The 53,594-nt window shown below is 39.2% G+C and carries 75 protein-coding genes, 8 tRNA genes and 1 pseudogene (1 of these 84 cut by a window edge); 40 read left to right on the top strand and 44 right to left on the bottom strand.

What is annotated here, in order from left to right; translation table 11 throughout:
- Positions 1-205, bottom strand: the 5' portion of a protein-coding gene (locus BSCG_RS30470; protein ID WP_241762150.1) for a hypothetical protein. Its footprint begins 65 nt before the window's first position; the window shows 205 of its 270 coding nt (coding positions 1-205); the start codon lies at positions 203-205; the stop codon falls past the left edge of the window.
- 378 nt (positions 206-583) lie between these two features.
- Between BSCG_RS30470 and BSCG_RS15680 the strand changes: the two genes are divergently transcribed.
- The 23 genes from BSCG_RS15680 (at position 584) to BSCG_RS15775 (ending at position 14,976) form a co-directional block, all read left to right on the top strand.
- A tRNA-Met gene (locus tag BSCG_RS15680) sits at positions 584-656 on the top strand.
- A gap of 65 nt (positions 657-721) precedes the next feature.
- Positions 722-794: transfer RNA gene (locus tag BSCG_RS29950), tRNA-Phe, on the top strand.
- A gap of 79 nt (positions 795-873) precedes the next feature.
- Positions 874-946 (top strand) — tRNA-Asn (locus BSCG_RS15685).
- 7 nt (positions 947-953) lie between these two features.
- Positions 954-1,026 (top strand) — tRNA-Trp (locus BSCG_RS15690).
- 5 nt (positions 1,027-1,031) lie between these two features.
- Positions 1,032-1,102, top strand: a tRNA-Gln gene (locus BSCG_RS15695).
- 5 nt (positions 1,103-1,107) lie between these two features.
- Positions 1,108-1,179, top strand: a tRNA-Glu gene (locus BSCG_RS0127460).
- Positions 1,180-1,252: 73 nt separating this feature from the next.
- Positions 1,253-1,337: transfer RNA gene (locus BSCG_RS29945), tRNA-Ser, on the top strand.
- A 6-nt stretch (positions 1,338-1,343) separates the two neighbouring features.
- Positions 1,344-1,425, top strand: a tRNA-Tyr gene (locus BSCG_RS15700).
- Between the two features lie 93 nt (positions 1,426-1,518).
- Positions 1,519-2,142, top strand: coding sequence for a hypothetical protein (locus BSCG_RS15705; protein WP_005794419.1), 624 nt, complete (start codon positions 1,519-1,521; stop codon positions 2,140-2,142).
- Between the two features lie 27 nt (positions 2,143-2,169).
- A complete protein-coding gene (locus tag BSCG_RS15710; RefSeq protein ID WP_004327383.1) occupies positions 2,170-2,577 on the top strand; it encodes a hypothetical protein in 408 nt (135 codons plus the stop codon).
- A 37-nt stretch (positions 2,578-2,614) separates the two neighbouring features.
- Positions 2,615-3,808 (top strand): hypothetical protein, encoded by a 1,194-nt coding sequence (locus BSCG_RS15715; RefSeq protein ID WP_005794414.1) that lies wholly within the window; start codon positions 2,615-2,617, stop codon positions 3,806-3,808.
- Positions 3,809-3,827: 19 nt separating this feature from the next.
- On the top strand, positions 3,828-4,202 hold the full coding sequence (locus tag BSCG_RS15720; protein WP_005794411.1) for a hypothetical protein: 375 nt from the start codon (positions 3,828-3,830) through the stop codon (positions 4,200-4,202).
- Between the two features lie 2 nt (positions 4,203-4,204).
- Positions 4,205-4,528: a hypothetical protein gene (locus BSCG_RS15725; RefSeq protein ID WP_004326777.1), complete on the top strand. Its 324-nt coding sequence runs from the start codon at positions 4,205-4,207 to the stop codon at positions 4,526-4,528.
- A 3-nt stretch (positions 4,529-4,531) separates the two neighbouring features.
- Positions 4,532-5,062 carry a hypothetical protein gene (locus BSCG_RS15730; RefSeq protein ID WP_004326776.1) on the top strand — a complete coding sequence of 177 codons (531 nt, stop codon included), beginning with the start codon at positions 4,532-4,534 and terminating at the stop codon, positions 5,060-5,062.
- A 23-nt stretch (positions 5,063-5,085) separates the two neighbouring features.
- Positions 5,086-5,454: a hypothetical protein gene (locus tag BSCG_RS15735; RefSeq protein ID WP_224205391.1), complete on the top strand. Its 369-nt coding sequence runs from the start codon at positions 5,086-5,088 to the stop codon at positions 5,452-5,454.
- A gap of 23 nt (positions 5,455-5,477) precedes the next feature.
- On the top strand, positions 5,478-6,041 hold the full coding sequence (locus BSCG_RS15740; RefSeq protein WP_004326773.1) for a hypothetical protein: 564 nt from the start codon (positions 5,478-5,480) through the stop codon (positions 6,039-6,041).
- A gap of 101 nt (positions 6,042-6,142) precedes the next feature.
- A complete protein-coding gene (locus tag BSCG_RS15745; protein ID WP_004326772.1) occupies positions 6,143-6,601 on the top strand; it encodes a hypothetical protein in 459 nt (152 codons plus the stop codon).
- 62 nt (positions 6,602-6,663) lie between these two features.
- Complete coding sequence (locus BSCG_RS15750; protein ID WP_008775833.1) at positions 6,664-6,885, top strand: hypothetical protein; 222 nt, start codon at positions 6,664-6,666, stop codon at positions 6,883-6,885.
- Between the two features lie 17 nt (positions 6,886-6,902).
- Positions 6,903-12,380: a hypothetical protein gene (locus tag BSCG_RS15755; RefSeq protein WP_008775832.1), complete on the top strand. Its 5,478-nt coding sequence runs from the start codon at positions 6,903-6,905 to the stop codon at positions 12,378-12,380.
- Complete coding sequence (locus tag BSCG_RS15760; RefSeq protein ID WP_007854278.1) at positions 12,377-12,889, top strand: hypothetical protein; 513 nt, start codon at positions 12,377-12,379, stop codon at positions 12,887-12,889. Before BSCG_RS15755 ends, BSCG_RS15760 begins: the two co-directional genes overlap by 4 nt.
- Before the next feature lie 596 nt (positions 12,890-13,485).
- The gene (locus BSCG_RS15765) at positions 13,486-13,800 is read left to right on the top strand and encodes a Rha family transcriptional regulator (RefSeq protein ID WP_004326767.1); all 315 of its coding nucleotides are present in this window, start codon (positions 13,486-13,488) and stop codon (positions 13,798-13,800) included.
- Positions 13,801-13,809: 9 nt separating this feature from the next.
- On the top strand, positions 13,810-14,535 hold the full coding sequence (locus tag BSCG_RS15770) for a KilA-N domain-containing protein (RefSeq protein ID WP_004326766.1): 726 nt from the start codon (positions 13,810-13,812) through the stop codon (positions 14,533-14,535).
- A 9-nt stretch (positions 14,536-14,544) separates the two neighbouring features.
- The gene (locus tag BSCG_RS15775; protein WP_004326765.1) at positions 14,545-14,976 is read left to right on the top strand and encodes a hypothetical protein; all 432 of its coding nucleotides are present in this window, start codon (positions 14,545-14,547) and stop codon (positions 14,974-14,976) included.
- Between the two features lie 113 nt (positions 14,977-15,089).
- On the opposite strand, the gene BSCG_RS15780 is transcribed toward BSCG_RS15775, so the two are convergent.
- Positions 15,090-15,671 (bottom strand): hypothetical protein, encoded by a 582-nt coding sequence (locus BSCG_RS15780; RefSeq protein ID WP_005794395.1) that lies wholly within the window; start codon positions 15,669-15,671, stop codon positions 15,090-15,092.
- Positions 15,672-16,141: 470 nt separating this feature from the next.
- Between BSCG_RS15780 and BSCG_RS15790 the strand changes: the two genes are divergently transcribed.
- The 15 genes from BSCG_RS15790 (at position 16,142) to BSCG_RS15855 (ending at position 29,422) form a co-directional block, all read left to right on the top strand.
- Positions 16,142-16,654: a hypothetical protein gene (locus BSCG_RS15790; RefSeq protein WP_024987266.1), complete on the top strand. Its 513-nt coding sequence runs from the start codon at positions 16,142-16,144 to the stop codon at positions 16,652-16,654.
- Between the two features lie 4 nt (positions 16,655-16,658).
- Positions 16,659-19,529, top strand: coding sequence for a hypothetical protein (locus BSCG_RS15795; RefSeq protein WP_005794390.1), 2,871 nt, complete (start codon positions 16,659-16,661; stop codon positions 19,527-19,529).
- Entirely contained in the window at positions 19,526-20,731 is a 1,206-nt protein-coding gene (locus tag BSCG_RS15800; protein ID WP_008775828.1) for a hypothetical protein, read from the top strand. The genes BSCG_RS15795 and BSCG_RS15800 overlap by 4 nt, the downstream gene beginning before the upstream one ends.
- Position 20,732: 1 nt before the next feature.
- Positions 20,733-20,966 (top strand): hypothetical protein, encoded by a 234-nt coding sequence (locus BSCG_RS15805; protein ID WP_005794383.1) that lies wholly within the window; start codon positions 20,733-20,735, stop codon positions 20,964-20,966.
- On the top strand, positions 20,950-21,972 hold the full coding sequence (locus tag BSCG_RS15810; RefSeq protein WP_008775827.1) for a hypothetical protein: 1,023 nt from the start codon (positions 20,950-20,952) through the stop codon (positions 21,970-21,972). Before BSCG_RS15805 ends, BSCG_RS15810 begins: the two co-directional genes overlap by 17 nt.
- 20 nt (positions 21,973-21,992) lie before the next feature.
- Positions 21,993-23,312: a hypothetical protein gene (locus BSCG_RS15815; protein ID WP_008775826.1), complete on the top strand. Its 1,320-nt coding sequence runs from the start codon at positions 21,993-21,995 to the stop codon at positions 23,310-23,312.
- 516 nt (positions 23,313-23,828) lie between these two features.
- A complete protein-coding gene (locus tag BSCG_RS15820) occupies positions 23,829-24,644 on the top strand; it encodes a hypothetical protein (RefSeq protein WP_005794376.1) in 816 nt (271 codons plus the stop codon).
- Between the two features lie 245 nt (positions 24,645-24,889).
- Complete coding sequence (locus tag BSCG_RS0127455; protein ID WP_224205385.1) at positions 24,890-25,372, top strand: hypothetical protein; 483 nt, start codon at positions 24,890-24,892, stop codon at positions 25,370-25,372.
- Positions 25,373-25,393: 21 nt separating this feature from the next.
- Positions 25,394-25,789 (top strand): hypothetical protein, encoded by a 396-nt coding sequence (locus BSCG_RS15825; protein ID WP_005794372.1) that lies wholly within the window; start codon positions 25,394-25,396, stop codon positions 25,787-25,789.
- Positions 25,790-25,795: 6 nt separating this feature from the next.
- Positions 25,796-26,971: a hypothetical protein gene (locus BSCG_RS15830; protein ID WP_004326739.1), complete on the top strand. Its 1,176-nt coding sequence runs from the start codon at positions 25,796-25,798 to the stop codon at positions 26,969-26,971.
- Between the two features lie 2 nt (positions 26,972-26,973).
- Positions 26,974-27,237, top strand: a complete 264-nt coding sequence (locus BSCG_RS15835) for a hypothetical protein (protein ID WP_004326738.1) — start codon at positions 26,974-26,976, stop codon at positions 27,235-27,237.
- Between the two features lie 27 nt (positions 27,238-27,264).
- Positions 27,265-27,732, top strand: a complete 468-nt coding sequence (locus BSCG_RS15840; protein WP_005794369.1) for a hypothetical protein — start codon at positions 27,265-27,267, stop codon at positions 27,730-27,732.
- The gene (locus BSCG_RS15845; RefSeq protein ID WP_005794367.1) at positions 27,710-28,126 is read left to right on the top strand and encodes a hypothetical protein; all 417 of its coding nucleotides are present in this window, start codon (positions 27,710-27,712) and stop codon (positions 28,124-28,126) included. The genes BSCG_RS15840 and BSCG_RS15845 overlap by 23 nt, the downstream gene beginning before the upstream one ends.
- A gap of 28 nt (positions 28,127-28,154) precedes the next feature.
- Complete coding sequence (locus BSCG_RS15850) at positions 28,155-28,862, top strand: hypothetical protein (RefSeq protein ID WP_005794365.1); 708 nt, start codon at positions 28,155-28,157, stop codon at positions 28,860-28,862.
- Entirely contained in the window at positions 28,859-29,422 is a 564-nt protein-coding gene (locus BSCG_RS15855) for a DUF6549 family protein (RefSeq protein WP_005794364.1), read from the top strand. Before BSCG_RS15850 ends, BSCG_RS15855 begins: the two co-directional genes overlap by 4 nt.
- A 41-nt stretch (positions 29,423-29,463) precedes the next feature.
- On the opposite strand, the gene BSCG_RS15860 is transcribed toward BSCG_RS15855, so the two are convergent.
- The 42 genes and pseudogenes from BSCG_RS15860 to BSCG_RS16050 all read right to left on the bottom strand — a co-directional run bounded on the left by BSCG_RS15860 (position 29,464) and on the right by BSCG_RS16050 (position 51,467).
- Positions 29,464-29,865, bottom strand: a complete 402-nt coding sequence (locus BSCG_RS15860; RefSeq protein ID WP_004326735.1) for a DUF3127 domain-containing protein — start codon at positions 29,863-29,865, stop codon at positions 29,464-29,466.
- Positions 29,866-29,872: 7 nt separating this feature from the next.
- Complete coding sequence (locus BSCG_RS29940; protein WP_008775820.1) at positions 29,873-30,049, bottom strand: hypothetical protein; 177 nt, start codon at positions 30,047-30,049, stop codon at positions 29,873-29,875.
- A 2-nt stretch (positions 30,050-30,051) separates the two neighbouring features.
- Complete coding sequence (locus BSCG_RS15865; protein WP_004326734.1) at positions 30,052-30,717, bottom strand: hypothetical protein; 666 nt, start codon at positions 30,715-30,717, stop codon at positions 30,052-30,054.
- A 90-nt stretch (positions 30,718-30,807) separates the two neighbouring features.
- The gene (locus tag BSCG_RS15870) at positions 30,808-31,101 is read right to left on the bottom strand and encodes a MazG nucleotide pyrophosphohydrolase domain-containing protein (RefSeq protein WP_004326733.1); all 294 of its coding nucleotides are present in this window, start codon (positions 31,099-31,101) and stop codon (positions 30,808-30,810) included.
- Complete coding sequence (locus BSCG_RS15875) at positions 31,085-31,486, bottom strand: hypothetical protein (protein ID WP_008775819.1); 402 nt, start codon at positions 31,484-31,486, stop codon at positions 31,085-31,087. Before BSCG_RS15875 ends, BSCG_RS15870 begins: the two co-directional genes overlap by 17 nt.
- Before the next feature lies 1 nt (position 31,487).
- Positions 31,488-32,003 carry a hypothetical protein gene (locus tag BSCG_RS15880; RefSeq protein ID WP_008775818.1) on the bottom strand — a complete coding sequence of 172 codons (516 nt, stop codon included), beginning with the start codon at positions 32,001-32,003 and terminating at the stop codon, positions 31,488-31,490.
- Entirely contained in the window at positions 32,000-32,407 is a 408-nt protein-coding gene (locus BSCG_RS15885) for a hypothetical protein (protein ID WP_008775817.1), read from the bottom strand. Before BSCG_RS15885 ends, BSCG_RS15880 begins: the two co-directional genes overlap by 4 nt.
- A complete protein-coding gene (locus BSCG_RS15890; protein ID WP_008775816.1) occupies positions 32,404-33,669 on the bottom strand; it encodes an RNA-splicing ligase RtcB in 1,266 nt (421 codons plus the stop codon). The genes BSCG_RS15885 and BSCG_RS15890 overlap by 4 nt, the downstream gene beginning before the upstream one ends.
- Before the next feature lie 2 nt (positions 33,670-33,671).
- Positions 33,672-33,881: a hypothetical protein gene (locus BSCG_RS15895; protein ID WP_008775815.1), complete on the bottom strand. Its 210-nt coding sequence runs from the start codon at positions 33,879-33,881 to the stop codon at positions 33,672-33,674.
- Complete coding sequence (locus tag BSCG_RS30875; RefSeq protein WP_005794346.1) at positions 33,859-34,131, bottom strand: hypothetical protein; 273 nt, start codon at positions 34,129-34,131, stop codon at positions 33,859-33,861. Before BSCG_RS30875 ends, BSCG_RS15895 begins: the two co-directional genes overlap by 23 nt.
- Positions 34,131-34,622 (bottom strand): DNA N-6-adenine-methyltransferase, encoded by a 492-nt coding sequence (locus BSCG_RS15905; protein WP_008775813.1) that lies wholly within the window; start codon positions 34,620-34,622, stop codon positions 34,131-34,133. Before BSCG_RS15905 ends, BSCG_RS30875 begins: the two co-directional genes overlap by 1 nt.
- Entirely contained in the window at positions 34,619-34,855 is a 237-nt protein-coding gene (locus BSCG_RS15910; protein ID WP_005794343.1) for a hypothetical protein, read from the bottom strand. The genes BSCG_RS15905 and BSCG_RS15910 overlap by 4 nt, the downstream gene beginning before the upstream one ends.
- A 1-nt stretch (position 34,856) precedes the next feature.
- Positions 34,857-35,773, bottom strand: a pseudogene (locus tag BSCG_RS15915) (radical SAM protein).
- Complete coding sequence (locus BSCG_RS15920; protein WP_007854404.1) at positions 35,773-36,120, bottom strand: DUF551 domain-containing protein; 348 nt, start codon at positions 36,118-36,120, stop codon at positions 35,773-35,775. Before BSCG_RS15920 ends, BSCG_RS15915 begins: the two are co-directional and overlap by 1 nt.
- Positions 36,121-36,122: 2 nt before the next feature.
- Complete coding sequence (locus BSCG_RS30465; RefSeq protein WP_007854407.1) at positions 36,123-36,518, bottom strand: DNA methyltransferase; 396 nt, start codon at positions 36,516-36,518, stop codon at positions 36,123-36,125.
- 41 nt (positions 36,519-36,559) lie between these two features.
- Positions 36,560-36,760, bottom strand: coding sequence for a hypothetical protein (locus BSCG_RS30460; RefSeq protein WP_234255994.1), 201 nt, complete (start codon positions 36,758-36,760; stop codon positions 36,560-36,562).
- A gap of 271 nt (positions 36,761-37,031) precedes the next feature.
- Positions 37,032-37,814 carry a phosphoadenosine phosphosulfate reductase family protein gene (locus tag BSCG_RS15935; RefSeq protein ID WP_008775809.1) on the bottom strand — a complete coding sequence of 261 codons (783 nt, stop codon included), beginning with the start codon at positions 37,812-37,814 and terminating at the stop codon, positions 37,032-37,034.
- Positions 37,815-37,886: 72 nt separating this feature from the next.
- Positions 37,887-38,141, bottom strand: a complete 255-nt coding sequence (locus tag BSCG_RS15940; protein WP_005794336.1) for a hypothetical protein — start codon at positions 38,139-38,141, stop codon at positions 37,887-37,889.
- Positions 38,098-38,463, bottom strand: coding sequence for a hypothetical protein (locus tag BSCG_RS15945; RefSeq protein WP_005794334.1), 366 nt, complete (start codon positions 38,461-38,463; stop codon positions 38,098-38,100). Before BSCG_RS15945 ends, BSCG_RS15940 begins: the two co-directional genes overlap by 44 nt.
- Positions 38,464-38,517: 54 nt before the next feature.
- Positions 38,518-38,697 carry a hypothetical protein gene (locus tag BSCG_RS15950; RefSeq protein WP_004326715.1) on the bottom strand — a complete coding sequence of 60 codons (180 nt, stop codon included), beginning with the start codon at positions 38,695-38,697 and terminating at the stop codon, positions 38,518-38,520.
- A gap of 51 nt (positions 38,698-38,748) precedes the next feature.
- The gene (locus BSCG_RS15955) at positions 38,749-39,333 is read right to left on the bottom strand and encodes a hypothetical protein (RefSeq protein WP_008775808.1); all 585 of its coding nucleotides are present in this window, start codon (positions 39,331-39,333) and stop codon (positions 38,749-38,751) included.
- 8 nt (positions 39,334-39,341) lie between these two features.
- Positions 39,342-40,052 (bottom strand): TIGR02757 family protein, encoded by a 711-nt coding sequence (locus BSCG_RS15960; protein WP_005794329.1) that lies wholly within the window; start codon positions 40,050-40,052, stop codon positions 39,342-39,344.
- Entirely contained in the window at positions 40,024-40,692 is a 669-nt protein-coding gene (locus tag BSCG_RS0127450) for a hypothetical protein (RefSeq protein ID WP_005794327.1), read from the bottom strand. The genes BSCG_RS15960 and BSCG_RS0127450 overlap by 29 nt, the downstream gene beginning before the upstream one ends.
- A complete protein-coding gene (locus BSCG_RS15965) occupies positions 40,574-40,993 on the bottom strand; it encodes a hypothetical protein (protein ID WP_007846640.1) in 420 nt (139 codons plus the stop codon). Before BSCG_RS15965 ends, BSCG_RS0127450 begins: the two co-directional genes overlap by 119 nt.
- A 5-nt stretch (positions 40,994-40,998) precedes the next feature.
- Positions 40,999-41,967: a DNA cytosine methyltransferase gene (locus BSCG_RS15970; protein WP_032581969.1), complete on the bottom strand. Its 969-nt coding sequence runs from the start codon at positions 41,965-41,967 to the stop codon at positions 40,999-41,001.
- Between the two features lie 121 nt (positions 41,968-42,088).
- On the bottom strand, positions 42,089-42,625 hold the full coding sequence (locus tag BSCG_RS15975; RefSeq protein ID WP_008775804.1) for a hypothetical protein: 537 nt from the start codon (positions 42,623-42,625) through the stop codon (positions 42,089-42,091).
- Positions 42,626-42,741: 116 nt separating this feature from the next.
- Positions 42,742-42,900: a hypothetical protein gene (locus BSCG_RS29935; RefSeq protein ID WP_175285321.1), complete on the bottom strand. Its 159-nt coding sequence runs from the start codon at positions 42,898-42,900 to the stop codon at positions 42,742-42,744.
- Positions 42,900-43,355: a hypothetical protein gene (locus BSCG_RS15980; protein WP_008775803.1), complete on the bottom strand. Its 456-nt coding sequence runs from the start codon at positions 43,353-43,355 to the stop codon at positions 42,900-42,902. Before BSCG_RS15980 ends, BSCG_RS29935 begins: the two co-directional genes overlap by 1 nt.
- Before the next feature lie 188 nt (positions 43,356-43,543).
- Entirely contained in the window at positions 43,544-44,044 is a 501-nt protein-coding gene (locus BSCG_RS15985; RefSeq protein ID WP_008775801.1) for an HNH endonuclease, read from the bottom strand.
- Between the two features lie 175 nt (positions 44,045-44,219).
- The gene (locus tag BSCG_RS15990; RefSeq protein WP_004326707.1) at positions 44,220-44,429 is read right to left on the bottom strand and encodes a hypothetical protein; all 210 of its coding nucleotides are present in this window, start codon (positions 44,427-44,429) and stop codon (positions 44,220-44,222) included.
- A gap of 1 nt (position 44,430) precedes the next feature.
- Positions 44,431-45,240 carry a hypothetical protein gene (locus BSCG_RS15995; RefSeq protein ID WP_004326706.1) on the bottom strand — a complete coding sequence of 270 codons (810 nt, stop codon included), beginning with the start codon at positions 45,238-45,240 and terminating at the stop codon, positions 44,431-44,433.
- 161 nt (positions 45,241-45,401) lie between these two features.
- The gene (locus BSCG_RS16000) at positions 45,402-46,145 is read right to left on the bottom strand and encodes a hypothetical protein (RefSeq protein ID WP_007846642.1); all 744 of its coding nucleotides are present in this window, start codon (positions 46,143-46,145) and stop codon (positions 45,402-45,404) included.
- A gap of 6 nt (positions 46,146-46,151) precedes the next feature.
- The gene (locus BSCG_RS16005; RefSeq protein WP_004326704.1) at positions 46,152-46,430 is read right to left on the bottom strand and encodes an HU family DNA-binding protein; all 279 of its coding nucleotides are present in this window, start codon (positions 46,428-46,430) and stop codon (positions 46,152-46,154) included.
- Positions 46,431-46,433: 3 nt separating this feature from the next.
- Positions 46,434-46,862, bottom strand: coding sequence for a hypothetical protein (locus BSCG_RS16010; RefSeq protein ID WP_008673371.1), 429 nt, complete (start codon positions 46,860-46,862; stop codon positions 46,434-46,436).
- Position 46,863: 1 nt separating this feature from the next.
- Positions 46,864-47,163 carry a hypothetical protein gene (locus BSCG_RS16015; protein ID WP_007854448.1) on the bottom strand — a complete coding sequence of 100 codons (300 nt, stop codon included), beginning with the start codon at positions 47,161-47,163 and terminating at the stop codon, positions 46,864-46,866.
- Positions 47,150-47,764, bottom strand: coding sequence for a hypothetical protein (locus BSCG_RS16020; protein WP_004326702.1), 615 nt, complete (start codon positions 47,762-47,764; stop codon positions 47,150-47,152). The genes BSCG_RS16015 and BSCG_RS16020 overlap by 14 nt, the downstream gene beginning before the upstream one ends.
- Positions 47,761-47,985, bottom strand: coding sequence for a hypothetical protein (locus BSCG_RS16025; RefSeq protein ID WP_004326701.1), 225 nt, complete (start codon positions 47,983-47,985; stop codon positions 47,761-47,763). The genes BSCG_RS16020 and BSCG_RS16025 overlap by 4 nt, the downstream gene beginning before the upstream one ends.
- Positions 47,985-48,893 carry a recombinase RecT gene (locus BSCG_RS16030; protein ID WP_004326700.1) on the bottom strand — a complete coding sequence of 303 codons (909 nt, stop codon included), beginning with the start codon at positions 48,891-48,893 and terminating at the stop codon, positions 47,985-47,987. The genes BSCG_RS16025 and BSCG_RS16030 overlap by 1 nt, the downstream gene beginning before the upstream one ends.
- A complete protein-coding gene (locus BSCG_RS16035; protein WP_008775799.1) occupies positions 48,890-49,858 on the bottom strand; it encodes a PD-(D/E)XK nuclease-like domain-containing protein in 969 nt (322 codons plus the stop codon). The genes BSCG_RS16030 and BSCG_RS16035 overlap by 4 nt, the downstream gene beginning before the upstream one ends.
- Before the next feature lie 71 nt (positions 49,859-49,929).
- Positions 49,930-50,631 carry a hypothetical protein gene (locus BSCG_RS16040; RefSeq protein WP_008775798.1) on the bottom strand — a complete coding sequence of 234 codons (702 nt, stop codon included), beginning with the start codon at positions 50,629-50,631 and terminating at the stop codon, positions 49,930-49,932.
- 384 nt (positions 50,632-51,015) lie between these two features.
- The gene (locus BSCG_RS16045) at positions 51,016-51,267 is read right to left on the bottom strand and encodes a helix-turn-helix domain-containing protein (RefSeq protein ID WP_007854466.1); all 252 of its coding nucleotides are present in this window, start codon (positions 51,265-51,267) and stop codon (positions 51,016-51,018) included.
- Positions 51,264-51,467 carry a hypothetical protein gene (locus BSCG_RS16050; protein ID WP_004326696.1) on the bottom strand — a complete coding sequence of 68 codons (204 nt, stop codon included), beginning with the start codon at positions 51,465-51,467 and terminating at the stop codon, positions 51,264-51,266. Before BSCG_RS16050 ends, BSCG_RS16045 begins: the two co-directional genes overlap by 4 nt.
- A gap of 917 nt (positions 51,468-52,384) precedes the next feature.
- On the opposite strand from BSCG_RS16050, the gene BSCG_RS16055 reads away from it, so the two are divergent.
- Both BSCG_RS16055 and BSCG_RS16060 read left to right on the top strand, forming a co-directional pair.
- Positions 52,385-53,155, top strand: a complete 771-nt coding sequence (locus BSCG_RS16055; protein ID WP_008775795.1) for a helix-turn-helix transcriptional regulator — start codon at positions 52,385-52,387, stop codon at positions 53,153-53,155.
- Between the two features lies 1 nt (position 53,156).
- Positions 53,157-53,495, top strand: coding sequence for a hypothetical protein (locus tag BSCG_RS16060; protein WP_004326694.1), 339 nt, complete (start codon positions 53,157-53,159; stop codon positions 53,493-53,495).
- Positions 53,496-53,594: the final 99 nt, after the last annotated feature.

The following is a 53,594-nucleotide window of genomic DNA, read 5'->3' as shown; positions in this document are numbered from 1 at the left end:
GAGTAAAAGTTTTACTTCCTCCACGGCATCCCCCACAGATGGTAATATCAGCCGGGGTGGAGAGCATGTTTTCCTGCCCTCCACCTTGTGCGATTATCTTATTCGGATTAGGAATTTTCCTATCCGCGTCCCTTAACATTTGGATATATTCATAATCAAGCACCAAACTGGCATTAACCGTTTTTATTCCACTATATTTCTCCATAAAAAGAAAACCGATCCTCACATTACACATGTGGAGACCGGCCTATAAGCTCTGATTCTAATATTGCAGTACAAAAATACGCATAAAGAGTATTATTTTCTACATTTTAATAGAAAATAATATCAAAAATGTTTTGAGAAAAGAAATCCAGTACATATATTTGCAACGAAAACATGGAGTATGATAAAAATTAGTGCGGATAAAGATGCAGATCAAAGGGAAATATACAACAAGATAGTTTTATGTCCGATATGCGGTCAGAAACTAACTGATATAAGCTATGTCAATGGTGTTGTTATATTGAGAGTGAAGTGTCGTAGATGCAAGAACTACATAAATGTGGATATTGTGGGTACAAAGTAGTTTTCAGGATAATATCGCGGAGTGGAGCAGCTGGTAGCTCGTTGGGATCATAGCCCAAAGGTCATTCGTTCGAGTCGAATCTCCGCAACAATAGTTGGAGTTGCCGCATTGTTTCTCCCTTCGATGTGGCGTATGGGGATAAAGGGAGAATATGGAAAGATGGCAGACGTGGTGTATGCGCCGGACTGAAAATCCGGTTAAGGTGATTCGATTTCATCTCTTTCCACAAAACCTATACGGTGTGGTTCAATTCCCACAGGTACGCTGAAATGGGGTATCGCAGGTTAGGTGAGTATAGGTATATTGTCCGGTTAGCTCAATTGGTAGAGCAATACACTGTTAATGTAAAGGTCGGTAGTTCGATTCTATCACCGGGCGCAATGAAGCGGAGATAGTTCAGTTGGAAGAACGTCAGATTCCAAACCTGATTGTCGGGGGTTCGAGTCCTTCTCTTCGCGCATATTGAGATATGGTGTAATGGCAACACAGCAGATTTTGGTTCTGCTATTCAAGGTTCAAATCCTTGTATCTCAACAAATGGCGTATTCGACTAACGGTTAGGTCGTCACCTTTTCACGGTGGAAACCAGAGTTCGATTCTCTGATACGCTACACAGAATGAATAACGTCCGAAATACAAGGGAAATGCGGTGGTTTCACCGAGACATCTTGTAGGTCGCATATTGGAAGTATGGGTGAGTGAACGATACCACCTCTTTGCTAAAGAGGCAAGCTGAAAGGCTTCGGAGGTTTGAATCCTTCTGCTTCCGCAAAACGGGTAGTTACCGAAGTGGCAAACGGGATAGACTGTAAATCTATTGGCTTTCGTCTTCATTGGTTCGAGTCCAATACTGCCCACTATTAAATGGAAAATAAGACCAAAGAGTCAGATTGATGCAAAAAGCATTGTCTGACTCTTTTTTTATTCAACATAAACACAAAATAAACACGATGGAACAAGAAAAAATCTTATCCACATTAAGTGAGAAACTTGGAGAAACCAGTTTTTCACCGCAGACATTACAGACGTATGTAGAACTTAATCCCATAGCCGAAGGTTCGGAGCCTGACGAGGCTTATTGGAACAAGGCTGTGAATTTTCTGAAAGGGATGCAAGGACAGTACAACCATGATGTCGCAACCAGAGTTGAGGACTTTAAGAAAAACTATAAGCCCCAACCGACTCCCCCGACACCTCCAACTCCACCGGTACCACCGAAAAACGATGATGAACTGGAGAAGAAACTGAAAGAACTGGAAGCACGTTTAGACGCGGAAGACAGCAAAAAGGTTCAAGCTGATTTGTTGAAGAAGGTTACGGCTGCAATGAAGGCCAAACAAGCGAATGATGATTATGTGTTGAGCAAGACCTTACAAGGGGTAACTTTCGATACCAAGAAAACTGTGGATGAACTGGTTACTGAATTTCTGCCGAAATATGATGCAGAATATAAGGCGTGCAGGGGTTATGGCACCGCCCCAAGAACTTCTGACGGTTCAGGTGGAACACAACACAATGCAGCCAGCAGATACTTTGAACGTAAAGGCAAGAAGGAAGGCTGGAAGAAGAATTGAAATTATTAACTCTAAAACAATAAATGTATGGGAACAATGGGTAACACGTTTGATGTGAACACCGTGAAATACGGACATGCCCGTAAAGTGTGGCGTGAAATCCGTCACCGTTATCCGGGCGGTGGTATGGTGAGCAACATTTCCGATTGGGTTGCGGTTGGCAAGATTCCTGCCGGTACAGCTGTGAAGTTTGATCTTTCAGGTAAGACATTCACCGCTTATACGGATGCACAGATCAAGGCGGCTGAATCAGATATTACCACTCTTGGCATTAATGGTTATTTGCAAGAAGATATTCTTGTAGCCAGTGGCAACACAAAGGCCAGTGGGACAGTAGTCTATGCCGGAGAGATTTATCAGTACATGTTTGACGAAGAAGTGGTCGCTATCCTGCAAAAGATTACTACACTTCCTCAAATTGTATGGGTGCAGTAAAAGAATTTGAAAACAACATTTAAAATACGACAATTGTATGAATACACTTCCTATTGATTTGTACAAGGTTATCGAGTATGGGCTTGGTGGGGACACTTGGCAAGAATTTATTGACCGTTACAAGGAGAAGTATGACCTACTTCAAATTGATGGTTTTGAATTTGAAGCAACCAAGTTGGATTATACTTTCTCCCAGCTTATTACGAGCCTCGGCGTGAAAACGCTGCCAGCTTACGTTGATCCGGAAAGTCCGGGTTATGAAGCTGCATTGGGAGAACTCGAAGGAAGGACGGGTAATATCCCGACTCAAAAGAAGTTCTACCGTTTGAACCGTGTGACTGTGAGACAACAATTGCAGCTGTTGCAACGGGTAGGCATGTCCGCATTGACGGAAGAGATGCAGAATGTGTTCTTGGGCTTGCTTGATGAAAGTGCTGACGGTCTTATCGGATCGTACTACAATGCGCTTACTCACCAGCGAATGAGAATTGTTTCCACGGGTAAGTTCACTATTGATACTGATAACAACCCACGTGGTTTGAAGGGTATCACTATTGACTTTAATATCCCTGAAAACCATTATCAAGTATTGGCCGGCACAAGCCGCTGGTGGACTAAGGATGAACATATTCCGGCAAATCAAGGCTCTGCCTCTGATCCGATTATGGATGTAAAGAACAGAGTGAAAGAGATTCGCCGCAAATATCATTATTTGGGCAAGATCAGGATGGAGCTGGCGCAGGACTTATGGGATGATTTAATGACTCATACCACGGTTCTTAAACGTATCGGCCATTCCCTCTATCCGACTGTGACGGATGATAGTACGGTTATTGCCAATGCACAGAATGAAGATGAAGACCGCCTGAAAGCCATTTTCAAGAAACTGGTTAAGGTGGATGAAATCGTGCCACGTGACAGCTATGCTTTTGTTGACAAGCCCGGTAAGGATGCGGACGGACAACCTGATCTTATCACTGAACAAGTGGAGAACTTCAAGGCCACCAATATTGCCTTTATACCAGTAGGTCAGATCGGTACTATTCAAGGTGTGGAGCCTTTGACTTTGGGATATGAGGCAAACAAGGTTGCTTCTTATGACGGTGGACGCTTGAAACTGACACAGAGAGCCAATCCTGAAACACATTCAATCTATATTGAAAGTGAAGCCGCCCAAATGTGTGTGCCGAGAATGCCACAGTATATGTTCATCTCTACTGTAACTGTGTAATTCTTAAATTCATGCAAGAATGAATGAGGAACTTTCTCATACGGAAGATATGACCATTGAGGACTTTTTGAGTGGCGCAACTGCTTATGAAATAGCGGACAACGCCCTCAAAAGGGTTCTTGTCAAGCGGAAAATCGCTTTTGGAACAATGGTAAGTGAACTGACCGAAAGGCAGCTTGATCTTGCCACTGCCGATATTTACATGTGGTGTGCAAGCACTCCAAGCAGTAAGAATGATACCGAAGACAGTGACGGGGGATGGAAGCATAAGGAAGGTGGTTGGCAGACCAGTGCATACGACAAGCGGCAACTCCGTGAAATGGCGAAAGAACTGTATGAGAAATGGGATGAAGAAGTTGTAAAGGGCACTAAAATCAGAATAGTCAATTTTTGAGTATGAAAGTAAATAATCCACGGCATCCGCACAAATGTACTGTTTACCGAATTATAGGTGAGGATTCTTTCAGTGATGGTGAGAAGGTGATCTTGTATGAAGGTATATGCCGAAAGGAAGGTAGTACAAATTTGCGGACATTCAAAACCGATAATGTGATAAAGAGCGATTATCTGTTGAGCCTTCCCGGAATTGTTGAAGGAATATTGGCCGGTGATCTGATAGATGTCACGGACAGACAAGGCACTTTCACTCAATGTATGGTTACTGATAGCTATGCCGGAAATTTGGGAACAACTGTGTATTTCAATCTTGCAAAAAATTAACGCATGGATAACCGGAGCAATGAAGTATTGTTTGATGAAGGAATAAGGAAGGCAAAGGAGCTTGTTTCAGGATATATCTTTGATGTCTTGACTAAATGCTGTGAAGAACTTATCCAAGATGCACTTGATAACAAGTCAGGCTTTCGGAATCTTACGGGTAATACAATAACCAGTTATGCGTGCGGATTATTCATGGACGGTAGATTTTCCTATTTCGTTTGTAGTGGAGATTCAATGAAACAACCGGTGAGAGTAAAGCTGACTAAAGGTGAAACATTTGTAGGTGTCAGTTATGATAATCAGAACAGACGTTTTACTGGAACAATAGAAACTGATAAAGGTTATGGCGAAGCATTCTCCTTTGATTTCTTGAAAAGATATAAGTCGGAATCACGTAAAGGATTTGAGATAGTAATGTGCACGGGTACTGAATATTCAACCTATTTGGAGAATGTGTTGAATGCAGATGTTCTGACCGGAACATTTCAAAGGGCACAAAATACATTATTCAAGAACTTTAAACCAATGAAATGATGGGACGGACAGTTTATAGACGTATGGATATATTAAAACAAATCGCTGATGCAGTAACCGGCATTGGTGAAAAGGTTTTCATAACAGATCGTCCGGCTGCTGAACAAAAGGCGATGAAGGACTTTGTTGTTATCCGGTTGCCACAAACTATCCAAGATAAAGGAAGTACCTACCAAGACACTTACTGTCAGATAAACGTTTTTGCGCATGATCGCTCAAACGGTATTGAGAATACAGTCCGTTTGGATGAAATGCAAATGGAAGTGGTTTCAAAATTTCCAATAGTGACGGAATTGTTTTCAGCTGTAAGTCCACGATTGCTTCCCGGAGGAAATGACGGACTCGGTTTTCATTCCTTAATAATACAAGCGAAGCTAATAATAAACAAATGACACAAACTTAAAAAGATACGATTATGGCAGAGATTTCTATTACTACCAAACTGGAAGAGTTAAAGGTGCTCTTTAATCAGATGAAGGAGGTTTATTATGTGTCCAAAGTCAATAGTGACCTCGCAACTTTAGCGGCTTTTGATATGGAGCTGCCGGTACTCTCTGACGGAGTTACATTTGATACCGGAGCTGCCGATGTTTCCAAGATCAAGTTGACAACCGGAGCAACTTGGACTTCTATTGCTAATGCTGGAGATTCCGATATTCAGTTTCAAGTACCTTCCGTGGCAGGAAAGATCAATGACTTGTTACTGAACAAGAAAGCGGAAACGGTGACTATGACTGCTACCATTGATGGTGAGACTTATGAAGGTGAAGGTTACAATATCGAACCGAAGAAAGTAATCGGAGGACTCTTCATGCGTAGTGAAGACCGTCAAACAGCCTTGTTCTTACCGAATGTTGAGGGGTATAGCAACTTCGTCAGCGAGCAGGATAAGCCGGGGTACTTTAATGTATCTGTTTCTCCGTTGAATGATGCTAAGGGTGCCTCTATTTACATTTTACGTAAAAAAGTGTCCGAATAAAAAACTTAGGATATAACACTTTGCAAAATTCATATCAGCGAAAAGGTGGTGAGCTACTTGATACCGGCCACCACCTTTTTTCGTATAAAACACGATAAAATATGACAAAGAAGAATGACATAACACTTCCTACACCGGAGGATGAAAGGCTATTGAATGATGTGTTGGAAGACAGTGTGGACTATGTGGAAGTCCGAGGAAAGAAATATGGTATTTCATGGCTGAAAAGAGGGACTATACGCAAATTCACCAGTACCATGCAGAAATCGGGAAATGATGATAAGATCAGTTGCCAATGTGCAGCCGCTATCATTTTGAACGGATATTGGAAGATCAAGTTCTTCTATCCTTTCTTGTGGCGATGGTTCTTTTATATCAAACAATATGGAGATCATGAGCTGATGAAGGTTATAGCCGTCGGCAAAAAAAAAATTCCAGTGGAAGACTACTTGACTGCTACCATATATCTGACCGCGATGAAGGACACGATGATGACAATGACAAAAGAGGAAGCAGAGCATATCCTTCACGAACCAGCTACGGACAAACGTGGGAAATAGGCAAGTCCTATCCGTGGCTGACAGAGCCTTTGAGAGTATTTGGGATTCCAATAAGCAAGCCCTTGTTTGGTATTTATTGGGTACTTACAAATGCACAAATTGAACTATTGGCAATGGATGTGTCTATTGTGGTTACAGATTGTGACAAGGACAACAAGGAAAAGAAGCACGATACGAAGAACTTCAAATCCCCTTCCGTAAGCGAAATAGAGGATGCTGCCAAACGCTGGAAAGATAAGTATGGCAATGGAGAAACAGCAATTAACATTAATGATTATAAGTAACACAAACACAATAATATATGGCTGATCTCGGTAATTTATATTTTGATATACTGTTCCGTGATAAGACAGCGGAACAACGTAAAAAATTGAAAGCGGAAATCACCAAAGACTTGCAGGCAAAACTTGATGTGGGTTTTGACAAGAAGAAGTTGGTTGGTGATATGAAGACTTTGCTTCAAAGTGAGAAGTTTAAGATCAATGTGGTAGTGGATAAGGCCAGTACCACACAAGCTGTTCGTGCCGCCTTGCAAGCCGCCGGTTTGAATACAAACTTTACAGCAAGTGATTTACGCGCCGCCAAAGCCGCAGCCATTCAAACCAAAGCGGAGGCTTCTGCCGCAGCCGCACGTGAGCTTGCGCGACAAAGAGCCGCACGTGCCGCCAAAGCGGAACTGGATTTGGCTAATGCCCGTGAGAGATCAGCCAATGCAGCAAGACGGCACATGACAGCTACTCTCAATATGAATGGAGCAATGAACAGTCAGTTGAGTATTGTCGGACAACTAAGAAATGAATTTTTAGGATTATACTCCATTTATGCGGCACAAAATTTTTTACGTGCGGTGGTTGATATTGGTGGTGAATTGGAGAATCAGAAAATTGCAATGGCCTCTATCCTGCAAGATGAAGGCAAAGCTACGACCATATTCAATCAGATTAAGAAACTGGCTGTTGCTTCTCCGTTCGGGGTTATGGACTTGAATCAGTATGCCAAACAACTTTCCGCGTATTCTATACCATACAATGAATTGTATGATACCATGAAAAGGCTGGCTGATATATCAGCTGGTGTAGGTGTTGATATGGGACGTATCATATTGGCCTACGGTCAGATAAAGGCTGCTAAATTCTTGAAAGGAACGGAATTACGACAATTAACGGAAGCGAACATTCCTATGGTGGATAAACTGGCCGAGCGATTCAGCAAGTTGGAAGGCCGCATTGTCAGTGCCGGTGAAGTGCTTGATATGATCTCGAAAAAGAAGGTTACGTTTGAGGATGTAAAAGATGTTCTTTGGGAACTTACGGATGATGGTGGCATGTTTAATAATATGCAGGAAGTTCTTTCAGAATCAGTTAAGTCCAAATGGAAGAACTTGGCTGATGCGATTGACATTATGCTTGGTGATATTGCGGAGTCAACGGGTAGTACATTGAAATGGACTGCCGAAAGCCTTACCACCCTTGCACAAAATTGGAAAGAAGTTGTACCGGCTATCGAAGCTGCCGTTGGAGCCTTTGGAGTATATAAGGTAGCTACATTTGGCGCAAACCGCTTGATTGGGAATGAAAGTGCGGCTCTTATAAAAAGTACGCTTGCTGCCAAGCAAAAGGCAGCAGCCAATCTTGTTGTCGCATCCAGTTATCGTACACTTACTAATGCGGAAAAAGGACTTATAGCTTCAAGTAATACTATGACAACCGCAGATTGGAAAGCGTTGGCAAGTAGTGGAGCTTTAACTAAGGAGTATGCCTTGCGGTTAATGGCACTTGGAAAATTGAAATCAGGACAAGCCGGTCATATTGTGCAGGTACTTGGTATATCTCGTGCTGAAATGTCGGCTGCACTTTCAACAAGTAAATGGCGTGTAGCCATGATCTCATTGGGTTATGGTATAAAACAAGTAGGAGTTGCATTAAAAGGTTTGCTTTTTAATCCATACATGCTTTTGTTTACTGGGCTTACTGCCATTGCTGAATTATGGTATAAGTCCGGGCAAAAGGCTGACGAAATGAACGAGCGTATTTCCGAGTTGACAACAAGAGCACAAGACGGTTTCAAGAACCTAACGAAAGAAGCTCAAAAATTTGCTGATGTTGATCCTTTTAAGGCGAATGATGCCTCACTGATTGCTTCCATTGAAGAAATGAAAACAGCATTAAAGGATTATTCCCCGGTTTGGGCAGATACTTTTAATGAAACGTTTAAGACTGATGATGAAGGAAATACAGTTAAAAGCCTTGCGGAACAATATATATTGCTTCGGAATGCTTTGGATGATACAAAAGAGGCTTATAGATTGTTGAATGCCATAAGAGGTACATCTGAATATGCGAATGATGCTACTGATGGTTATTTTGACGAAAGCTTTAGTGAAAATATTGAAGACTACATCAAGACAGAGAAGCAGATAGACAAGATTATAGACCGTATGGCTGGTAGCTATATAGAGTATTATACTGCCATGCAGAAAGTTATAGCCAAGTATGATGATTTTGCTAAAGTCGCTTCGGGCAAATCATTGAAAGAGCAGTTGGATATAATCAAAGAATATCCCAAGGCATTAGCCAGTTTGAATAATGAGTTACCTTTCACGGGAGGATATAGGGATGATATTTTTCAGCTGCGGAAGGCATGGAAAAACTCTAAACGTGTTTTTGAGGAAGAAGTATCACCGGATATGCAGAGTTTCATATCTGAATATAAGTCACGATTACAAGCTGCCGGATGGAATTTAGACAATTTGAGTGACGCTCAAAAAATAGCTATCGGTTTGGATATAAGTTCTTTCTTGGATCAATTTAAAGAGATGCCGGTAGATATACGGAATTTTCTTAATGGTGAGATTCTTGAAAAACAATTCAATATTAAGACTAATGCTGAATATACGGAAACTATTCAGAGCTTGTCAGATTTGCAGAAAAAGTTCAATGAAGCCACAGATGGGCAATTTGAAGCCCAAATAAAGGTTTCCACAGATTCAGAGAAAATCATTGAAGGAATACAAAAAGGATACAAGGAAGCTAAAGAGACAACAAATCAATTGAAGCCGGTATTGATTAAAGCCGGAATAGATTTGTCAGGTATTGGAGCTATTGACTTGTCAAAACTTCCCGACTGGCAGAAGCAAATTGTATCAGATTATAAAAAGGCTTTCGACACAATGCAAGCCGGTGAGAAAGGAGCTAAAGAAATCGGTTTTTCTCTCACTGATCCAAATAAGGATAAGAGCAAAAAGGATGCCTTTGCCGAAAGATTGAAAGAACGGGTAAACTTACTAAAGGAGGCATATTCTGAATATAAGAAGTGGACTGACATTGTTGGAAAGGGAGAAGCTGCCAGCAAGGTTAAAGAATCGGGTATTTTTGATTCCTTATTTAAAGGTAAAGAACCGGTGAATATTGTAAATTATCGGGATGAATTGAATAAGATTCTTAACCAGCTTGACGATAAGACCAAAGAGCGTAGGGAATTGAAAGTTTCTATACGGAAAGTGCTTTTGGATATTGATGCCAACGCTATGAAAGAAGCTTCGGATAAGGCCACAAAGGAACTTGAAAGGTACGTGTCTGATGTTTCAAAGAAATGGGATATATACAAGCAGCTTATCAATGCCGGTGCAAGTAAGAAGGATGCTTCAACTTATGCTTTTGGTTTTTTGACTGATTATGAGAATGAAGCGCAATATTTAATAGATACAGTACAAAAGAAACTCAAAGAAAAGGCTGTTGATCTTCCATTCACTTTGAGTGACGATGAAGCAGAAAGTATATTAGGAGGTAAAGACAGCCCATTATATAAGCAATTTTTTAAGGTGTGGAAGGATGCTAAAGAGGCATTTGAGAAAGATAAGGTAAGTATTGCACTTGATGATACAAAGGTTATTGCCAATGCAAGATCAACGATAGAAAAGATACGAATATTAAGTGAACAGTACGCATCAAAGACTGGATTAAGTGTCGGAAAAAATGGGGAGTTGGTTGGTGATACGTCAGGTCTAAACAATGTTCAGAAGGCTTATCTTGATGAATATAATAAGAAGCTGATTGAATTAAAATCGACCTTATTACAATTGTTACCTGAATGGGAGAAAATATTTGGAGATAAAGAGCAACGTTCATTCTCTGATTTGAAAGAGGCTGAACGTATCGCAAGGGAAATCAAGAATAATGCAAAGGTTTCCTATGATAGCGATGGAAAGCCCAATGGATTTACTTCTTTTTTTACGAAAGATGATGGTAGTATTGAAAATGTTAAGGGTGCTTATTCTTTGTTGGATAAATTGATAAAAGCCATCCCCCAGTTGCAAGATGCACAGTTGGCTGTAAATCCATTCAAAACCTTAGCGAAGAATGTAAAAGAACTTTTTACTTCTGAAAAAGACAGCGACAAACTGGAAAAGAAAATCGGACGGTTGGGAGAAAGTGCCGCTGAAAGTGCTGATCTTGTCGGCAATTTTGCAGGACAGATGTCTTCCATGTTCGATGCTTTGGGCAATGAGGGTATGGCCGACACGATGGGTAATGTGCAGGATGCCATGTCTTCTATAAGCAATATCGGGCAGGGATTCGCCAAAGGTGGAATCGTTGGTGGTATTGCTGCCGCTGCTGGTGAAGCTGTAAATTGGATTGGGAAGATAGCACAAGCGCATGATAAGAAACTCGATAAGGCTATTGAAAAGAGTAAACTTCGTGCTCAACAGTTGCAATATATATACGAACAAATTGACGGTATTCTTGAACGTTTTTTGGGCAGTGGCACGGAACTAAAACTTGTAGATGCAGAAAATGACCGTACCCGGTTGAATCAATTAAATAATCAGATTGGTGCAATACGCAATAAGGGAAAGATCAACATCTTCGATTTGATGTCTTTGCAGAAATATAAGCAGGAAGCGGAAAAACTTCAAAAACGTGTTTCGGCATACGATGAAGGTGGTGCATACGGGTATCAACGTGCCTTGATGCAAGAACAACTTTCAGAATTGGAGAAACAACGGCAAGCCGAAATTGACAAGAAGAAGACGGATGATAGCAAGGTGGCTGATTATGAGAATCAGATTGCGGAGATGAAACAGCAAATAAAGGATTTTGCCGAAGAAACGGCTGAATCTCTTTATGGCATTAATTTGAAAGACTGGGCTTCACAGCTGGGAGATGCCTTGTATGAGGCATGGCAGAAAGGCGAGGATGGTGCCGAAGCTTTCAAAAATAAGGTTGCCGACATTATGGGTGATGTTATGAACTCCATTCTCAAAATAAGTATTTTGGAACCGGCCATGCAACAGCTTCAAAAGATGCTTTTTGGTGAGGATGGAATGAGTGGTTATTTCGGCAAGGATTTCTCTCTTGACGAAAAGGAGTTGGAAAGTATTGCGGACTATCTAATGGGGGTAAGTGAGAAAACCGATGATTACTATTCCATGCTTGACAAACTGAATAACTATATGGAAAAGAAATATGGTATCAGTATGAAGGAAGAGGAAGAAGACAGTGGAAGTGGTTTATCTAAAGGCATACAGAATGTTACTGAAAATACCGCTAACCTTTTGGCTTCTTATATAAATGCAATCCGGGCTGACGTGAGTGTTAAACGGGAGTATGTGCGCAGATTGGTTGAAGAATTGTTCCCGGCCTATAATGTAATAGCACAAGCGCAATTACAACAACTGACAATGATACAGATAAATACAGCAAAGAATGTGGAATTTGTGGAAGAAATCAGAGATATACTGCATAGGAATATAAACGGTGTAAACAAATTTAATGTATGATTATGAACAGATTAAATAGTGAATTGAGAGGCCATGCCGTATCGTATGGCCTCTGCACACAATGGCAAGGTGACTGGCAAAATAATAAAAGCCAGCAAGAATTGATCGGAATGTATATACGGGGTATTGATTTTTGTATTGAACACGATTATCCGACAGTGGAATATATAAAAGGTAATTTTGACCGGAGTCTGCTTCATCAAAACCTTATTTTTGTTGATGAACCAGTGACCGGAGGCAACAATGGTGTATATGTACTGAACGGTAAATGTTCAGGCAAACTTTCTTTCGGTAAATTTACAGCCGCTACTCTCCATTTGCGCCATGATAGTGAATTGACTCTTGAAGTGGAAGATTGCGCCAAAGTTTTTGTGAGTGTATATGATCGGGCTAAACTACATGTAAGGCAAAGCGATGTGGCTAAAGTTTATGTATATGTTCATGGTGGAAACTGTAAAATAGAATCCGAAGGCAATGTTATGGTAAGATATAAAAAGAATAGGGACTAACACGTTTTCTGCAATATATTTATTTACAGTATTTTATATTTCTAAATTATTTGAACGGTATCATAAATTGCAACCAACATCTTGTCACAATACGGTAGATACGTGCATTATTTATATTATGTCTAAATTTTAGAGTAAATATAACTGTTTTTATTTACCGATTCTTACCGTTTGTTACTGATGTTTACCGAATTTATTTTTCTGATTTTTAGTCTGTTGTATGGTGAAAATATCGTTTTTATATTTGTGTCGGAAACAATGCTGTTAGGTTCATTTCGTGGTTGTCATGAACTGGAGTAAAATATTATAGGGCATTCTCTTTGAGGCAGGCAACCACATTAGGCTTCATCGGGATTTGCCCTTTCTCTTTATTATTATGTCAAGTGTGACTATTATATTAAGGAGGGTTCAGTAGGTACGAGTAATGGCGTATTGGGGTTCGATTCCCTGCCTACTACAAGATCGGACAAAATAATTCCCCAAAAGCGGAGATGTCCGAGCCGCTGATGGGGAAAACATTAACTTTATAGTGCAAAGATATGGAAAATTTTAATCAGTTAATACCTATTGATGAGGGAAAAGGTAAAAAAAGAACAATGACCTCCTTACAGATTGCGGAAATTACGGGCAAAACTCATTCAAATGTAATGCGAGATATTCGCAATATCCTTGAACAACTGGAAGAAAAACATAAATTCAATTTTGAATTGATGTTCAAAATCACAAAGTTAGGGAATAACGCAGAAAGAAAAGACCCTTATTATCTTCTCACTAAAAAAGACTGCTTGCTTCTCGCAAGTGGTTATGATGCAAACTTACGAGCCAAAATTATTAATCGTTGGGAAGAACTTGAAGAAAACAAGCGTGAACTTTCCCGTAAAAGGGAGAAATCTTTGTTAAGTAAAATCTAAATTTATAATATGAAAACAAATCAAGAAATGGTGCGATACATTGATAGTTTTTCTGTGGTTCAGCGCACGAGTGATGGTTATTTTGACGGAACTGAATTGCTTCGGCAGTGGAATAATGTAGAAGGGAATCCGAGAAGGCAAATGAGTAAATTCTTAGAATCTGATAATACATCAGAGTTTTTGAAAGCTCTTGCAGAGGATGAAAGCCATAGAGCAAAAATGCTCATTGGTGAAAATCAACTACTTATAAAAGTTAAGGGTAGAAATACGAAAGAAGGCAAAACACCCGATAAAGTTTGGATGAATCCGCTTCTGTTTATCAAATTTGCTATGTGGATAAATCCGGCTTTTGAAGTCAAAGTATTACGGTTTGTGTACGATGAAATGATTCGCTATCGAAACGATGCCGGGGATGCTTACAAAGAACTTGGCTCTGCCGTTCAGAAGATAGTTCCTAAAGAGTTTATGCCGAAAGCAATGCAAAAGGTTGGGGAAGCATTGAATTGGGTTGTGTTTAACTCACATGAGAAAATGCTTCGCAACAAGCAGGGTGATGAAAGCAAACAACGCGAACTGTGGCAGCTTGAAAAGAAGGTGGCTGATTTAATCAACGAGGGATTCATTACCAACTTCGATAATTTAATATCATACCTTAGAAAACAATATTCAAAAAGGAACTATCCTGCCGTGTTCCAATTACAGCAAGAAAATACAAATTTTATCCACTATAAATAATAAATCAATATGGAATTAGTAGAATTTATGAGCAACAAAGAATGCGTTGTAGAAACATTCAAAGTAAATGGTCTTATTGCAAAAGACAATACGGTAACAGAGAAAGGTTTAATGGCTATACAGTTCTATTTAGATATGATAGAGCAAAAGAAGCCAGAATTAGAAAATTGTCAAACGGCTTATATGTCATGTAGTGAGGTGGAGGAATGGGAAAAGAAAAACGCTGCGGCTTCGGTAAGTTTTGACAGCGGAGGGGTAGTCGAGTTTCTCCCGATAGAAATGTTCTCAAAAGATGCTAAAATAGAAAAGGGAGGTGGCATAAAAGGTATGCTTATTTCAATGTGCGATTGCGCATGTGAAGATGAAATATCCGAAATAGTATCTTCAAATGATGAAATTCGTAAATTGAGAGATGCGCTTAACAAATATCTCGAAAGCTGAATACTTTTGGCTAAGAGTGGCAAAATGCACAAAATAAAATTGGGCTGACTTTGGAGCCAGCCTAATTATAATTTATACGCGAAAACATTAGCCAGATTATGTTAGCTCAATATTTAATGGTAGTCAGCGTTAAAAGACGTACTAATATCTTTATATTTAGAATATAATTTGATTTTATAAATATTATATGTTCCACGACCATTAAGTATAGACTTATCTACGCTTTTATTTGCGGATTTAAATATAAAATAATAATTACCATAAGGGATTGTAGTTTTATATTTTCCCGTATTGTCAATCGTACAACTATATTTTACTTTATTTGATTTGAGAATATCAACCAAACATATAGCTAATTCACCTTCTCTCCTAATTTGTTCTTCAGCGGAAATGTAAAAGTCATATTCTTTTAATTTGGCTATTGCTTGTTCTTGCCCAACAAGTTCTTTCCATTTGATGTATTGTAACAAAGATTCATACCCCATTTGTATAGAGTCATTTTTTAATTCAATATCTTGTTTGAAATATTTACATGGTATAATATATAATTTTGCACCAATATCGGCTTTCGTACCTGAACCATTGTCGTAAGTTACAAGCCCATTTACAGATGAATAACTAATCTGTTTGTTCTGCGAATAGGAAGTAAAACACATAATAGTATAAAGCAAAAAGAATAATATATTTTTTTTCATTTCTTATGTAATTTATTTAATAAATATTTTATGTCATTCTTGAATCTTTTTATATTAAAACGATTTTCGGGAAAATCGACATAGAAGAAAAATAGCAATGTTGAAAATGGTAGTATGACTACATAAAATATAATCCAATGCCACCCAGTAACACTAAAGCAGATCAGAAGAATCACTACTATCCAAACTAAAACTCCTAACATATAATAACCTCTTTTATAATTAAATACAAAAGTATTAATAAATAAAATTATGACAAATGATATTTTTTATGTTTTTCAACATACACGTGGAAGCAAGTTAGGGTTGAGTATAATAATCTACTAAAAAATGCTTTTATGGTATTATTTTCTATGATTATATAGAAAATACAATTATATTTGCGTTGAAATAAGATTAAAATATAAGGCCATAGAGCTTGTTGTGGAGACTAAATATCTCTGCGGCAAGCTCTTTTTTAATATGTGGATATGAACGAACCGTATTCTATTTTGATGCAGAAAACTACCGAGAATGCTCCGGTCAAAGACAGCTTGGTGCATTTTGGAATTGTGTGCACTGAATTTCCGTTCAAGCCGGGTGGGGAAACGAAAGATTTACCCAAACGGGATTGGTCGGATGAAGACGGTGAAGATACTTACATACCCGACAAGCTACCATTAAAAGCATACGACTTGGAGGCCGAGATGTGCTATAAGGGGGATTTGGGTACTGCATACGATAAAATTATGGCCTTTCAAAACTATCTTACGGGAGAGAATGGTGACGGTGCCACTTTGAAAATATATAACTCGCACACGGGTATCGGGCGACAAGGACTTTACTTGCTGGAGGTTGGAGATTTTGAATTTAACAAGTCCAATATGGATGAAGTCTTGACCTTCCCGGTAAAATTTAGAGTAACTGATCCTCGAACTCAAATAATCCCCTCGTATAGTGTTGCGGAACCGACAAAGATAGTTGCATTGGTTGAAAAAGTATAGCTGTATGGCATGGAAGGTTTATGATAAAACTGGCAATACGGTACGTTGTACGCTGAAAAGTTTGGAGTATAATGGTACATGGATGGGTGCATGTTTTGTGACAAGCACTCTGAAAAGTGCCGTGCCCATTCTTTTTGAGATAGGTGACTATGTTATGTACCGTGGCGAGAAGTTTGAGATAAACTATGATCCTACGGCATTAAAAAAGGCGGCAAGAAAAACTTCGGGAGAAGCGTTTGTTTATGATAACATAAAGTTTAACTGGCCGGGAGATGAATTGACGCGATGTGATTTTCTTGATTATGTGAAAAGTGATAATCAGATACACTTCACTTCTTTGCCAAAGTTCAGTTTCTTCGCTTCGTCTATACAAGATTTGGCAGACCGTGTTCAAGTAAATCTTGACCGTATATATACCGGAGCACAAAAATGGACGGTTGTCGTACACCCTGAATATGTGAGCACTACCAATGTAAACATTGATGTGAACAATATAAAGGTATGGGGCGCATTGGAGTTGCTCAATTCAAAATTTGGTGCGAACTTTGTTATTCGTGGCCGAACAATAACAATCGGTACTGCCGGTATTGCTGTGGGCAATATTTTCAAGTATGGACGTGGAAACGGTTTGTACGAAATTCAACGTACAGCCGATGCGGATCAACAGATTATTACGCGATTGCGTGCATACGGTAGTACAAGAAATATGCCTAACCGGTATTATAATAAGCTCTCAAACAGTTCTCTTACCAATTATTTGCCGAATAACATGGCCGTGGAAAATCTGATGTTACCTGATTTTCCTAAGACAACGCTTGATCCATATATTGACAGCAAGAATATTGCTGTGCTTGGCATTCGGGAAGGGAGTGTTTATTTTGACGGTACCGGTGATTTGGAAGAAATATGTCCTTCAATGGAAGGTATGACCGCCGAACAGTTGAAAGATGCAGGTATTTATGTATCGTTGGATGCCGGGGATAATGGCAATCTTGACGAAGTGGCTGATGCCGAACAACTGACAGATGATGGTACAATGGATAGCCTGAAAGAAGGTGAAGATGTCCCACCTTTTACAATAACGCTAAAAGATGTTGGTTTCAATATAAACGATTACCTAACTTCTGAAACAGCCACCATTAGCATGAAAAACGGCATGTGTGGTGGCCGGGATTTTGAAATAACCAAATGTGAGAAGAAGGGCAATAAATATGTGCTGACTTGTAACCGTGTATATGATGAAAGTCTGAAATTATATTTCCCATACAAGGATTACAATATAAAGTCCGGTGACAAGTTTGTCCTGCTTTATATTGATATGCCGGACGTTTATATTCAGGCCGCTTCACAACGGTTGCTTGCTACCGCGAAAAAATATCTTGCAAAGAATGACTATGTGCGCTATTCGTATGAACCGAAGGTGGATGATATTTTCATGGCACGCCAACATGATGAGGCTGTTGCAAGGGGGGAAGCAAGCATACATGATACTTTGAAAGAAGGGGACTTGATGCTATTCACTGATAGCGATCTTGGTATTGAAGGCAGCATCATTATTGATACCCTTATTATCAAAGAGGGAGAAAATATGATACCGAAGTACACTATGACACTTCGGGAGGAAAAGGCTGTTGGATCGCTTGAAAAAATCCAAAATCAGATAGACTCTATTGCAGGTGGTGGGCAGGGAACCGGTGGCTTGAATACCCAACAGATACAGTCTATCATCCGTTCACTGGGCAATCAGCTTTTTCTTTCGCGCACCCACAATGATACGGCAGCTGGGCTTATCGGCTTCTTAGCCGGTGCTATCTTTGGTGCAAGCGGTTTTGCAGAGGGTTTGACCGGCTTTGGGGCGAAAATAGACAGCATGGGACGTGGGTATATGGAAAGCCTCACGTTACGCAGGTTTTTAGAGGTGCCGGAATTGCGTTTTAACCGTGCTGAAATTGTGCTTGGTGACAAATGGCGTTCTCCCGGTGCTGGAATTATAGAGAGTGTTGAGCCTGATTATGATGCTGATGGTAACTTGCTACGTTCCGGGACAATAAGTTTGAAATTACAAGACGGTGAAATAGGTGCTGTGGCTGTGGATGATATTTGCATGGGGTATTTCCATGACTATGAAACGCCGGGGAATAATGCGGTATCTGATATAGATGATAGCCGTGGCAACCGTATGTTTGCCGGTTTCTGTACAATCTATTTTCGTATTACAGAAATATTGGATGCCGGAACAAACAAAAGGTTTCGCTATGTGCTTCGTGGTGTTTCTGATCGTTGGCAATATTCTTTCCATCCGTGTGAGGCTTTGCATTTTGTCGCTTATGGCAACTTTACAAACAAGGAACGCCAGACTTCCGCTTATGAGACGAGGACATACCGCCGTTTCTTGGTAGGGGTAAATGACTGGGAGTTTACAAAGAGTATGGTTGCAATGCAGGATGGGGATTTGAGCAATCTCAACATCTTCGGGTTGGATATGACCGGTTATTCCGCTTATCTGAATAACATTTATATGACCGGCACAATCGAACAGTTACAGATAGATGCACCAGTACGCATTGAGATTGATACGCAAGGTGACAATTTTCTTGCTTATGGTGAATCAATGGAAATTACTTGCAAGGTCTTTAAAGGTTGGGAGGATATTACAGACACAGTTAGACAATGGGCTATCCGAAGGGATAGTGGAGATACCGCCGATGATGAAGCTTGGAATATCAAGCATAAAGATTTCAACGGTTCAATAACGATACATAACACAAAGGAAATTAGTGATTTAGGAAATAATTCAGTAACAGTGGTAAGTACCTTGTTTACCATAACGGCAACAAATGATACTGCATCAGTAGAAGCAATTGTGACGATATGATAGAGAGTGAAAAGAAAAGAATCAGAAAAGAGTTTCAACCGCTTACGATTGCAGTAAGCTTGAAGATAATGACACCGAACAGTCCGGCCAATCAGGTCTATAATCCGGTGGCAAATGAATATGATCCTGACCGTGGGGGTACTCCGCTGGTGATTTTACCGGAAGTCATAGCGAATGCCGCTGACGGTAGCTGGGATATGCCTTATGTTAATTCTTTGTTGGCAGAAATGAACTGGTTTGCTAATGGAGAGAATATTTCTGCAATCAGTTCATGGAATGGGAAGTACAGTATAGATACGGTTGGAGATACACGCGGTGCCATTACCATAAGCAGAAATGTGGCTCCGGGTGAAAGTTTTGAGTTGTATTTTGAAGGTCTGATAGCTGATACCCGGCTTGGGGTGAATATTCCCGTTAAGACTGACTCTATCATGTTGACAACGGTAGATAAGAGTGAAGATACCTACGGTTTGTCTATTGGGGATAGTCAGATAATCCAGTACAATCCATTTCTTGACAAGCTTTTGTTGTATGATTACAAGGTAGCCAACAATTTGATTTCCGCATCTACGGCCAATAGGAATGCAGCTTTGGATGAAAATTCATACGAGCGCACCATTCCACTTATGGTAACAAAGGGAGTGAATAAAATAACTACCGGATATACAATTGAACTTTATCAGGTGAACAGCATATCAAGTCAAACAATGCTGACTACCGCAAACCATGAAATAGTGGCTTTGTCCTTAACCAGCCTGACAATGGACTTGCGTTTGGTCGAGAAGGGGGATTACTTGCTGTTGGTGAAGGTTGGTGGAAAGGAGGTTGCAAGACAGCAATTCTCCGTCAATCGTGTTTATCCAAAATTTACGTGCATACCGGCAAGTCAGGCTTCCATCAATCCTGATGAAATCCTGCATAGGAATATAGCTATGGTACAGTGGAATGGCGAAATTGTGCCGATACCGGCACCGATTATCCGCATGGTATGGTTTACGGACAGTGCAAATAAGACCGGGGTACAATGGCAGGAAGGGGAAAAAACTGTGATAATGTTGGATGGAACCGGTATTGGTGAAACTTATCTTGACGATTGGTTGGACGTGTACATTAAGGCCGAGCAAAAAAAGGCTTTCTCTGTATTGACTGATGGGACAAATGAATATACGGACAGTAACGGGAACATATATATAAATAATTGATATGAGGTATGTTGTAGCAAATAAGGAAAAGGCTTTGGATGCCGGGGTTCTGTTGTTGGGGCACTTGGTAAAGGGAGAATCCATCATCTTGAATGAAAAGGAGGTAATGTGCCTGCCTTCTCTTGATGGAGAACTGGAAGATAGAATACTGTTGTTGGACGGTATTGTTTATACTAATACAAGCATGAATCAAATTATATCAGAAGGAGGTTGGGAATATGGCAGAAAATTATAGTGCCCAAAATAGCATCACGATTAAACGTCTTCGTTCCAATGACAGCCTGATGCTGACTTTTGAAAATAATGGCATTCCATTGTTTCAGGCCGTAGATGAAGAAAGTGGGGCTGTCTCTCCTGATTGGAGTATAGCTGCGAATCAGCCGGTACGGACACCCAAAGTAACTTCGGCACGTGGGTTGGCGGTCAGTTTGTCAGGCCATAGTTGGGCTTATAATGGAGTGGCTTTAAATTTTAACGGTGCGGAAAGTGGAGGTTGGAAAAAAGACAGTACGGGCAAATTCTCTTTGAATGCCAGTACCGGTGCCATTAAAATTGTCGGAAACTTGGCAAGCAAAACGAATATTGCAGGAGATACATTGACTTATTCATGTGTCGCTTCTACGGCAGGTGTTGAGTATAATTTGACTGGGGAACTGCCTATTGCCATTCAGAACATGGGAGCCAGTTCTTATTATCTTGCTATTCTTGCAAGTACCGAGCAGCTAACAAGTAAAGTAACAAGTTGTACTCTGACTACAAAACTGTATGCCGGTGCTAATGCTATTACCGATTACTATATAAAATGGTATAAGGACACGGCGGTTTGGACTGATAAGAACGGACAAAAGAGCATAACTGTTACCCGTGGTGATGTGGATGGTACTCAATTGTTCATAGCGGAAGTTTATCAGTCTTCAAGTGCTTCACAGCCGATAGCACGTGCTGGGGTACGCATTGTTGACACAGCAGATGAATTTCAGATTGTGTGTTATATAACTTCTTCTAACAAAGAGGTTGATACCGGACAGCCCGTTACTGTAAGTGCCAAGATTGTAAATATGACTACTGGATCAACTTATACTCCTACTTCCGCATCGTGGACTATGGATGTGATGGATAAGGAAAACTGGAAGAGTTTGAAACATTCTACAACAAATTCTATATCTGTAACAACAACGGAAACTGACAGAAACGGGACTCAATATGATGTTGATGTTTTGGCAGAATGTCATTTTAATTAACATAAAAACAAAATAATATTATGGCAACTAAAGGATTAGGAAATGAAACATTGGTGACCTCCATTCTGCGTTCCAATACAGTATTGGTGGAAGTTGGTGGTAGTGTCAGACGCATTACCGTGGAAAACTTCATGAATGCTATTAATAATGGTGACGAACAAATGTTGAGGCAGGTGGCTTGGGGGATTCCAATCAAACAATCAACCCAAAGTAGCACGAACTATGGTGTGATAGGTAATACAGCCGCATGGACAGAATACAAGTTGTATTGTGGCCGTTATCTCGTAACGAATGATGGAAGGGCTGCTAAAATGTCCCCTACCAATAGTGCGGTGTTTGCTGATGGTACTGCGGTGGATGAAACCAAAGGGCATGTGATGTGGATAGGGCCACGTTTGTATTATCGTGTACAGACTGACAGTGTAAGTGGTGTACCAGTCTTATGGCTCTCGATGCTACCTATTGGCGGTGAGTTTATTGGTGGGGCAAATGGTGGAATGTATAACTGTATCGGTGCATACAAAGGCTCCATGTCAGGTAGCGCACTTGTTTCACGTTCAGGAGTTGCACCGGCAGGCAGCAAGACAATCAACGCATTTTGGAATGCTGCACAAGTGAACGGTAAGGAATGGGGACTGACCGATTACGATCAGAGAAAGCTTATTATGATGTTGGGGCTGTCCCAGTACGGAGATACCAATATTCAAGCCAAACTTGGTTATGGTGTGGGTGGTAGCTCCAGTAAAGACTTGTGGGCTGCTGCGGCAGCATTGCAAACTGGCGCAACAAAGAGTCTCGGTGACAATTGGGGCAAAATAGCTATTTCTGTGGTGAATGGAAGTAATACTGGAGTGGATTGTTCACGGGTGAACATGATGGGTATAGAAGATCCTTATGGGTGGCAGTGGGAATTTCTGCAAGGAGTATTTTGCGGTAGTTCCAACAATAGTGCTCAAAGTGGAACGGAAATTTTCATTTACAAAGGAAACCGTTTACCGACTACTGCTGAATTAGCTGCGCATCCAAATGGTGAATACAGACAAGCTACCCGTCAGACAGCTTCCGGTCAAGTGCAGGAAATAATTCTTGGGGAGCATTTTGATATTTTCCCGAAAAAGATTGGTGGAAACAGCACTTCTTATTGGGCTGATTATTCATGGGCAAACACTACTGGGCAGCTGGTTCTTTGGGGCGGTAATGCGTATACCGGTGCGACTTGCGGCCTCGCTTCTGCGACCTCGAATCACGATTGGTCGTTCTCGTCTGCGTATATCGGCTCTCGCCTTGCGTATTTTGGGAATTTAACATTTGTTAGCGGTGCATCTTTGATGGCTGCATAATAGATTTTGAAATATTAGTTCTTTGAATTTCAATTAATTAAAACCCGTCCACCTTCTCGTTTTACGGCAACGGATAACGGGACGAAAGCCGAAAGGCGTGGACGGTTGGCAGAGGGGAACAAGAGCTGGTTCTTTGGGGCGGTAATGCGAATAACGGTGCGAATTGCGGCCTCGCTTATGCGAACTCGAATAACGATTGGTCGAACTCGAATGCGAATATCGGCTCTCGCCATACTTATTTATCGTAGAGTAATCTGCGAGTTCTCCGAGCCATGACCTTGCAGGATTTATATCGTTGCAACGTAGTAATCAATTGGTTACGATGTCAGAAAATCAAGAATGCGGAAAGGTTGCCCAATTTGCGAAAGGCAACAAGCGGTGTTAGTAGGTTGGTTCTCGAAAGCTCCGGGCGAATTATTCAAGCAAGTAAAAACAGCTTGCAGTTATCGGAATAATTAAAATAGTCTGAACAAGACAAAATTGGAAGTATGGTGTAAATTTTAAAACAAAGCAGCAGTGAATATTGGAAGAAGTGATATTGATTGGAAGAGTCTATCGCATAATGAAATTGATAGAATTATAGCGGAAAGGATAGAGGCTGACAATAAACGGATAGAAGCAAACGGTGGAAAGAAATCTAAAAGAGCCGGGTATATTCTTGAACGTATAGCAGAGATAAATAATTTACGTGAAGCGGACAAAGAAGCACAAGATGGGAAGGTTAAGAAAAACCGCTTTATCAGGCGGCATAATCTACACCCGGAAGAAGACCTCCGAGCTTTGCAGTTGATGATCCTGACATTGGATTTTCCGGCACCGGATTATAGCGTAATGAGAGTAAAAAGTGATGCAGGAAAGGTTCGAGATATTGTCAAACAGAAATATTTCCCGTGGCGTATATTGCACCATGCAATTATGAGGGTGATTGAAGAAGATGTTTATAGAAATTTGATTTATGATACAAGTGCGTGTATCAAGGGAAAGGGATTACATTTTGGAGTAAGGAGAATGAAACGTTTTCTTCACCGGTACCCGGAATACAAATGGTTCGTAAAGACTGATTTCAAAAAGTTCTATCAAAGTATTCTTCATGAGCTTATTGTTGCTGCATTGAGAAGGAAATTCAAAGATGAACGATTTATTAAATTGATCGAGATAGCTGTTTTATCGTATGACAGCGGAACAGAGTTAGTTGACGTATTGGAGAATGAAGTTGAACGGAAGAAGAGGTGTTCCGATTGGAGCATTTACAAGCCAACCTATCGGGAATTTTGCGGCAAGCCGGATAGATCATACAATGAAGGAGAAATATCGTGTCAAATGCCTGCATAGATATTGCGATGATAATGTTATGCTGGCTCGTTCTAAGGCCGAAGCGTTGTTTCTTATTCGTGCGTATGAACGGGAAAGTGCAAAAGTTGGGTTGGTAGTTAAAGCAAACAGTTGTATTGCTCCGATAGGAACAGAAACAAAAAATGGGAACAAAAAGCATAGAAAGCGAAAACGTAGTAAGAGGAAGAAGGATTAACTTTTTGGGCTATTGCTTCACGAAAGATAATGTTCGGATGCGTAAAAATATGAAAAAGAACTTTGCCCGAAAGGTGAAACGAATAAAAAGCCGGAAACGTAACCGCGAGATACGAGCTTCATACTGGGGCTGGTGTAAGTGGGGAGATTGTAAGAATTTATGGAGAACAATAACAAATAATGATATGAGTTTTGCAGATAAAGGTATCAAACAGAGTGGTAGAACAAAGGACGGAAAGAAGTTCTTCGATGTAAAAGAGACAAGATTGATGGATATTCTCAATGTCCCTATAACAGTGGTGGACTTTGAAACGAATGTGAAGACAAAGCAAGGTGAAGGTAGATATTGTGTTCTTTTTGAACAGAACGGACAACGTAGCAAATTCATAACGAACTGTTACAATCTGAAAGATGTGTTGGATCAGGCTCGCGAAGCGGAGAATAACGGTCAGAAGATTTTTCCAGTGGAAAATGTGATTGTCAAGCGGCGTTCGTTAGGTGACGGGAAGAGTGCTTATTATTTTGAAGAATAATTATAAAAATGGAGGTAATTTATGAAAAGTTATGGAACTCTTGTAGGAGAACTGCCGACTGGTATTGAATTTGTAGTTGAAGGTGCGTTGCTACGCATTTACTTCGACTTTGAGAGAAGAGAAGCTGTTCAAAAGGCCGGTTCGGAAGATGTGGTGGTTGAAGACCAGTATGTCTGTGAAAACGTGGATGTTGAAGGGGAACATGATTATGACAGTATTGTAAGTGCCATTATCATGGAACGTTATGATGCGAATAAACGTGATGCCATTTTCGCCAACTTGGAAATGGCACGTGATATGGCTTCGGAACTTGACGAAGGTAAGCGTGCCGAATATCTGAAAGAATACACTGATTATCAGAGTTATCGTATCAAGGCTAAGGAGATCGCAAAAGAAGTATTAGCAAAATTGAAGTAATCCGGTATGGAGGCGCAAGGGCATATATTAATACGAAGAAAGGCCAAAAATGGAATTGACGGTACTAATGGGGAACCGGGGAAAAACGGGCTGCAAGGCTGTATTCTCCGGCAATCCGAATGGGCTAAAGGCATAGAGTATCGCAATGACGAGGCTTTGACTTCCGGTACCCGGTACTTGGATATTGCAATTGTGACTACCGGTGCTAATACGTTTAATGCGTATAAATGTCTGAAAACTCATACGTCCAGTGATTCCATTCCGGTGACAAATACAACTTATTGGCAGAAGTTTAATTCTTTGGTGCCAGTGTACACTCCGCTTATCATGGCTCAAAATGCTATTCTACGGTTCATGCAGGGTAATCAGCTTTTGATAATGAAGGGCGATAATAAAACGGTTGCAGCAGGTCTTGTTGGTGGTGACTATCCGTTATGGGTTGGAGCTACAACACCGACTGATGCGCCATATAAGGTGAGTATAGCAGGGAAACTCTATGCGGCTGGTGCGGTTATTTCAGGTGACAGCACTTTTGAAGGTACATTGAAAGGTGTATCAGGCTCTTTTACAAGGTTGAATTGCGTGAATGCTGCTGGTGATGCGGTTGGAGGAATCAGCTTTGGAAGTGATGGAAGAATGTGGTTTGATGGTGATATGTATCATCAAGGTACTAAGGATAACCGGTCATTACGTTTCTACACTTCTGACTTATGGTGTAGAGGCGTGTTTGGCGCAAGGGAAAGAAGCATTATGGTAGTTTACGGCTCCTATGCCTATGTGTACACAAAAGGTGCTGATAAAACCGGTACTTATATACCTTTGACTTCCGGGACTTCCTCTGCTAACGAAACTTATTATACAGTTCCTTGCTATTCGCCAAGATACGATTATAACGGTGAAACTTCGGGTTTTCCAGTTGATACGGTTATATTTAGAATAACATCGAATGTAACCTACCGTTATCTTTTGAGTCTTGCCGTCACCCAAAGGATATTCGTGGTTAATGCAAATGACAATTATAATAATGTTCAGATATATGCGAATGGAACAAAGCAAACATTGAATGGCGGTTCCATGCACCATTGTATGCAGTTGGTGGATTTTATGTATCCGTCACCGAACTCTGACTGGTTGGGAAGAGGACTGATGTTCGGTGCTTCAAATGATAATGATTGGAAGTGATTATGAAAAGGATAAATTTTGAAAGAATTGAGATATTTGTTGATATTGATAAGACGAGATGTTCCGTTGAGAACTACAAGAAGGATTTTGCCAATATCATTTATCAACTTGGCAGGGGAATAGAGGCTCATGCCCTCGCATTTAAAATATTCAACTCCAATGGAGAAATTGAGTATAACGATGAAGAGTGTAATATGATTAAGGAATACGCAAGTTTATGTTCCCCAGCCTTTATTGATGCTATCAACAAATTACTATTGGAATAAAAATAATAAACGCAAACACAAAAGGATATGAACGACATTATTGAAACATTCATTCACGACCATTTGTTTTTACATTTGGTTTTGATAGCGGTAAGTATGACAGCTATCATAATCGCAATGGGGATAGATTTTATTTCGGGGATTCAGAAGGCCAAACAGCGTGGGGAACTTCGTACCTCGAAGAAGTACAAAATGACAGCGACAAAAGCGAAGAAATATTTTAATCCGTTTCTGACACTGGTTATGATTGACCTTATATGTTGCATCGTCATTCCATTTCCAGTATTCGCTATGTTATGGGCGGTTTATTGCGTTTTCTGTGAGTTCAAATCGGTACGTGAGAAATCATGGGAAAAGGCCGAGCTTCGGAAAGCGGAAAAGACCATGAGTATAATCATTGAGAATAAGGACGATATAGCACGACTGGCCGCACAAATATTGTTTGAAACACAAAAAGAAAAGGAGGATAAAAATGACACGGGGACTACGGAATAATAATCCGTTAAATATACGGAGAAATAATACGAAATGGCAGGGGTTGTCTGCAACACAGACAGATAAAAGTTTCTTTCAGTTTAAAACTATGGCATACGGTTATCGTGCTGCTTTTAAAACTCTTCAAACTTATATTCTTAATAAGTATGATACTGACAAAGACGGCACGGCCAATGAACTTGAAGATGTTATTATGCGATGGGCACCGCCATGTGAGAACAATACTGAAGTGTATATTGCCACAGTCGAAAAGCGTTCAGGCATATCTCGTCATACAATTCTGAACAGAAACAACCGGGAACAACTTATTGCGGTGGTGGCTGCAATGAGTTATGTTGAGAATGGTGTTCCTGCAAACATGGATGAGGTAAGGAAAGGTTGGGAGTTGATATAGGAAACAAACATATAAACACATAGAAGATATGGCAAACTTGAATTTTACTCTTAAAGAAGAGGATTGGTACGAAAGCCAACCTATACAGTTATCTACTGGGAAATTTGCTATTAGCATCAATTTTGGAGATGCAGCAAACAACAGAGTTGTTGTGTACAAAAGTTCTAATGGAAAGGATTATGTACCTTACAAAACAGCACTTGGGGTTGGAGAGTTCTGTGATATGAATGTCGACGGGTTGATAGCCGGACAATATGTTATGGTAGGATGTAATGAACTTCCTATTTCATCTTCATTTTTGGAAAGTTCTGATGGTAGCAGCAGTGCGAGCAAATCGGATATTTTAGCAGAAAGCGGACGTGCTCAACTGGCAGAGTCCCAACTGGAACAGTCCATAAATGCGGTGAAGACCGCTTTGGATGAATTGGTTGGTACTGTTGATGCGACTACGGCCATTGACACCTTCAATGAAATTGAAACCTTCCTTGCAGGAGTAACCAATGAAAAAACTCTGACTGGAATGTTGGCTGTTACTGATGGAAAGGCCGTGACCGCACAAACAACGGCTGATGCTGCAAAAAGTACAGCTCAAACAGCTCTTAGCAAAGCCACTGCCAATGAAACAAAACTTAATACAATACCTGAAATGCCGGAGAATGACGGTAAGATATATGGTTTCTGTAATGGTGCATGGGTAGTTATTGCGGAAGTTGGTAAAAATGTATATACAGATTGATTATGAGATTGAAGATAGGTATAGGAGTAATCTTTGTGTTACTCCTTGCGGCAACCTTTTTGATGTACCGGTTGTGGCAGGAAGAGAAGAAGGAAAGTGCCCGACTTTCAGATAATATGAAAAGTCTCTGTACTGGGCTTGAAGAATATAAGATTAGGGATAGTCTAAATGTGGTTGAAAACCATGTTTTACGGCTTAACATAGAAGAATTGAAAGAGCTGCGGAGTGCGGATGCAAAACTAATAAAAGAATTGAATCTGCGTCCAAAAGAAGTCGAATATATCACAACCACAAAAGTTGTCACTAAAGACAGTATTGTATTTGTTCTGAAAGACAGCTGTTTCAATTATTCAGATAAATGGGTGGATTTTTATGCAAATATTCCTGACAGCACATTTACTTATGAAGTGAGAGACAGTCTTTCAAGTGCGATAAGCCGGATATATAAACACAGGTTCCTATGGTGGAGATGGGGGACAAAGGGGTATAAACAAACGATAGTCAATCATAACCCACGAAGCAAAATCGTTTATAATGAAATTGTAAAGGTGGAACATTAATTAATAAGAAGGGAGCCGAAATGCTCCCTTCTCCTTTTTCTTTAGAAAGGCAAATCGTCTTTTTGTTCCCCAAAATCCACTGGCGGTTGAGGTATGGCAGTTTGTACGGGTGCCGCGGTGGATGATGCCCCCTGATAATAAGTTTGGGGCTGTTGCGCTGCGGTAGGCTGTCCTGGATTACGGAGTGTTGCTTTCCAGCAAGTAATGGAGTTAAACCATTTTCCTTGCCATTCATTCGCATTAATATCTATTTCAATATCAACGTCTTGCCCGACTGCTAATCCAAAATTCTGAATATTGCTATTCATTACTGAAAAAGCGACTTTTTTAGGGTATTGGCCGGGAATTTCCAAAACGAAATCTTGTCTTTGCCAGTTGTTACCATTTTTTGAGACACCCGATTGTATCGGTTGTGCCACAATAATTTTTCCTTCTAATTTCATTGTTCGCTTATAAATAGTTAAACACTATATGCCCGGCCTTTTCAAGTTTACGGGCATAATCTAACATTCTTTCTTTAGTGCTGAAACTTTCATCATTCCACCAAATGCCAAATCTTTTAATCTGACACTGATAGCGTTTGTCTCCTAATAGATTCTCGGATATTCCTATACGATATTTTGCCATTTTTATTCATCATCCCCAGCCGGATTTAACTTGTCTGACTCATTGATTGCGCGGCTGATAATATCACAATCAGTAAGTTTTCGTTGTATGATAGCCATCCCCCTTTTGCAATTATCACTTTGATTGAGGTCACAATACCCTCCCTTATATAAAATATCAGAAAGTTCGTCCAATACTTTAAGTGTGTCAGTGAGCCGGAGATATGTTATTCCGGTTACTTCTTTGTTGTATGGACGGACTTCTTCTATCCGTTTGTCAAGGGATAGACAAGCAAGCTCTGCCATACATCTTGTAAGTTCTACTTTGGCAAGTAAGGCACTGTTTTCAATCCGGCATTTGTCAAATTCCAGTTTAATGGAGTATTCCATTTTAAGCAGATCAGGTTGTACTTCATCTGCAATATACTGGTTAGCATCAGCCATGAAAAAAGCCCGGTGTCCAGCTATTTTATTGATTTTCTTTTCATATTGAAGCATCAACTGTTCCAGTTTATTTCCTTGCTGCTTTACGCGGAAACGACAAAGCCTTGATTTACGTAATTCACTTAACATTTCTACAATTAAGGAACAAACTATGTCATTGGTGAACAATATGTTATATATTGCTGCCAGTGTGATATTTTCAGCTTTTAACTTCTTGTCTTTTATATCACCTATTTTTCTTTCCATAAGTTCATGAAATCTTTATAGACACATGGTAGTGCAAAGATAAGGACAAACGTCTCAACAATCAACTTTATTAATTGTCCGGTTCCTATATCAATCCATTCTGTTTTTATTATAATTCATTTTGGCTTCAATGAGTGAATCAATGTCACATTTGAAATGATGTAGTGTACTTAGGGCAACAATGATTACATCTGCCAGTTCTTCTTCTACATCTAAATACTCTTTAATATGTGGAGATTTCTCACCCGTACACTCAAAGACTTCGGCAACTTCTTCAAGCAGATCGCGGTGAAGATTGTTGTTGCTATCATTGTCGGGATCAATCTTTCCACGTCTTACGGCACATTCATAAGCTTTCTGCGCGATCTCATTTAATTTTCCCATTATCAATATGTTTTATCCAGTTATTATCTTTCTCCAAAAACCATAGCCAGCCATTTTGGGGCTTGATTTTTCGTTTTATATACCGGCGAACTGTGGCATAATTCAGATTTAGCTTTTGGGCGGCTTGGGTTATTGAATCGAATCTATACCATTTGCCTTCGGGAGTGATTGCGATACACGCAAAGGCATGGGCGTTTCCATTAGACCAATATCTATGTCCTTTCAAAGCCTCGCTGTGTCTTTTTCTTATTTCAACAGCTCTCTCTTTGCCATAGTATTCTTCATAGGTTTTTCCTCTTAATCCGTGGTGATAGCCTTTATTGAAAACATTATGTCCGTTGACAACCCGTGTGACCGGTATTTCAGGGTCTAATCTTAATTCCATATTATTCCTTATTTTTGTAATTGTCTCTTCTCATTTGGTGATAGCGATAGTACATGGATAAGTCGAGTTTACGAATGAAGTTATCATCCGCTTTCATGTCAGAAACTTTTTGGGCAGGCTTGGCTACCTCAAAGAAAATTCTCTTTACCGCATATCTTCCCTTTTCAAGAGTATAACATTGCACTGATCCTTCATAAGCATAAATAAGCCCGGCGAAATCAGGGACTTCATCGGGCTTTATCAAACCTTTCGGTACTATATAATAAAAATAATTGGTACGTTGACCGGAAGTGACAACATCAAACTTGTTCTTGCCATATTTATCACTTTTCTTTTTGTCCTTATGGAAATCACATCTGCTTACTTTTACTTCATATTCATAAGTCAGGCGTGACCGGGTAACTTCCAATAAGTCAGCTTCCCATTTCCCGACAAAAATATTGGGAAAGATGCGGTTTCCTTTTTTATCACGAAAAACATGATCGCAAAAGCCTTGTATAATATCAAGTGTTTTCATCTGATCTTTGCATGTTCCTTATCCAGTTCATACTCAAAAAATCCTTTTGCTTTATCGTAGAGTTCGTTTTTTATATCAGAAAAGTACATAGCAGTGTTGAATGCTTTTAATGCTGCCTCACGAGCTTTTTTCTTATAATATCCTGCCCGTTTGACTGCATTCTCTTCTTTTCTACGTTCTTGCTGTTCCAAATACCGGTCAACCGCTTCTCGTCCCCAACGGAACATGTCTTCTTTATCGGCAAAGGTGGCAGATTCTTCACGGATTAGCCTTTTCTCCGAGGAAATGACATAAGCTGATATTCCTTTGTATCTACGAATGGAAACGGCTATGTCGAAACCTTTATAATTTTGCTGTTCAACATAGCCGCCAAGAGTATAAGGGAAGTCTGTCTTTTCTATCATACAGCTTTGATATTGATTAGTGGCACAATTGTATCAATAATATCTACCGTAGGTTCTATAAGCTCTTTTATTTCCTGAACATTTTTGTATGCCATAGGACTTTCATCCAATGTCCCTTCACATACGGAAGTGGAATACACTTTGCTCATTTGGGTTTTGAATGCGTCCATTGATAATCTTTCTTTAGCTTCGGAACGGGAGTATAAGCGTCCTGCACCATGTGGTGCAGAATAGTTCCAGTCTTTGTTTCCCTTACCACGACAAAGAAGAATACCGTCTGCCATATTCATAGGAATCACAACGTAATCATTGGCGTATGCGGCAATAGCCCCTTTACGGATTATCATATCATCAAAGCTGATATAGTTATGGACTGTCTCAACGGATATTGCAGCGTTCCAGCCCAAAGCTCTGATTATACGTTGTATAATCAACTTGCGGTTGAATGCGGCATATCCTTGTGCGATCACCATGTCACATAAATAGTGGAGCATTGCTTCATTTGTGAGATACCCAGAATATTCGGTAAATTTTTCCTTCAAACGTAGTATTTCAGTTTGCATGAATTGTGGCTCAACAGTGGACTTCAAGCGTTGAATTTCATTAGAAAAAGCCTTTTTGTCAAATTTTGCTATTTCTGCATGGAATTTACAGACCTTCACACCAAAGTTGCGCGATCCGGTATGTATTGTAAGAAATATATTATTGGTTGACTCGGCACGCCCCAGTTCTATAAAGTGGTTTCCACCTCCCAATGTACCTAAAGAGTTGTAGAATGCGCCTTCATTTATCCCCACCTTCTTACAAAGTTGTGATACATATTCTTCATTAATAACTGGTTTGGTTAGTTGGTATTTAGAGCAGAACTGATCCATTCTGATAGATAAGAAGGTAAACAAATCTTCCTTTTCTTGTTTGGATAAGGGTTGTTGGTTAATCTCAAATCCCATAGGTATGATGGAACGGATTGCATGATTAATGTCCGGGAAAGAACCTTCTGTTATTGCGTTTTCAATTTCTACACACAACATTCCACAACCAATATCCACTCCGATATGATTGGGGTTGACACGATCTGTAACTGGCATGGTGAATCCAATCACTATATCTACTCCTTGATGGGTATCAGGCATAATACGAACCGGAACACCAGTCGTAACCGGATTGTTCAAAATGTTTTGTATCGTTCCAATAGCTTCATTTTCTATTGTATTTGCAAATATTTTACAATCTTTGCCGAATTTTCCTTGTAATTCAATCATAATCAAATCTTTTCGTTAAGTTTTTCAAGAAGTTCATTCGCACAGTTCTTTGCGTATTCTTCATCTTCATCATGAAAGGACTTGACTGTTATCCAAATCCCTGCAAATTTAACTTGCACTTTGTAATCAGGAAGAAGGTATTTCTCTCTGTTTCCGCTGCGATTATCTTCTACGAAGGTAGTCGTTTTATTAATTCTGTACTGTTTCATCATTATTTATTTCTTTAGAGTGGCAATTTCTATCAAGTATCTCAATGCACTGTTTAATCCCAGTATCAAATCCTTCTTTATAGTCTTTGGTATGCTCACCTAAAACATATATAGTCATTGACAGCCAAAATAGAAGTATGCCAACGGATTTATACCAGCATGGTAAAGATATAGAAAAGGGTTTTAAGGTGATAGAGAAATCACCGATCCACAGAAGACCGGCAATGAGCATGAGTAAATATAAGACTTTCATCATTTATCATTGTTAAGTTCAACATATTTGCCTTGTAAAGAGCAGTTCCTTAAAATTTCGGCATTTTCCCGGCCAAATGCAATAAGAACACTACCGCAACCGGGGCTGTCCCCACGTGTTCCATCGGGACGGAAGAATTTTATTCGATTTCTCAAAAACATCATACCAGTTGCTTTCGTGAAGATGATGTCTTGAAACTTATTGCTGTCACACCGGTTAAAAAGTAGTGCTATACCGTTGCCGTGTTCTGCCAATTTCTCTACAAACTGCCATATAAGCGGTTTGGAGTACGGAGGGTTAAGCCAAATTCGCCCCCCCCAATTTTGTACAAGACCATTGTCCTGCTTGTTGTACATGATTTTTGCAGTAGGCCAAAGAGGGTGCATGGGAGCACATGGATCAAGGTCAAATTCACCTAATGCTTCAATGATTTCTCGTGGTGTGTACCATTCATCGGAAGCATTTGCAGATCGTTCAAAAGATGTATTCATGTATTACTTACATTTAGGATTTTACGAATTTCTATATGATCGCAATTTTCATCAGCCTTTTTCAGAATATAAGCAATCTCTTCTTCCTTACTCATGTTCTGTGGACGTTTCGTTGCTTCTGCTCTCAATTCAGAAATAATTTTATCTACTTCGGGATTAGGAGTTTCATATAATTTTTTAAGTTCAGCGGCTCTACGTTTAATAAGTCGCTCTGTCTTTTTGTTTAATTTCATCTTACAACATTTTAAAGTATTCCTTGCATAAAAATCCTTTTCTTGGTGAAAAGTCTTTGAAGTCGCAACTCATGTATATTTCCTTCCTATCAGCCCAATGTGCCATATCTTTCTGCCACTGTGGAATAATTTGGTGTGGATTGTTCAGATCACGAAAGGGTTGACAATGTGGAAGAAAACGGCGGCTTTTAGATTTCCAGTAGTTGACGCGCGCAAACGATTCTTTAAAGTCCATAAGGATGCAATACAAGAAATATTCCCCTTTATATCCATACTTGTCTATTAAAGCGGAAGCACGTTCAACTTCTGCAATCTGTCCCGGTGTATCGCAACCAAAGCGAATACGTTTAATCCATTTTACTCTTGCAAGTAACCGGGCTATTTCATCCGTGATTAAACGGGCATCCAGTCCTTGATTAAAATCCACTTTGACACCCAGTTTGATGATCTTCTCTATTTGCTGCAAGCCATAGTTTGAGGCCAGTATATTATTATCCATAAGGATAGCTTTTTCCGTCCGGCTGTTATTTCCTCAATATCCATATAAGGTGAGATTTTTCCTTCTTTTTTAGGAACAACACACCATTTACACCGATTGGGACACCCACGTGTCAGAAATCCATAGGACAAATTGGAGTCAATATTGTAGATCGAGTAATCAGGCTGAATACGATCAACCTCAACTGGAAGAACTTTTTCAATATCATATCCGGTACCACCTTTTTCTATTTGGTTAGTATTGATATAATAGTTATAGTCGGGTGTGAAAGTGAAAACTTTAGCTGCATATACTTTATCATATTCACATAGTGGATTATACCATTCCACTTGATCGCCTCTTGCTTTGTGGTAAGCACTGATCTTCATAAGTGCTAAATTGGGGAAATTGCTATCAACGGCTAAAATTCCAATATTCATTATTCTTCAAATTTAGGTTTTGGCATCCATGCTATCGGTTCCCATGACGGAGGTATGCTGCTCATTGAAGAGTAAATTGGGTTACCTTTGTACGTGTCATAGATATAACCATCCATGCAGAACCATATATTGTTGCTATATGTACCGTTAAAAATCGCACCATGTTTACATAGAATGATGATGTCTTCATTTTCATCCGGTAACCGTTCTTTCACTGATACCCACGGAGGTTGTTTTGTCTGCCATCTGGCTCCTTCTTTGAATCCTATTCTAAAACAAGTTATTTTATCCCAGTCAGGATGTACGCCTCCAATTTCATTTACGGCTTCTTCTAATGTCTGTTTCATATCTATTTATCAAATAAATTAGTTTGAACCAACCTTCCTCTCTCTGTTTTTATCTCCCCAAAACATTCCCGGTGAAAACGTTCTTCTTGTGCTTCAAAGTATTCTTCATCTATTTCAGTTGCATAGAAATCGAATCCAAGTCCATAAGCAGCTATTCTGCTGCTTCCTGAACCTAAATGACTATCAAAAATTTTGTCTCCCTCTTTGGCGTTTTTTCTTAATATTTCAGCATATAATTTCACTGGCTTCTGACAACGATGGATATTTCCACCTCGTTCTCCAATTGTACACCGGTTTAGAGTTATGATCCGAAGAGCCTTGTCAAAACTACTCCATGCCAATTCACCGTCAGACATAGTTAATCCATGTTGTCCTTTATCCCAAACAATCCAACCCATTTTGGGAGGAAGATAGGTAGTAAAGTAGTTACCACCAAAAATTATTTGATTCTTCGATACCCTGAATAGTTCCTCAAAATATTTCTTTCCGGGGGGGGGGACTTATCCCAATCCTTTCTTTTATATTGTTTAAAGCCTAAATGCTTCGGCATCCCACCTTTGTGCATTATGTCTATGCCATACTGGGGATCGACTATCGCTAAATCAAAGAACTTATCAGGAATCCCCTTCATGTATTCCATACAGTCCATGTTATATACTTCGCTTATCGGCATTATTTATATCCTTTCTATTCTGTTATTATTAATTTCATGTGCATTCTTGAAATCATTTTCTCTTCTTCTTTCAACTTATGATAATAATCTATAGCTTCATCTTTAGTATTGAATGTACCAACACACGAATAATGCCAAGATCCGAAAGGATCTTTGAGGATATACAAGTTGTATGAACCTAAGACCGTTTTCGCCAAATAGTAAGGATCTCGTATCATAATGTTCATTCCATTTTTATTTACTCGCATAGTCCATGAAACAGACTCATGCAGGCATATCCACCTTCCGGCTCGAACATATCAGGGGTATGTTCTTTAACGTACTCCAAAACTTCCTCTACATAAGGATATTGTTTGTTTTTACAGAATCTTTGAGGTATGTATAATGGAGGAAAGAAGGAATGTCCTACGCTTTTCTCTGCTTGAATTAGGCGTTGGCACATTTTAGGATCATTTTTGGCTATGAGTTCGATTTCTTTGTGCCGACACATGATACACGGGAAACATCCAACACGTGAGAATCCACGATAATACAATGGATTCGGTTTCTGCCCTGCATCCAGTATGCAATCTATAACTTGCTGTGCACTCCATTTGAAGATCGGTCTTAGAACAGAAGCGTCATATTGGGAACACCATTCTTTGACATCCTTACTTCGGTAGTTTTCAGTTCTTCCTTTCTTATTAGGTTGAAAATACGATTTGAAGTACATACATTCCTCTTCCATTGCCGCACGTGCTGTACTTTCTCCGGCTCTGATACCTTGTATGATAATGCAGCTTTCTTTCAAAGAAAGTACATAATCAATCATTGGCTTCATTTTTAGTTCACTGGTACAAAATCGTGCATTCGTGGAAGGAAATCTTTTCTTATGAGCTGCCAAAGACACAAAATCATATTTTGATTTGAGAGTTATAAGTCTTACACCCATTTGCAGACAAACATCATTCACATGTTTATATGTGTCAGGGTGTTCCCAACCGGTGTCACAAAACACAGCGGTTAAATTCCCCCCCCCCATATTGTTTGAAGGCTTGGATTAAACATGCTTGTGAATCCTTACCACCTGAAAAACTTACTAATATTTTCATTTTTATGCCATTTCAATTTTTACATATTCATTTTTATTAATCCCGGCACTACCTTTGGGAGAATACACTAATCGGCCTCCATTATCCAATATCTTTTGTACATCTTTCATAGCTTGGTATGCTTGGGTATAGTCTTTGTATTCTTGGTGGCCTATTGGATATTTGCAATATCTTCTACCACCGTCAGGCATGATGCTGATACCGAATACTGTTTCATAAGTTTTTCGGTTGAAATTCTGTTGAGTCCTTACTTTCATTTTTTTTGATACATTTTCCCAGTTTAAGTATAAATACACATTCGTTATCCGGTGCTCCCCAATTGGTGTTACCAACTCCGATGGTTATAGATTCAAGTTCAAAAAGCATTGTCCGTTTGGTGTAGCCAAAACGGAAGCGAACATGAGTGTATTCTTTGGGGTGAAAGCCGTTTCCACGTGTAATACAAGAAAAACAAATAGCTTTCTTACAATAGAAACCAGTCTTTTCATAGGAATTGCGACCTCCACATTTTGCTAATCTTCCGATCCAGTATTTCTTGATCTCTCTGTATTCTTCTTTCTTATTTCCGGATTCGATCATTTCATACCATTTTGCTTTTAATGGCAGGTCAAGGATTTTCATATTAACCATAGTCTAAAAGAGTTGCGGATTCTGTTTGTTGTGAAGGATTTTTTGAACACGTTCGATTTCTTCATCTACTTCACGCTCAATTTGTTTACTTATTCGTAAATCTATCTGTCTCTTATTTTTAAAATATTCTTTTTGGCAACGGCGCATTTCCACCACTTTGTTGAAAAATTCTTTTGGAGTCATAGATTTAAAAGGTATGGAAAAGGCCGCTTTAATGCGGCCTCCCCAGTGTGATTACTTTTTTCCAATCAGAAAGTCTTTCCACAATTCTTTGAATTGTTCTCCAAAGTAAATTGCGATTTCACTTGATTTTACAGCAAGGCGAGAGCCGATACTCGCACTCGAGTACGACCAACCGTAATACGAGTACGCACAAGCGAGGCCGCAATACGCACCGTTATTCGCACTACCGCCCCAAAGAACCAGCCGATTACGATCCTCTTCGTCCATTTCATCAATTTCTTTTTGATTATAAAGATAAAACCACGGCGTATAACGGTATTCATCTTTAGTAAATCGTGGAAAATCAGGATCGTTGTTTAACGCACGGGCAATAGTGCATAGTTTGATGTAGGCGAGGTGTGCAATATCAGCCACTTCTTCTTTGTGTCCGTCTTCATCTTCAACAAGTAGGCGAACAATGGGTTTTACACCTATTGCTTCACAAGCATCTTCGTAGGTTTTAATATTGTGATAATCTGTATAATCCGGCTTTTGCTTTCCGAATAGGGCTGTTAGAATACTAATTGCTTTAGGACAGTCGTTTGCTTCACTAAAAGCGGCTGTTACCTTTTCTTGTGTGATTTTAAGTTCTGACATAATGTAAATTATTTATTGTTAATACTATATCCGAATAATGCAAAATCTCCCCGGCACGGATCATCCGGGAAAATTGTTTTCATGTAATTGGTTACTTGTTGAACCATTTTCCAGTCCTCTGTTTTGCGTGTTGTTATCCCAAGCTGATGTGCCATTTTTGCAACATGCGCATCCAATGGTATGTATAATTCTGTTGGATGAATAATAGTCCAAATACCTAAATCCACCGGCGATTTTCGTACTACCCACCGTAGAAACAGACAAATACGCTTGCATGGAGAATCACGCTCCAATTTTGGAATACCTTTTACGCCACCAAAATCTGTTTGTATTTCACGGATAACATTGTTGTAACCCTCATAAAATACTTCCAAATCATCCCATTCCTGATATATGTTGTACAACCGCTGGCAAATGCAGAAGAAGTCATGGTAGGTGAACATACGGTAGAAGGTATTTGTATTTTCTTTGTATTGTTCCCATACTTTGTTCATAATGAAGTCATAAGGAGAATTACCCATTAGATTATCCAAAATTTCTGCTTGCTGCATTATCAGTTTGCGATTCCCGAAAGCTATCCATGAAGTAAGAAAGGCACTGATTTCTATGTCCTTTTTATCACTGTACTTATGTGGGAAGAATATAGGATCATCTTTTATAAAATCAGGTGTTTCAAATTGTTTTGCCCAGTCAAGTAGTTTGTTTCTTAGTTCTTCCATAATATTCTTCTTTCCATTTTTTGAAAGCGGCTTCTTTATCATTTGATTTCATCCTTTGTATGAATGATTGATGGGATTCCAATAATTCTTTGGCCTCTTCATCTCCATTTTCCGATCTTTCAGTTAGATGTTTGATATATTCTCCGTAGAACATTCCAGTGCTGTTATTATTTTGTTCATGGGCTTCATTAATTGAAAGAGAAGAAACAATTTCATCACGCTGTACATCGTATTCATTTAACCAGCCGAGAATGATATTACCGTCCAGTCTATCGTAAATCTTACCGGAAGCCATAGCATTACGGAAACACAATTTGATTTCCTCCAATTTGAGATAATAGAATCTGTCTATTATTAGATCAGCGGTAAGTGCCACTTGAACATCATTCATCGTTTTTCCGACATTGAAAAAAGACACAAGCTCGTTAATCGCAATTACCAGTATGGCTCTTGCGCCAGCCAATGTGATTTCTTTTCTTATAACGGAGAGTGGTAGGTTAGGAGTGTTGAGAACAGCTTCTTTAATCGAACTTACGTGCAATCCCTTGTAATACTCCGCTTGCAAGGTCAGCAAGTCTTTCAACGCTTTCTTTTCGGTTGCCGGGAGATTGCTGTTGACTTGAATTAAGTTGTTTCCCATACTTGTTAAAATCATTATTAGACCATCTGACTAAACGTTTGGAAACTTCAAATGTACGTTCCTTCTCAAAGCGCATTTTCCGTCCTCCGCATTCAGTCCAATACTCGAAAAAGTCCTTCAACATATCATCAGGATATTTCCCTCTGTACATGAGGACTTCACTTCTGAATTTGTCTTTCCTTGCAGAAAGAGAATCTTTATTCATATTCATCTTATGGCCTAATCCGGCCATGAATGCTTGTTCCAATGTTGCATCAGGATGATCCCGACACCACTGGGTTGCTAATTCTTCTGATTTCATTTGATTTATAATTTAGATAACCAATATTTCCATACTCGTGAGGCTACATGCGCCATCATAACGGGTGGTACACTCATTCCACAGATATAATGTGGGGATTGGTTGCAAAAGTTATAGTCGATGGGGAAAGTAGAGACTTTACAGATTTCAGATGTACTTAGATATAAAGGCTGTGTAAAGTGTATCAAATCATCATGCTTGGAAGTTATCGTATTGCAGATGCGATCTTCAAGTGTATATTTCTTTGAGAAGAATAACTCTTTACCGTATAGCCGCATACATGTATCAGACATGTCTTTATCAGTAATTTCTCTATGTTCCCAAACATATCGAATTTTTGTACCATTTTTAATTTCTTTCCCCTTAAAGTCTGTTATTTCTTTCATCAAAATGGGTATTTCATTGAACTTCATACAAATATGTGGCTCAACATTGAAGAGGTCTGAAACTTTTAGAAAATGAACTCCCAAATCATGCCTGATACATATAAAGAATACACGTTCTCTTTTTTGAGGTACTCCCATTTTAGAAGCATCAAGAAGAAAATGCTGACAATAATAACCAGCTTCCTCAAAGTCTTTGTATATACGTCTGACATAATCAATCGCATTCCCTAAAAGAAGTCCTTTCACATTTTCAGCAATAACGACTTTAGGTTTTAAGCGTTTGGCAAGTGCAATAAAATCAAAAAAGAGCGTGTCTAAAACTTGTGTCTTTTGACCTTCCTTGAATTTCTTTTCTTTACCCCACGCATCTTCACGTAATCCCGACATGCTAAATGTACTGCAAGGTGGTGATCCGTCCAATATATCTAAATTGTACAATTCTTCGGGAAGATAATTCCTTTTCACTAAATCACGAATATCTTCCAAATAACTATACTGGGGATGATGGTTTGTTTCATAGCATTTCATCATTCGTGGATCAATCTCATTACAGCCAATAACATCGTAACCGGCTATTTTGTAACCCATAGTAGAGCCACCGCCACATGCAAAACAAGAAAATACCTTTCCTTTATCTTTAGTAAAAACAGCATCTTCTAAAGACCAGCGATAAGGATAGAGATGTTGGGGGGGGTAATTACATCTTTCATCATTCCACCTCCCATAATTCAGCTACTCTTTTGAATTCTTCATCAGCTGGAACCGGGCAATCTTTGATCCATTTCATATCTTTTACTTTCCATAACGAAAGGTCTGTGTTATCAGGAATATGCTTTTTAATATCAGGAAAAAGATTGAGTCGAAGAGATTTACTTTCCATAAGTTCATCTTTGTAGTCCAACAAAAAATTATTGGCCTCCAATAAACTATGAACATCATTAACAGAATGTGGAGTGTAAACAACTCCATCGAAGTATCTGATATAATTGGGGAGCATATCAGCCAGTGCCGTATATAGAAATAATTTTCCTTTATTGCCATAGGCCAATTTTTGAACGGTTTTGATACTTTCAGCCAAATTTGCCAGTTTTTCAGGAAACAAAAGTGGTTCTCCACCAGTTATCATGATCTCTTTGTAATTAAAGTGCTCAACAACTGGTAATTTTGAAAAATCCCATGAGTTGTTGCAACACATAGGACATTTGTTCGGACATTTGGTTGTAACCAATAGACGTAACTTTTCCATTTATAATGATATTGTTTGGGTGTATTTCAATTCTCCGGTATATCCACGTGCTTTCAATTCTGCGATAAGTTCCCGTGGAGAAAATTTTGCCAATTCAGGATTGGAATATATTTTCTTCAAATTCCCCCCCCCGGAGTTTTCTTACGGTTTCTGGCATAAACATTACCGCACTCTTTACAATATGTCTGCAATCCATCTTCGGTTGAAGCATTTTTCCAAAACTCACTGACCGGAAGTTCCCGGCTACATTTGCTACATTTTTTTAATTTTTCCATTATTCCTTTTCTTTAATTCTACCATATTCACATATTAGTAAGGCATCCGAAGTTGCCAATGTAACTTTTGCATACGGGAACAGCTGTTGGGCTTTCTTCTTTAAGATGTTTTTCCATTCTGTCTTACCCAATTTGTCTGTATTTCGTAATCCTAAAGTTTTTTGCCAAGTTTGTGGAGATACTGTTACTGTCGGAATCCCACAAGCTATCAATCCCATAGTCAGATGTCCGTAACCTTCTCCAAAAACAAAAGAGGCAGAAGCACTTTGTCCGGTCATGCCATTCACTCGTTCCAAATAACAAACGCTATTTTCTTTGTATATGGAGAGAAAATCTAATAAGTCTTTGGGAGTTGGTGGCATTTTGATACACTCCAATAATCTGTTATTCTCGGTGTCGTACACTACAATTCCACCGTTTTTGCCAACATCTATACCTATGATCCTTCGTTTCATAAATTATACTTTTTTGTTTACAAATCTTTTGAGCTTAATTACATCTTTCTTTCCAAGCCTTAGTGCTTCACTGGTCTTGATGTCAGAAGGTGAAGCTTTACAATTCTCGGTTATCCTTTCAAAATGTCGGATAAAGGATTTTAGGAAATAGTCGGGGATTTCAACTTTCATAATGATTGATTTCACTTTTATCTATTCTTCAAAATGAAATGCAATGTTCCTTTTGAAGAAATACCAAAACGAGTCATAGTTTTTCTATATGAATGACTTGTTTTATGGTAATTTTTAATCATGGCAACTTCTTCTTCATTCCATTTCATAATATGGGAATGACTTGCAATTGTCGCTTCCCTTTTCCTTTCTTCGGGGGATTTATCCAACTGATTATCACTATATGAACCTATTTCTATGTTTTCTAACATATTATTGGTGCGATTGCCGTCTAAATGCCTAATACATTCATAAGAAAATGCTATATATCCATATTTTTGAAAAGCACATAGTTTGTGAACCAATACACTGATAGATTTTCCTTTATATCTAATACTAAAAGCCAAATATCCATTTGATTGAGGAACTGTTTTCCTTTCAATATTGCGTGGAGATACCACATGACCATTAGGCAATATTCTATATCCTTTCTTGAAAGCATATATTGCTACTTGATTTGATTGACTATGCAAAGACATAAAGAAATATTTGATAATGAACAAAAAGACTCTTTGTAGTATCTACTGCCGTGGAGCGTATGCAGCGTACTCGGCTCGACTTGCAAAGAGAAGAAAAAAGGTGAGGCATGATAGTTCCCGGATAGGCGGTCAAGCCACACCGGGAGAAGCTGATTATTAATCGGGTTGATAATTATTATTTTAGGAATTTAGCAAAAGTCTTGATTGAGCCTTCATTATTACTTTTTAAAGAGGCCAATTCTGTATTTTTAGAAGTTAGTGTAGAAATAACAGATTTATTCTTTTCGATTTCTGCATCAATATCACTATTAAGTGTTTCCAAATCGGCTTTTGCTTGTGCAAATTGAGACAATATCGTATCTCTTCTTTGTTGAAATGTCAGCATATTATTTTGTCATTTTTAAAAATTCAGGAGCAATGCCATATAGAGGTGTCTTCCCGTCCCACTTGTCTATAAATTGTTTATATAAAATCTCACGGGTGAGTCCACGGGACGCAATTAAAGCTTGTTCTGTTTTTAGTTGCTCCAGTTCGTTTTGCTTCTTTTGTTCTTCAATCTTCTGATCAAGTACCGAAATATTAGTGTTTACCTCGTTACGGCTATCTATTTTATCGCGGACAGCTCTTGAAAATTCCAATTGTGCGGAGAAGGTCAACAACTGCAATCCCCGTTTCTCAAATTCTTTATCAACGATCTGTTCCAGTCTCTTTTCAAATACCAATGAACCACCGTCAGCCATCAGACTGTCTGTTTTATGTTTGCGACTTTCTTCTTTGATAAGATCATATATACGTGGCTCCAAAATATTATCTTCTAATGATTGCATAAAGCCATCTTTTCCCGATGGGGTGTCAGCCTTATCAATATGCTTGTTATCAAATACAATATCAATAGCCCTGTTTTTCATTACTTTATAAGAGTAAGTTGGCCGGGCTGTAAACTCTGTATTGTCGGCTGCCTTTAGTGTGACTGGATCAGAAAATTCTCCGCGCTGATCGAATAGCGGAACTTGAAAAAGCTCTGTGCCTAATTCCCATGTAGATACCTTACCGGCAACGATTTTAAAATCTTCTTTCCCTTGTTTGCCGTAGTTCTCCATAAGGACACCGGCATAATTGGGAGCAACTCTTTCGCATGAAGCAAACAAAACAACGGCAAATAGTGCCACAATCAAAAAATCAATCTTTCTTTTCATTTTCTACTTTTTTTTAATGATATTATAAACTATAAATGCTACTGTCAGCATAATTATTGAAATTCCCAACCACGCATTTATGTGATTGAATACGCGGTTGCCAATGAAGAAAGCCGATACGACAAGTACCGGCTTCCAGTATTTCTTTACAGTCTTCATTGTTATTGTTCGATAATGGCAATATCCGGTGCCAATTTACGGATCAACAATAATTGCTCGTCAATGGCCTTGTTGCGTTCCTCTTCCACTATCACTTCTGCACCAGGGGAGCAAAGGGACAATCGAATATTACGCCCGTCCACATCTGCAATGATTTCCACTTCAATCTCTTCTGCAGGGCGACCTTTGAAAATCGGGACAATAAGATTGAATGAGGCCGGAAGATTGGAGTTGACAACTTGGCTGTAATTGTCAGTGCGACTACCGTTGTCTTGTCGGGAGTTTTCCACTTTTGAGTCAATGCTGGCTTTGAAGTTCTTCAAGACTGTTACCAGTTCCATGTTGTATTGTGCATCCTTGAAGAAGGCACGATTCATTTTGAAGAACTTTGAAAGCTGCACCGGTTCCCATGTCTTGCTTGTGTTAATACCAAATTCAAGAAACTTGGGATAGTATTTCAACTCACCTCTTACAGTAGCTTTATTCCTACTGTCAGTTTCATTGGTGACAAGTTTAAGTGTCATTTTCTCCCGATCAACAAGAATATAGCAACGTTTCTGATTGATCTGTTCTTTTTCAGAGATTCTTTTCAAGAGAAATTCATGAACACTTCCAATTGTTCCGGCTAATTCTACCTTATCAGGCTCCAGTACCGGTAACTCATTTTCTTCGTGAAGTTCAATAACTCTAAGGGTTGCTTCGGTCACACCCGGAGCAAAGTTCACTTGCATCTTTTCGTTTTCCATGTTGTTCTACAAATTTTTAGTTCTGTTTTTAAATGATTTGGCTGGTTTGAAGTGTGGAGTATAATGCTCCGCTATGACAATAGTCTCGTTTTTGTGTATGTTACGAGCAACTTTTCGTTTATAGTGTTTGGGTGACAGTGTACCAAAACCTCTGATATAAAGAGTTCTTCCATTAGCTACTGCATCCACGGTTTCCTTCAATGCTGCTTCTATAACTGTTCGGACTTCGCAAATAGCAATACCGGTTGATTCGGCTACTTGCTTGATAAGTTCTTCTTTTCTCATGGCTTATCCCTCCGTACCAGTAGATTCAATGTCCTCGAAGACCGTTTTTTGCATCTCTTGTGCCTCCATCGGACGTTCTTTAACCAAATCGCCATTACCATTGTAATATCCGGTGGTACGGGTGCTACGATCCATAAACTTAAAGCATTCATCCGTAATTTCCTCATAACCACGTTTTATATCGGTAAGCAACGTTTTTTTACGTTCCTTTTTAGGTTTCAGTTTGTCCTTGTATGCTTGCATGAAAGCTTTCTTTTCTTCTTCCAGTGCGGCCATGTCAAGGTCAATATTTGCCAACTCCGTTTTCCGTTCACCCATTTCTTCCTCGCTGAAAGGAGAAGTATAGGTAATTCTTTCAACTGCTGCGCAATTGTCTTCCAACATTTGTCTGCGAAGCAATGGATTCTTATCTTTAAATAGTTCTTTATCCATATCATAAAGGTTTTAAGCCATATCGGGCAGAACCGACAAATGGCTGTGGGTTAGTCCTTATGTTTGCTTTGTGTATATCATCTGTACGATGATTGAATAATCGGGGTAATCCCGTTATTTTGTCATATACAACCAGTTCAGACGATACATAACAAATAAAGCCTTTCAGTCGCTCTTTCAACCATGCGTTCTGATAGGCTCTGCGTTCACGATATTCTTGGTAGCTCATTCCCTTTGGGCGAGCTGTGAGAAGGGGAGTGTAATTTCTCGCCCCCCCCGATTTAGATTTACTCTTTCCCATCAATCAAATTTTTATATTGTTCTTCTGAAACGAACTTGTCGCAGTTCCCATACCAAGTACCATCATTTATCTTGTATGGCCTGACTGTTTTATCCATTTCATTCATAACACCGACTACCGCATTTTCTTTGCTATTATCATCCCATACAATAACAACATCGCCGACAGTCGGGATATATTCAGGCTGTAACTTCTCAAAATTGAAGGAGTAATGTTTTTCTTCCTTCATGGCGGCAAGCATCTTTGCCTTTTCCTCTTCCGTAGCTTTACGGAATCCCTTCATGCCTCCGATACCAGCTTCGGGTGTGAGTCTTACAAAAACTCTGTCACCTTCATCATTGGAAGGAACATAGGCGACAAGGCCGAAAGGTACTTTAATTGCCGGTAAAAAAGAGAGTGGCCTTTCTTCTCTAATTTCAGAGAGAATCATCATGCTGCCCCCTCCGCGATTCGGATTGATAATTACGTCACCGGGGATGAATGTCTCACCCTCAAATTCAAATTTACCCCCCCCCGTAACTTTTTGAGTAGGTTGCATACTTTCTTCTTTCACGATTTTTACCATGTGTCCTTCGGGCACTTCAACTGTTACTGTTCTCATTTTAATTTGATTTTAAACTGGTTATTGTATTCTATGTATTTTTCCGGGCAGGTTGTTTCTATAATTCCGTTCATTGTAGGAATACGAAACAACTTGCCGGATTTATGAAGCTCTTTTTCAAGCTGTTTTGCTTTATGTAAAGCAGCCAAAGAACGTGTTTCATTTTCGATCAGTTCTTTAGCCGCTGTGATACTGTTACTAATTTTTTCACATGAATCCATTACTTGACTTCTTCTGCGTATGGAGTATCGTCTTCCTCAAAATCGTCCGGTTTCTGACCTTGTGCCTTTTTCCAGTCTTCAAACATTTCATCATCCAACTGGCTCTCTGTTTCAAGAACTTTAATCATGGAATCTGAAATGCCGGTTTTGGGCAGGAATTTGAAAGCCCAGTTCACGATTGTTTTTCGAGCCATTTCTTCAAAGTCTGTGTCCCACGGAGATTGCTTGCCTTTCTTGACAGCCTCACTACGACTTTTTATTTCTTCAATACGTGCTTTGGGCATTGCATCGAATTTTACAACACCGGAAGTCAAGACTGCAAAATAGTAGCCTCCAAGAAGATCACCACGTTCTCCGAATACATTGGGTTTGTGGATGATAGTGCCACCGGTACCTTTTGTCATGCTGAACTCGTCATTAGCATAAACCAAATCAGAATAAATATCTTTTACAACGCCGGTGCGGATCAAAATATCAACTTTCCCCATATATGAAGCTTGGAACTTCACTTTGCCTTTGTATGGTACAAGATACCCCAATCTTAGTTCAGGATTGAGTGTCAGACCGGTAAGAGAAACGTTTTTGATTGCTTCGACAAGATGATCGGGATATTGCCGGGCACAGTCAATCAAATAAGGATTATTCAACATTGCCTGCATAGCGAAATTGACTTCACGGGCAAATTGCTGTTCTGTGCCACCAGCTGCTATAAATGCCTTTTTAGGGGAGATAAAACAACTTTCCAATCCTTTCAGTTGTACTGGAAAGGCTGGTGGGGCAGAAGGAACGGGCGGTTGTGGTGTGGAAGGTGTTGGGGAGACCGGTTCTGTTTTTGTTGGTGAAGGAGCATTGTGTTGTTCCATTCCCAAGTTCCCTTGTTGGGGGGATTGATTCTCTGTTTTACTCATTGCTCTTGATTATTATAAAAGTTAAACATCTTGTTCTTTTCAAATGCAGGTGTGTCCGGCACCATTATTCTTCGCCCTTTGAATCCCGGCTGAATAAATATCTGTGCACCGTCAAAATCATTGTTTTGTGTACAGTAAACATGCTGGTCTAACAATTTCTTGAATGCCAATGCACTTGCACCCATTTTCACAATTCCGTCTTCCAAATGGAAAGCCCAGTTAGCTGCACTGACAAATACTGCGTCATAGGGAGCTGTCTTTTGTTGCATAACCCAGTAGAACTCCTTCCATACTCCAGTACGTTCATGTTCAAAAAACTGGTAGAAGGCTGCCGAAATACCGTAATGAAATTTGGCAATAGTCCGGTTAACTGTTTCTTCATGAAGATCATCAACCGCCAATGTTTTCCAGTCGACAATTTTCTTGGCCGTTTCCACATCAGGGCGATATTTGAACTTGCATCCTTCGTATTCAACGAAATGGCTGACTTCGGCTTTTCCCCATTTTAATATCTGCCTGATCTGTTTGGAGGTGTCCCGGCAATTATTAAGAAGCTCATAAACCATTGTTTCAACCAATTGTATATCGGTTGTGCTTGTCAACGTTTTACCCGGATTTGACTCTTTGGCCTCTATTAGTGCAATCTGATATTTTTGGGTATCTCGTCCATACGGACAGCCGGTTTTAGGATTTATAGGCGGCTCAAATACAAGAAGGTTATTTCGCCACTTGTCAAGTTTTCCAGTATTAACAAGGCTTTCCATTGCATCATGGTACAGTGAACCTTTTTCAGAGGCTTCAATACTTATCTCAAATAATTCCGGGTGCAACGCCTTGTATCGGGCAAACTTTGGGGACACCATATAATCTTTAATCTGCGTACTACTTAGGAAATCTTTGAATCTTTCTCCACGGTGGTATTCTTCATTTGGCAGATCGTAAATTGTATCTTCTATATTACTCATATAATGAATTTAGAGTTTTACAAAAAACTCCCTACTTTCGCAAGCAAGGAGCCAATAACTAACTAAAAAACTTATTCATCACTTGTGGATAGTAATTCTTTGTAATTCTGTAATATGTATTCTTTTTCTTCATCTGTAAAAGAATAGGCTTTAGCCATAAATTTCATTGCCATATCCTCGTTGTGATCGGAAAGGGGATAATAGTCAGTAGCGAATTTGTAAGTAAGCCTATTCAATCGCTCATACTTAACTTTGACCTCTTTAACCCGTCCGCTTATCTCCGAGATGATGCCGGACGCTTCTTGCATCTTTTCGTCATATTCCTTTCGGTCTTTCGCAGCTTGTTCTTTCATAACCTTGTTCTGTACGGCAAAGTTGGAAATCTTTTCGTATAGTTCACTTGAATACACAAAGCTACAGTTAACCTCAAAGTCTGGCTTGATAGAGTAATTGTATTTATCTTTCTTGACGAGGTATTTGTAGTCGCTTCCGAGTTTGTTCCAATCGTATTCAACTTTGCGAAGGGTTTTCGCATTACGTAATGCTTCTGCTACCGCATTCGCTTCTTCCATATCTGTAAAAACGTAGCCTTCAAAAAATGGGATCGTGAACGTTTTCAAATCGGCTGGTTCAATCTCAAACAATTCGGGAACCTCCGGCTTATCCATAATTTTGATACCTTCCTCCATCATGCGGAGTTTAATCAATTTCTGTACATCTTCCTCCGTTAACGCAAGAATCTCTTGCTCGGTCATTTCTGTAATTCCTTTCATACTTTTAGCATTTAAAATGTGTTCCCGTCCGCGTTCCGATGGATTGTTGGCCGTAGCTTTTTAGCGGTGACCGCTTCTTGCGAAGCACGGGTATATATATCATTTAAAGTATCTATTCAGTTAAGAATGTATTTATAAACGCCCTACGTTTACTTTGTCATAATATAAGTTGTTTTTGATAACTTAGTGATTCATGTGCTGCATCCTCTTATTGGCAGTCCGTATTCACACTCTTTTCACTAATCCGCTTTGGCTACTTTGTCGGTCTATTTCGCCCTTTAGATAAGCAGTAAACCTTGTTTAAAGTCTTTATTTGTTCAGACTATACAATATGTCAAAGAACGTTTTGTTAGTTCCCGGAAAGACGATCAAATCCGTCCGGGATTATTTTCTTTCCATGAATTTTCTCAAAGCTGATTTGGTAAAAATGAGACTCTTGCCATTTTTGGTGTGAGGAATATCATGTATTCGATTGTATAAGGTTTGCAACTTCCATCCGAGAAATACAGCAGCTTGTTTGGCATTCAAATACTCTTCGGTTTCAGCAGTCGCCATTTCAGTTACAGCCTTTCTCACATCATTGCGAATAAACTTGTGCAGTTCTTCTGCAATCATTTTGGCCTCTGAACGGTTCATTTCTTTATTGCTTCGATGGTTATCTGATTTTTATCTTTGTCGATGGATATTGAATATCTTTCAACGTCTTCACGGGGATCAGTAAAAGCTAATTGATAGGCGTAGCTTCTTGCATTGACGCAATCCTTGTAAGAATCCAGCTGCATTACTTTGGAAGAACCAGCTTTAATGCTTAGAATATCTTTCTTTGTTACTTTCATATTATTTTCTATTTTATACTTAAATTTTCCACAAAAAATTTGCATAAAAGAAAGCTAACAACTACATTTGCCAATGAGATATGTAGTAAGTGGCTTTTGAAGTCGCCAGCTTTCTTGTTGTTCAAACTTACACTCTTTGTTTGTTTGACGTTGCAAATATACTTCATATTTTTAGAAGTACAAGCGATTTACTTCTTAATTTATGTAGTAATTTTTATGTTATAAAACATGTTTTATGCAACTGTCTGAATTTCAAAATATTATATCGTAGTTTGAATGATTAGAAAAGCGTAATTGAAGTTCTTTGAAATTTTGTATAATCGGTTATTATTCAAATTTGATTATATATATCCTATAAAGGAATGTGAAATTTATAAATTACCCGGTATGAAGGAACGTTGATTTTTTGAGTGAATCATCCCCTTACCCGTAGAGAGTTTTTTATTGCTCTCTGACGGTTTCGGGAATAATTCAATGAGGTAATCACCCGTATAAGTTAGGTATCGACTCCCATCGGCTTTGAATTGGGTGCTTCCAATCTCGGCTTTCAGCTTCTACAAAGTTGGTTATCTCGTAACCTGCACTTGTGCACCAGTCCGCTTATTTCAATCGACTGCCTTCTTTCGTGCATCCCCTCACGGGCTTTCACCGTGATGCTTCGGAAGGTTGTTTTAAATCTGTTATTGGTCGAACGTAATTTCACCGATAGCCCTCCGCAGTAATTCATAAAGCGGAAACAATAACCGATTGTATGGATTTGCTTAATAAAAAGAAAACCCCGTAATAGGAAGCAGCTATTACGAGATTTCTTTGTATATAGATAGCCCGGAAAGAAGGGTATTTATAACCAATATAGTATGTCGGTGTAATATCTGCTTCATATTACTTCTGCAAATATACTACTTAATATATGAAGTATGCAAGAAAATGAAGAAAAAAAATTGAGTGATCTTTCAAAAAGGTTTTTGCAAGCAATTTCATATTGTGGTTTGAGTGGGTATAAATTGAAGAAAGACAATATTATATCCAGTGAATCAACCCTTACCAGTATAAAAAAGGGGATTCAGTTACCAAGTAAAAAAACAATTGATGCTTTTTGTGAGAAGTATGATGTGAGCAGAGCATGGCTATATACTGGAGAAGGTTTGTTTGCAAAGACTCCATCAGGACAGATAGAACCTTCGGATAAGGATATTAGGGATGCTCTGAAAAATGCGAGAATGCAATCAGACTCTACGATTAGTAAAGTAGCTCCTTATCTTCAAGATATTCTTGTAAAAGTAAAATATGTTCCGATGGATGCTGCGGCTTCATTTGTCGAAAGCTTATATAATACAGCTTATGAAATTGATTCTTATGGTGTCATGCCGGAAGAAGGTGAAGTGCTTGATGATTCTTATATGGTCTTTCAAGTACGTGGCGACAGCATGGAGCCAACTATACCGGATGGAGCTAAAATTCTTGCTCGCAAAATAGAAGAAGGTTTGTGGGAAAGCGCGTCAGGAGTTGTGAGTATTGTATATGGGAAAACACTTTCAGTCAAACGGATATTAAAAAACAGTCTTTTCTTGGATAATGTGCTGACTTTAAAGGCTGATAACCCCAAGCATGGCCAGTTAGATGTCGAGAGAAGAGAAATAAGGGGGATGTGGCAAGCATTACGCATAATAAGTCAAAAGATTATTTGATATGGAAGAAAGGGCTATTGACAGATTACGAAAATTTGCAAGGTATGCACGTGATAAGGGAGTTGTCAAAGGTGAGAACTCGTTTGAGGCTTATTGTGAATTATCAAATAGATACATTTATAATTCCATAAGGAACGGGAAGGGGGCTATTGGAACTGATATAATAGCTCGTATTGTGGATAAGTTCCCGGAATTGAATGTGAAGTGGCTTTGTACTGGCAAAGGGAATATGATTGAGACGGATATTGATGCGAATGTCAATTATAAAGCGGCTTATGAGGGTGCAATGATGCAAATAGAAGCTTTGCATAAAATTATAGAAGAAAATAAGCGGAGATGATATAAATATGATACCATTAATATATTTTTAACAAGTATTTTATTGATTATCAATATGATAGTAAAATGTGTTAGTTCCGTACGCACCGCATTAGGAAAT

Source organism: Bacteroides sp. 2_2_4, assembly GCF_000157055.1.
Classification (GTDB): domain Bacteria; phylum Bacteroidota; class Bacteroidia; order Bacteroidales; family Bacteroidaceae; genus Bacteroides; species Bacteroides ovatus.
The sequence above is the reverse complement of the archived record's forward strand: the minus strand, read 5'-3'. Positions and strand labels throughout refer to the sequence as shown.

What these genes read in the sequence shown, in the direction of transcription:
- BSCG_RS15705 (WP_005794419.1), top strand. Translation starts at nt 1,519, where the DNA reads ATGGAACAAGAAAAAATCTTATCCACATTAAGTGAGAAACTTGGAGAA.
- BSCG_RS15710 (WP_004327383.1), top strand. Translation starts at nt 2,170, where the DNA reads ATGGGAACAATGGGTAACACGTTTGATGTGAACACCGTGAAATACGGA.
- BSCG_RS15715 (WP_005794414.1), top strand. Translation starts at nt 2,615, where the DNA reads ATGAATACACTTCCTATTGATTTGTACAAGGTTATCGAGTATGGGCTT.
- BSCG_RS15720 (WP_005794411.1), top strand. Translation starts at nt 3,828, where the DNA reads ATGAATGAGGAACTTTCTCATACGGAAGATATGACCATTGAGGACTTT.
- BSCG_RS15725 (WP_004326777.1), top strand. Translation starts at nt 4,205, where the DNA reads ATGAAAGTAAATAATCCACGGCATCCGCACAAATGTACTGTTTACCGA.
- BSCG_RS15730 (WP_004326776.1), top strand. Translation starts at nt 4,532, where the DNA reads ATGGATAACCGGAGCAATGAAGTATTGTTTGATGAAGGAATAAGGAAG.
- BSCG_RS15735 (WP_224205391.1), top strand. Translation starts at nt 5,086, where the DNA reads ATGGATATATTAAAACAAATCGCTGATGCAGTAACCGGCATTGGTGAA.
- BSCG_RS15740 (WP_004326773.1), top strand. Translation starts at nt 5,478, where the DNA reads ATGGCAGAGATTTCTATTACTACCAAACTGGAAGAGTTAAAGGTGCTC.
- BSCG_RS15745 (WP_004326772.1), top strand. Translation starts at nt 6,143, where the DNA reads ATGACAAAGAAGAATGACATAACACTTCCTACACCGGAGGATGAAAGG.
- BSCG_RS15755 (WP_008775832.1), top strand. Translation starts at nt 6,903, where the DNA reads ATGGCTGATCTCGGTAATTTATATTTTGATATACTGTTCCGTGATAAG.
- BSCG_RS15760 (WP_007854278.1), top strand. Translation starts at nt 12,377, where the DNA reads ATGATTATGAACAGATTAAATAGTGAATTGAGAGGCCATGCCGTATCG.
- BSCG_RS15765 (WP_004326767.1), top strand. Translation starts at nt 13,486, where the DNA reads ATGACCTCCTTACAGATTGCGGAAATTACGGGCAAAACTCATTCAAAT.
- BSCG_RS15770 (WP_004326766.1), top strand. Translation starts at nt 13,810, where the DNA reads ATGAAAACAAATCAAGAAATGGTGCGATACATTGATAGTTTTTCTGTG.
- BSCG_RS15775 (WP_004326765.1), top strand. Translation starts at nt 14,545, where the DNA reads ATGGAATTAGTAGAATTTATGAGCAACAAAGAATGCGTTGTAGAAACA.
- BSCG_RS15780 (WP_005794395.1), bottom strand. Translation starts at nt 15,671, where the DNA reads ATGAAAAAAAATATATTATTCTTTTTGCTTTATACTATTATGTGTTTT.
- BSCG_RS15790 (WP_024987266.1), top strand. Translation starts at nt 16,142, where the DNA reads ATGAACGAACCGTATTCTATTTTGATGCAGAAAACTACCGAGAATGCT.
- BSCG_RS15795 (WP_005794390.1), top strand. Translation starts at nt 16,659, where the DNA reads ATGGCATGGAAGGTTTATGATAAAACTGGCAATACGGTACGTTGTACG.
- BSCG_RS15800 (WP_008775828.1), top strand. Translation starts at nt 19,526, where the DNA reads ATGATAGAGAGTGAAAAGAAAAGAATCAGAAAAGAGTTTCAACCGCTT.
- BSCG_RS15805 (WP_005794383.1), top strand. Translation starts at nt 20,733, where the DNA reads ATGAGGTATGTTGTAGCAAATAAGGAAAAGGCTTTGGATGCCGGGGTT.
- BSCG_RS15810 (WP_008775827.1), top strand. Translation starts at nt 20,950, where the DNA reads ATGGCAGAAAATTATAGTGCCCAAAATAGCATCACGATTAAACGTCTT.
- BSCG_RS15815 (WP_008775826.1), top strand. Translation starts at nt 21,993, where the DNA reads ATGGCAACTAAAGGATTAGGAAATGAAACATTGGTGACCTCCATTCTG.
- BSCG_RS0127455 (WP_224205385.1), top strand. Translation starts at nt 24,890, where the DNA reads ATGAAAAAGAACTTTGCCCGAAAGGTGAAACGAATAAAAAGCCGGAAA.
- BSCG_RS15825 (WP_005794372.1), top strand. Translation starts at nt 25,394, where the DNA reads ATGAAAAGTTATGGAACTCTTGTAGGAGAACTGCCGACTGGTATTGAA.
- BSCG_RS15830 (WP_004326739.1), top strand. Translation starts at nt 25,796, where the DNA reads ATGGAGGCGCAAGGGCATATATTAATACGAAGAAAGGCCAAAAATGGA.
- BSCG_RS15835 (WP_004326738.1), top strand. Translation starts at nt 26,974, where the DNA reads ATGAAAAGGATAAATTTTGAAAGAATTGAGATATTTGTTGATATTGAT.
- BSCG_RS15840 (WP_005794369.1), top strand. Translation starts at nt 27,265, where the DNA reads ATGAACGACATTATTGAAACATTCATTCACGACCATTTGTTTTTACAT.
- BSCG_RS15845 (WP_005794367.1), top strand. Translation starts at nt 27,710, where the DNA reads ATGACACGGGGACTACGGAATAATAATCCGTTAAATATACGGAGAAAT.
- BSCG_RS15850 (WP_005794365.1), top strand. Translation starts at nt 28,155, where the DNA reads ATGGCAAACTTGAATTTTACTCTTAAAGAAGAGGATTGGTACGAAAGC.
- BSCG_RS15860 (WP_004326735.1), bottom strand. Translation starts at nt 29,865, where the DNA reads ATGAAATTAGAAGGAAAAATTATTGTGGCACAACCGATACAATCGGGT.
- BSCG_RS29940 (WP_008775820.1), bottom strand. Translation starts at nt 30,049, where the DNA reads ATGGCAAAATATCGTATAGGAATATCCGAGAATCTATTAGGAGACAAA.
- BSCG_RS15865 (WP_004326734.1), bottom strand. Translation starts at nt 30,717, where the DNA reads ATGGAAAGAAAAATAGGTGATATAAAAGACAAGAAGTTAAAAGCTGAA.
- BSCG_RS15870 (WP_004326733.1), bottom strand. Translation starts at nt 31,101, where the DNA reads ATGGGAAAATTAAATGAGATCGCGCAGAAAGCTTATGAATGTGCCGTA.
- BSCG_RS15875 (WP_008775819.1), bottom strand. Translation starts at nt 31,486, where the DNA reads ATGGAATTAAGATTAGACCCTGAAATACCGGTCACACGGGTTGTCAAC.
- BSCG_RS15880 (WP_008775818.1), bottom strand. Translation starts at nt 32,003, where the DNA reads ATGAAAACACTTGATATTATACAAGGCTTTTGCGATCATGTTTTTCGT.
- BSCG_RS15885 (WP_008775817.1), bottom strand. Translation starts at nt 32,407, where the DNA reads ATGATAGAAAAGACAGACTTCCCTTATACTCTTGGCGGCTATGTTGAA.
- BSCG_RS15890 (WP_008775816.1), bottom strand. Translation starts at nt 33,669, where the DNA reads ATGATTGAATTACAAGGAAAATTCGGCAAAGATTGTAAAATATTTGCA.
- BSCG_RS15895 (WP_008775815.1), bottom strand. Translation starts at nt 33,881, where the DNA reads ATGATGAAACAGTACAGAATTAATAAAACGACTACCTTCGTAGAAGAT.
- BSCG_RS30875 (WP_005794346.1), bottom strand. Translation starts at nt 34,131, where the DNA reads ATGAAAGTCTTATATTTACTCATGCTCATTGCCGGTCTTCTGTGGATC.
- BSCG_RS15905 (WP_008775813.1), bottom strand. Translation starts at nt 34,622, where the DNA reads ATGAATACATCTTTTGAACGATCTGCAAATGCTTCCGATGAATGGTAC.
- BSCG_RS15910 (WP_005794343.1), bottom strand. Translation starts at nt 34,855, where the DNA reads ATGAAATTAAACAAAAAGACAGAGCGACTTATTAAACGTAGAGCCGCT.
- BSCG_RS15920 (WP_007854404.1), bottom strand. Translation starts at nt 36,120, where the DNA reads ATGAAACAGACATTAGAAGAAGCCGTAAATGAAATTGGAGGCGTACAT.
- BSCG_RS30465 (WP_007854407.1), bottom strand. Translation starts at nt 36,518, where the DNA reads ATGGGTTGGATTGTTTGGGATAAAGGACAACATGGATTAACTATGTCT.
- BSCG_RS30460 (WP_234255994.1), bottom strand. Translation starts at nt 36,760, where the DNA reads ATGGAATACATGAAGGGGATTCCTGATAAGTTCTTTGATTTAGCGATA.
- BSCG_RS15935 (WP_008775809.1), bottom strand. Translation starts at nt 37,814, where the DNA reads ATGGGGGGGGGGAATTTAACCGCTGTGTTTTGTGACACCGGTTGGGAA.
- BSCG_RS15940 (WP_005794336.1), bottom strand. Translation starts at nt 38,141, where the DNA reads ATGAAAGTAAGGACTCAACAGAATTTCAACCGAAAAACTTATGAAACA.
- BSCG_RS15945 (WP_005794334.1), bottom strand. Translation starts at nt 38,463, where the DNA reads ATGATCGAATCCGGAAATAAGAAAGAAGAATACAGAGAGATCAAGAAA.
- BSCG_RS15950 (WP_004326715.1), bottom strand. Translation starts at nt 38,697, where the DNA reads ATGACTCCAAAAGAATTTTTCAACAAAGTGGTGGAAATGCGCCGTTGC.
- BSCG_RS15955 (WP_008775808.1), bottom strand. Translation starts at nt 39,333, where the DNA reads ATGTCAGAACTTAAAATCACACAAGAAAAGGTAACAGCCGCTTTTAGT.
- BSCG_RS15960 (WP_005794329.1), bottom strand. Translation starts at nt 40,052, where the DNA reads ATGGAAGAACTAAGAAACAAACTACTTGACTGGGCAAAACAATTTGAA.
- BSCG_RS0127450 (WP_005794327.1), bottom strand. Translation starts at nt 40,692, where the DNA reads ATGGGAAACAACTTAATTCAAGTCAACAGCAATCTCCCGGCAACCGAA.
- BSCG_RS15965 (WP_007846640.1), bottom strand. Translation starts at nt 40,993, where the DNA reads ATGAAATCAGAAGAATTAGCAACCCAGTGGTGTCGGGATCATCCTGAT.
- BSCG_RS15970 (WP_032581969.1), bottom strand. Translation starts at nt 41,967, where the DNA reads ATGGGTTACAAAATAGCCGGTTACGATGTTATTGGCTGTAATGAGATT.
- BSCG_RS15975 (WP_008775804.1), bottom strand. Translation starts at nt 42,625, where the DNA reads ATGGAAAAGTTACGTCTATTGGTTACAACCAAATGTCCGAACAAATGT.
- BSCG_RS29935 (WP_175285321.1), bottom strand. Translation starts at nt 42,900, where the DNA reads ATGGAAAAATTAAAAAAATGTAGCAAATGTAGCCGGGAACTTCCGGTC.
- BSCG_RS15980 (WP_008775803.1), bottom strand. Translation starts at nt 43,355, where the DNA reads ATGAAACGAAGGATCATAGGTATAGATGTTGGCAAAAACGGTGGAATT.
- BSCG_RS15985 (WP_008775801.1), bottom strand. Translation starts at nt 44,044, where the DNA reads ATGTCTTTGCATAGTCAATCAAATCAAGTAGCAATATATGCTTTCAAG.
- BSCG_RS15990 (WP_004326707.1), bottom strand. Translation starts at nt 44,429, where the DNA reads ATGCTGACATTTCAACAAAGAAGAGATACGATATTGTCTCAATTTGCA.
- BSCG_RS15995 (WP_004326706.1), bottom strand. Translation starts at nt 45,240, where the DNA reads ATGAAAAGAAAGATTGATTTTTTGATTGTGGCACTATTTGCCGTTGTT.
- BSCG_RS16000 (WP_007846642.1), bottom strand. Translation starts at nt 46,145, where the DNA reads ATGGAAAACGAAAAGATGCAAGTGAACTTTGCTCCGGGTGTGACCGAA.
- BSCG_RS16005 (WP_004326704.1), bottom strand. Translation starts at nt 46,430, where the DNA reads ATGAGAAAAGAAGAACTTATCAAGCAAGTAGCCGAATCAACCGGTATT.
- BSCG_RS16010 (WP_008673371.1), bottom strand. Translation starts at nt 46,862, where the DNA reads ATGGATAAAGAACTATTTAAAGATAAGAATCCATTGCTTCGCAGACAA.
- BSCG_RS16015 (WP_007854448.1), bottom strand. Translation starts at nt 47,163, where the DNA reads ATGGGAAAGAGTAAATCTAAATCGGGGGGGGCGAGAAATTACACTCCC.
- BSCG_RS16020 (WP_004326702.1), bottom strand. Translation starts at nt 47,764, where the DNA reads ATGAGAACAGTAACAGTTGAAGTGCCCGAAGGACACATGGTAAAAATC.
- BSCG_RS16025 (WP_004326701.1), bottom strand. Translation starts at nt 47,985, where the DNA reads ATGGATTCATGTGAAAAAATTAGTAACAGTATCACAGCGGCTAAAGAA.
- BSCG_RS16030 (WP_004326700.1), bottom strand. Translation starts at nt 48,893, where the DNA reads ATGAGTAAAACAGAGAATCAATCCCCCCAACAAGGGAACTTGGGAATG.
- BSCG_RS16035 (WP_008775799.1), bottom strand. Translation starts at nt 49,858, where the DNA reads ATGAGTAATATAGAAGATACAATTTACGATCTGCCAAATGAAGAATAC.
- BSCG_RS16040 (WP_008775798.1), bottom strand. Translation starts at nt 50,631, where the DNA reads ATGAAAGGAATTACAGAAATGACCGAGCAAGAGATTCTTGCGTTAACG.
- BSCG_RS16045 (WP_007854466.1), bottom strand. Translation starts at nt 51,267, where the DNA reads ATGAACCGTTCAGAGGCCAAAATGATTGCAGAAGAACTGCACAAGTTT.
- BSCG_RS16050 (WP_004326696.1), bottom strand. Translation starts at nt 51,467, where the DNA reads ATGAAAGTAACAAAGAAAGATATTCTAAGCATTAAAGCTGGTTCTTCC.
- BSCG_RS16055 (WP_008775795.1), top strand. Translation starts at nt 52,385, where the DNA reads ATGCAAGAAAATGAAGAAAAAAAATTGAGTGATCTTTCAAAAAGGTTT.
- BSCG_RS16060 (WP_004326694.1), top strand. Translation starts at nt 53,157, where the DNA reads ATGGAAGAAAGGGCTATTGACAGATTACGAAAATTTGCAAGGTATGCA.